52 protein-coding genes (1 of these 52 only partly in view) are annotated in these 56601 nt (G+C 65.1%); 20 read left to right on the forward strand and 32 right to left on the reverse strand.

What is annotated here, in order from left to right:
• Positions 1 to 193 precede the first annotated feature (193 nt).
• The 9 genes from XI04_RS11535 to soxX all read right to left on the reverse strand — a co-directional run bounded on the left by XI04_RS11535 (position 194) and on the right by soxX (position 6334).
• A complete protein-coding gene (locus XI04_RS11535) occupies positions 194 to 361 on the reverse strand; it encodes a hypothetical protein (RefSeq protein ID WP_162832267.1) in 168 nt (55 codons plus the stop codon).
• Positions 362 to 441: 80 nt separating this feature from the next.
• The gene (locus XI04_RS11540) at positions 442 to 1479 is read right to left on the reverse strand and encodes an MBL fold metallo-hydrolase (protein ID WP_028139702.1); all 1038 of its coding nucleotides are present in this window, start codon (positions 1477 to 1479) and stop codon (positions 442 to 444) included.
• A gap of 261 nt (positions 1480 to 1740) precedes the next feature.
• On the reverse strand, positions 1741 to 2199 hold the full coding sequence (locus XI04_RS11545; protein ID WP_271610076.1) for a DsrE family protein: 459 nt from the start codon (positions 2197 to 2199) through the stop codon (positions 1741 to 1743).
• Positions 2196 to 3947, reverse strand: a complete 1752-nt coding sequence (soxB, locus tag XI04_RS11550; RefSeq protein WP_028139704.1) for a thiosulfohydrolase SoxB — start codon at positions 3945 to 3947, stop codon at positions 2196 to 2198. The genes XI04_RS11545 and soxB overlap by 4 nt, the downstream gene beginning before the upstream one ends.
• Positions 3948 to 4000: 53 nt before the next feature.
• Positions 4001 to 4306 carry a hypothetical protein gene (locus tag XI04_RS11555; protein ID WP_038970735.1) on the reverse strand — a complete coding sequence of 102 codons (306 nt, stop codon included), beginning with the start codon at positions 4304 to 4306 and terminating at the stop codon, positions 4001 to 4003.
• Positions 4303 to 5166 carry a sulfur oxidation c-type cytochrome SoxA gene (gene soxA, locus XI04_RS11560; RefSeq protein WP_028139706.1) on the reverse strand — a complete coding sequence of 288 codons (864 nt, stop codon included), beginning with the start codon at positions 5164 to 5166 and terminating at the stop codon, positions 4303 to 4305. Before soxA ends, XI04_RS11555 begins: the two co-directional genes overlap by 4 nt.
• Positions 5166 to 5477, reverse strand: a complete 312-nt coding sequence (gene soxZ / locus XI04_RS11565; protein ID WP_095424998.1) for a thiosulfate oxidation carrier complex protein SoxZ — start codon at positions 5475 to 5477, stop codon at positions 5166 to 5168. The genes soxA and soxZ overlap by 1 nt, the downstream gene beginning before the upstream one ends.
• Before the next feature lie 13 nt (positions 5478 to 5490).
• Complete coding sequence (soxY, locus tag XI04_RS11570) at positions 5491 to 5982, reverse strand: thiosulfate oxidation carrier protein SoxY (RefSeq protein WP_038970738.1); 492 nt, start codon at positions 5980 to 5982, stop codon at positions 5491 to 5493.
• A 25-nt stretch (positions 5983 to 6007) separates the two neighbouring features.
• Positions 6008 to 6334, reverse strand: coding sequence for a sulfur oxidation c-type cytochrome SoxX (gene soxX, locus XI04_RS11575; RefSeq protein ID WP_085968002.1), 327 nt, complete (start codon positions 6332 to 6334; stop codon positions 6008 to 6010).
• 267 nt (positions 6335 to 6601) lie between these two features.
• Here soxX and XI04_RS11580 point away from each other — a divergent pair, with 267 nt between their 5' ends.
• A complete protein-coding gene (locus tag XI04_RS11580; RefSeq protein WP_028139710.1) occupies positions 6602 to 7273 on the forward strand; it encodes a DUF938 domain-containing protein in 672 nt (223 codons plus the stop codon).
• A 94-nt stretch (positions 7274 to 7367) separates the two neighbouring features.
• Here the strand turns inward: XI04_RS11580 and XI04_RS11585 are convergent, their stop codons facing one another.
• Positions 7368 to 9434 carry a prolyl oligopeptidase family serine peptidase gene (locus XI04_RS11585; protein WP_028139711.1) on the reverse strand — a complete coding sequence of 689 codons (2067 nt, stop codon included), beginning with the start codon at positions 9432 to 9434 and terminating at the stop codon, positions 7368 to 7370.
• A 194-nt stretch (positions 9435 to 9628) separates the two neighbouring features.
• Here XI04_RS11585 and XI04_RS11590 point away from each other — a divergent pair, with 194 nt between their 5' ends.
• Entirely contained in the window at positions 9629 to 10876 is a 1248-nt protein-coding gene (locus XI04_RS11590) for an MFS transporter (RefSeq protein WP_028139712.1), read from the forward strand.
• Between the two features lie 212 nt (positions 10877 to 11088).
• A complete protein-coding gene (locus XI04_RS11595) occupies positions 11089 to 12324 on the forward strand; it encodes an MFS transporter (RefSeq protein ID WP_028139713.1) in 1236 nt (411 codons plus the stop codon).
• A gap of 79 nt (positions 12325 to 12403) precedes the next feature.
• On the opposite strand, the gene XI04_RS11600 is transcribed toward XI04_RS11595, so the two are convergent.
• Together XI04_RS11600 and XI04_RS11605 are read right to left on the reverse strand one after the other, a co-directional pair.
• The gene (locus tag XI04_RS11600) at positions 12404 to 12898 is read right to left on the reverse strand and encodes a VOC family protein (RefSeq protein WP_028139714.1); all 495 of its coding nucleotides are present in this window, start codon (positions 12896 to 12898) and stop codon (positions 12404 to 12406) included.
• A 109-nt stretch (positions 12899 to 13007) separates the two neighbouring features.
• Positions 13008 to 13553 (reverse strand): carboxymuconolactone decarboxylase family protein, encoded by a 546-nt coding sequence (locus tag XI04_RS11605; protein ID WP_028139715.1) that lies wholly within the window; start codon positions 13551 to 13553, stop codon positions 13008 to 13010.
• Between the two features lie 138 nt (positions 13554 to 13691).
• Here XI04_RS11605 and XI04_RS11610 point away from each other — a divergent pair, with 138 nt between their 5' ends.
• Positions 13692 to 14906 carry an acyl-CoA dehydrogenase family protein gene (locus XI04_RS11610; RefSeq protein WP_028139716.1) on the forward strand — a complete coding sequence of 405 codons (1215 nt, stop codon included), beginning with the start codon at positions 13692 to 13694 and terminating at the stop codon, positions 14904 to 14906.
• A gap of 169 nt (positions 14907 to 15075) precedes the next feature.
• On the forward strand, positions 15076 to 16215 hold the full coding sequence (locus tag XI04_RS11615) for an acyl-CoA dehydrogenase family protein (protein WP_028139717.1): 1140 nt from the start codon (positions 15076 to 15078) through the stop codon (positions 16213 to 16215).
• A gap of 195 nt (positions 16216 to 16410) precedes the next feature.
• Here XI04_RS11615 and XI04_RS11620 read toward each other — a convergent pair whose 3' ends face one another.
• The 10 genes from XI04_RS11620 to XI04_RS11665 all read right to left on the reverse strand — a co-directional run bounded on the left by XI04_RS11620 (position 16411) and on the right by XI04_RS11665 (position 27869).
• Positions 16411 to 17448 carry an amino acid ABC transporter substrate-binding protein gene (locus tag XI04_RS11620; RefSeq protein ID WP_028139718.1) on the reverse strand — a complete coding sequence of 346 codons (1038 nt, stop codon included), beginning with the start codon at positions 17446 to 17448 and terminating at the stop codon, positions 16411 to 16413.
• 87 nt (positions 17449 to 17535) lie between these two features.
• On the reverse strand, positions 17536 to 18129 hold the full coding sequence (locus XI04_RS11625) for a L,D-transpeptidase (RefSeq protein ID WP_028139719.1): 594 nt from the start codon (positions 18127 to 18129) through the stop codon (positions 17536 to 17538).
• Between the two features lie 362 nt (positions 18130 to 18491).
• Positions 18492 to 19466 carry a hypothetical protein gene (locus tag XI04_RS11630; RefSeq protein WP_271610075.1) on the reverse strand — a complete coding sequence of 325 codons (975 nt, stop codon included), beginning with the start codon at positions 19464 to 19466 and terminating at the stop codon, positions 18492 to 18494.
• A gap of 82 nt (positions 19467 to 19548) precedes the next feature.
• On the reverse strand, positions 19549 to 20112 hold the full coding sequence (locus XI04_RS11635; RefSeq protein ID WP_271610074.1) for a thioredoxin family protein: 564 nt from the start codon (positions 20110 to 20112) through the stop codon (positions 19549 to 19551).
• A 31-nt stretch (positions 20113 to 20143) separates the two neighbouring features.
• Positions 20144 to 20842: a cytochrome c biogenesis CcdA family protein gene (locus XI04_RS11640; protein WP_271610073.1), complete on the reverse strand. Its 699-nt coding sequence runs from the start codon at positions 20840 to 20842 to the stop codon at positions 20144 to 20146.
• Positions 20843 to 21276: 434 nt separating this feature from the next.
• Entirely contained in the window at positions 21277 to 21888 is a 612-nt protein-coding gene (locus tag XI04_RS11645) for a sigma-70 family RNA polymerase sigma factor (RefSeq protein WP_018316842.1), read from the reverse strand.
• A 437-nt stretch (positions 21889 to 22325) separates the two neighbouring features.
• Positions 22326 to 23063: a response regulator gene (locus tag XI04_RS11650; protein ID WP_038946862.1), complete on the reverse strand. Its 738-nt coding sequence runs from the start codon at positions 23061 to 23063 to the stop codon at positions 22326 to 22328.
• A gap of 10 nt (positions 23064 to 23073) precedes the next feature.
• On the reverse strand, positions 23074 to 24819 hold the full coding sequence (locus tag XI04_RS11655; RefSeq protein WP_212428743.1) for an ATP-binding response regulator: 1746 nt from the start codon (positions 24817 to 24819) through the stop codon (positions 23074 to 23076).
• On the reverse strand, positions 24789 to 26867 hold the full coding sequence (locus XI04_RS11660; protein WP_246554422.1) for a sensor histidine kinase: 2079 nt from the start codon (positions 26865 to 26867) through the stop codon (positions 24789 to 24791). The genes XI04_RS11655 and XI04_RS11660 overlap by 31 nt, the downstream gene beginning before the upstream one ends.
• Positions 26868 to 26873: 6 nt before the next feature.
• Complete coding sequence (locus XI04_RS11665) at positions 26874 to 27869, reverse strand: TRAP transporter substrate-binding protein (protein ID WP_050995577.1); 996 nt, start codon at positions 27867 to 27869, stop codon at positions 26874 to 26876.
• A gap of 201 nt (positions 27870 to 28070) precedes the next feature.
• On the opposite strand from XI04_RS11665, the gene ugpB reads away from it, so the two are divergent.
• The 10 genes from ugpB to XI04_RS11715 all read left to right on the forward strand — a co-directional run bounded on the left by ugpB (position 28071) and on the right by XI04_RS11715 (position 39619).
• Positions 28071 to 29396 (forward strand): sn-glycerol-3-phosphate ABC transporter substrate-binding protein UgpB, encoded by a 1326-nt coding sequence (ugpB, locus tag XI04_RS11670; protein WP_370155775.1) that lies wholly within the window; start codon positions 28071 to 28073, stop codon positions 29394 to 29396.
• Positions 29397 to 29630: 234 nt separating this feature from the next.
• Positions 29631 to 30587 carry an aminoglycoside phosphotransferase family protein gene (locus tag XI04_RS11675; RefSeq protein WP_271610072.1) on the forward strand — a complete coding sequence of 319 codons (957 nt, stop codon included), beginning with the start codon at positions 29631 to 29633 and terminating at the stop codon, positions 30585 to 30587.
• A 359-nt stretch (positions 30588 to 30946) separates the two neighbouring features.
• The gene (locus XI04_RS11680; protein WP_271610071.1) at positions 30947 to 32569 is read left to right on the forward strand and encodes an ABC transporter substrate-binding protein; all 1623 of its coding nucleotides are present in this window, start codon (positions 30947 to 30949) and stop codon (positions 32567 to 32569) included.
• A gap of 230 nt (positions 32570 to 32799) precedes the next feature.
• The gene (locus XI04_RS11685) at positions 32800 to 33813 is read left to right on the forward strand and encodes an ABC transporter permease (protein ID WP_271610070.1); all 1014 of its coding nucleotides are present in this window, start codon (positions 32800 to 32802) and stop codon (positions 33811 to 33813) included.
• A gap of 9 nt (positions 33814 to 33822) precedes the next feature.
• A complete protein-coding gene (locus XI04_RS11690; RefSeq protein ID WP_271610069.1) occupies positions 33823 to 34722 on the forward strand; it encodes an ABC transporter permease in 900 nt (299 codons plus the stop codon).
• Positions 34723 to 35011: 289 nt separating this feature from the next.
• Entirely contained in the window at positions 35012 to 36835 is a 1824-nt protein-coding gene (locus tag XI04_RS11695; RefSeq protein WP_028139732.1) for a dipeptide ABC transporter ATP-binding protein, read from the forward strand.
• Positions 36836 to 36916: 81 nt separating this feature from the next.
• A complete protein-coding gene (locus XI04_RS11700) occupies positions 36917 to 37096 on the forward strand; it encodes a DUF4089 domain-containing protein (protein WP_018316853.1) in 180 nt (59 codons plus the stop codon).
• 7 nt (positions 37097 to 37103) lie between these two features.
• Positions 37104 to 38498: an AtzE family amidohydrolase gene (locus tag XI04_RS11705; protein WP_271591857.1), complete on the forward strand. Its 1395-nt coding sequence runs from the start codon at positions 37104 to 37106 to the stop codon at positions 38496 to 38498.
• Position 38499: 1 nt separating this feature from the next.
• Positions 38500 to 38892 (forward strand): oxalurate catabolism protein HpxZ, encoded by a 393-nt coding sequence (hpxZ, locus tag XI04_RS11710; RefSeq protein WP_028139734.1) that lies wholly within the window; start codon positions 38500 to 38502, stop codon positions 38890 to 38892.
• Positions 38893 to 38896: 4 nt separating this feature from the next.
• A complete protein-coding gene (locus XI04_RS11715) occupies positions 38897 to 39619 on the forward strand; it encodes a GntR family transcriptional regulator (RefSeq protein WP_028139735.1) in 723 nt (240 codons plus the stop codon).
• 110 nt (positions 39620 to 39729) lie between these two features.
• On the opposite strand, the gene atzF is transcribed toward XI04_RS11715, so the two are convergent.
• Positions 39730 to 41535: an allophanate hydrolase gene (gene atzF / locus XI04_RS11720; protein ID WP_085968266.1), complete on the reverse strand. Its 1806-nt coding sequence runs from the start codon at positions 41533 to 41535 to the stop codon at positions 39730 to 39732.
• A gap of 207 nt (positions 41536 to 41742) precedes the next feature.
• Complete coding sequence (locus tag XI04_RS11725) at positions 41743 to 42237, reverse strand: MarR family winged helix-turn-helix transcriptional regulator (RefSeq protein ID WP_038970755.1); 495 nt, start codon at positions 42235 to 42237, stop codon at positions 41743 to 41745.
• Positions 42238 to 42389: 152 nt separating this feature from the next.
• On the opposite strand from XI04_RS11725, the gene XI04_RS11730 reads away from it, so the two are divergent.
• Positions 42390 to 44240, forward strand: coding sequence for a feruloyl-CoA synthase (locus tag XI04_RS11730; protein ID WP_271610068.1), 1851 nt, complete (start codon positions 42390 to 42392; stop codon positions 44238 to 44240).
• A gap of 342 nt (positions 44241 to 44582) precedes the next feature.
• Here the strand turns inward: XI04_RS11730 and XI04_RS11735 are convergent, their stop codons facing one another.
• Positions 44583 to 45089, reverse strand: coding sequence for a MarR family winged helix-turn-helix transcriptional regulator (locus XI04_RS11735; protein ID WP_028139739.1), 507 nt, complete (start codon positions 45087 to 45089; stop codon positions 44583 to 44585).
• An 83-nt stretch (positions 45090 to 45172) separates the two neighbouring features.
• Between XI04_RS11735 and XI04_RS11740 the strand changes: the two genes are divergently transcribed.
• Genes XI04_RS11740 through XI04_RS11750 form a run of 3 tightly spaced genes read left to right on the forward strand, consistent with a single transcriptional unit; the run spans position 45173 to position 47997 of the window.
• Positions 45173 to 46393, forward strand: a complete 1221-nt coding sequence (locus XI04_RS11740) for a cytochrome P450 (RefSeq protein ID WP_271610067.1) — start codon at positions 45173 to 45175, stop codon at positions 46391 to 46393.
• Positions 46394 to 46405: 12 nt separating this feature from the next.
• Complete coding sequence (locus XI04_RS11745; RefSeq protein WP_028139741.1) at positions 46406 to 46729, forward strand: 2Fe-2S iron-sulfur cluster-binding protein; 324 nt, start codon at positions 46406 to 46408, stop codon at positions 46727 to 46729.
• 56 nt (positions 46730 to 46785) lie between these two features.
• On the forward strand, positions 46786 to 47997 hold the full coding sequence (locus XI04_RS11750; protein ID WP_028139742.1) for an ABC transporter substrate-binding protein: 1212 nt from the start codon (positions 46786 to 46788) through the stop codon (positions 47995 to 47997).
• Between the two features lie 204 nt (positions 47998 to 48201).
• Here XI04_RS11750 and XI04_RS11755 read toward each other — a convergent pair whose 3' ends face one another.
• The gene (locus tag XI04_RS11755) at positions 48202 to 49464 is read right to left on the reverse strand and encodes an NAD(P)/FAD-dependent oxidoreductase (protein ID WP_028139743.1); all 1263 of its coding nucleotides are present in this window, start codon (positions 49462 to 49464) and stop codon (positions 48202 to 48204) included.
• Between the two features lie 300 nt (positions 49465 to 49764).
• Here XI04_RS11755 and XI04_RS11760 point away from each other — a divergent pair, with 300 nt between their 5' ends.
• Complete coding sequence (locus XI04_RS11760; protein ID WP_271610066.1) at positions 49765 to 50937, forward strand: ABC transporter substrate-binding protein; 1173 nt, start codon at positions 49765 to 49767, stop codon at positions 50935 to 50937.
• 177 nt (positions 50938 to 51114) lie between these two features.
• Here the strand turns inward: XI04_RS11760 and XI04_RS11765 are convergent, their stop codons facing one another.
• The 6 genes in view from XI04_RS11765 to XI04_RS11790 are tightly spaced (at most 11 nt apart) and all read right to left on the reverse strand, a layout consistent with a single transcriptional unit that may run on beyond the window.
• Positions 51115 to 52986, reverse strand: a complete 1872-nt coding sequence (locus tag XI04_RS11765; protein ID WP_271610961.1) for a bifunctional sugar phosphate isomerase/epimerase/4-hydroxyphenylpyruvate dioxygenase family protein — start codon at positions 52984 to 52986, stop codon at positions 51115 to 51117.
• Positions 52983 to 54041, reverse strand: coding sequence for a Gfo/Idh/MocA family protein (locus XI04_RS11770; protein ID WP_271610064.1), 1059 nt, complete (start codon positions 54039 to 54041; stop codon positions 52983 to 52985). Before XI04_RS11770 ends, XI04_RS11765 begins: the two co-directional genes overlap by 4 nt.
• Complete coding sequence (locus XI04_RS11775) at positions 54038 to 54775, reverse strand: ABC transporter ATP-binding protein (RefSeq protein ID WP_038946883.1); 738 nt, start codon at positions 54773 to 54775, stop codon at positions 54038 to 54040. The genes XI04_RS11770 and XI04_RS11775 overlap by 4 nt, the downstream gene beginning before the upstream one ends.
• Positions 54776 to 54786: 11 nt before the next feature.
• On the reverse strand, positions 54787 to 55530 hold the full coding sequence (locus XI04_RS11780; RefSeq protein WP_038946884.1) for an ABC transporter ATP-binding protein: 744 nt from the start codon (positions 55528 to 55530) through the stop codon (positions 54787 to 54789).
• A complete protein-coding gene (locus XI04_RS11785; protein ID WP_152102251.1) occupies positions 55527 to 56525 on the reverse strand; it encodes a branched-chain amino acid ABC transporter permease in 999 nt (332 codons plus the stop codon). The genes XI04_RS11780 and XI04_RS11785 overlap by 4 nt, the downstream gene beginning before the upstream one ends.
• A protein-coding gene (locus tag XI04_RS11790) for a branched-chain amino acid ABC transporter permease (protein WP_271610063.1) crosses the window boundary here: on the reverse strand, positions 56522 to 56601 show its 3' portion. Its footprint extends 796 nt past the window's final position; 80 of the gene's 876 nt are visible here — the last part of the coding sequence; its start codon lies off the right edge, out of view — the gene reads right to left on this strand; its stop codon occupies positions 56522 to 56524. Before XI04_RS11790 ends, XI04_RS11785 begins: the two co-directional genes overlap by 4 nt.

Genomic DNA, 56601 nt, shown 5'->3' on the forward strand with positions numbered 1-56601 from the left:
GCAGGATGGAGCCTCAGAGATATGTGCATGCCCTAGTGCGAACGCAGGGACCCATACCGCGGGATTTATCGATTGTGACAGGTCGCAGTACCGGACGGCGATCCCCCGCCAACTTCTCCCTGGGGTTATGGGTCCCTGCGTTCGCAGGGACGACGGCGGAGAGTGGGGCGCTAGCGTCGGATCATAGCCCCCCTCAAAACGACTCGTCATCCGGACCGTAGCGGTCACGCTTGGGCGTCGCGATGTCGCCGTCCTCGTAGTCATCGTCATCGAGCGGAGGCGGGGGTATCTTCACCTTGTCTTCCGCCCGCTTTTTGTCAGCGATTTTGGGCGGCTCGCTTGGCTTGCCGATCTTGGCCATGGCTGTTCCCGGATGGTGATGCTGCATCCGATCCTATCCGGAACATATGTGTAGTTTCTGACCTATCGCAAGCAGGGCCGTCAGTGCACGAGCGGCCCGCCCGCCTTCTTCCAGGCATCCACGCCGCCGGCGATATGGGCGGTGTTGGAAAGGCCGGCCGCCTTGGCGGCGGCCACCGCCATCGCCGAGCGCTCGCCGAAGGCGCAGAAGAACACGATGCGGCGGCCGGTGGCGGCGGCGACCTCGCGCAGCATGCCGCCGGGCTTGAGGCTCTCCTCGACGGACGGATAGGGCGTATGCAGCGCGCCTTCGAGCATGCCGTGCTTCATCCGCTCGTTGGTCTCGCGCAGATCGACCAGCAGCATGTCGGGCCGGCCGAGAATGCGGATCGCCTCGACCGCGCTGAGCGCGCGGCCTTCCTTCTCCAGCTCCTCCTGATGCAGGCCGACATGCATGTTGGCGGGCACCGCCACGTCCATCATCTTCGGATTGGGCAGCTTCAGGTTGGCCATCAGCTCGATATATTCGTCGACCGAGCGCACCTGGAGCCGCGGGTTGTAGCGCTTCTCCTCGCCGATGGTGGAGACGGTGTCGCCCTTGTAGTCGTGCGCCGGAAACACCATCGTCTCGTCCGGCAGCTTGAGCAGCCGGTTGAAGATCGAATCGTACTGCGCGCGCGAGGAGCCGTTCTGGAAATCGGTGCGGCCGGTGCCGCGGATCAGCAGCGTGTCGCCGGTGAAGACGCGGTCGCCCATCAGGTAGGAATAGGAATCGTCGGTGTGGCCGGGCGTGTACATCACGTCGAGCGACAGGCCCTCGATCGTCACCTTGTCGCCGTCGGCGACCCGCATCGCCACAACGTCGGCCTTGGTCTGGTCGCCCATCACGGTCATGCAATGGGTGCGGTCGCGCAGCTCGCCGAGGCCGGTGACGTGGTCGGCATGCAGATGGGTGTCGACCGCCTTGACCAGCTTGAGGTCGAGCTCGCGCAGCAATTGGCAGTAGCGATCGACCTTCTCCAGCACGGGATCGAGGATCAGCGCCTCGCCGCCGGGGCGGCTGGCAAGGACGTAGCTGTAGGTGCCCGAAACGCTGTCGAAGAGCTGGCGGAAGATCATGGCAAGAGACCCGGCGTGGAACTGATTGCAAATTCTACTACGCCACGGGTCGAAAAGAGAAGCAAGTCACTGTGTTGGGAGGGAAATATGGAATATTATTTTGCATAACTCGCTGTCGTCCCGGCGAAGGCCGGGACCCATAACAGGGAGCAGTTTAGGGCAGATCAGTCGTTCGGTACTCCTACCAGCCCCTACCGATAGATCACGCGGTATGGGTCCCGGCCTTCGCCGGGACGACGAGGGAGGGTGTTGCGGAAGACGCTACGGCCTCACCACCGTATACCCATTCTCCGCCAGGAACAGGATCTGCCCGACCCCGACCTGCACCGGTGTTGCCGCGGGAATGAATTCCGGCCGCTTGCCCGTCTCGCGCTCGATCGTATCCACCGTGTTGAGACAGATGTCGAAGCGCACGCCCTGCGCGATCAGGCTCTCGACCTGCTTGCGACGCTCGCTGCCGGACAACAGGAGATCGACGCCGGGGCCGAACGCGACGACCTCGATCGCGATCTTGTCGGGGTCGTACGCCTTCAAGAGATTGTTGGCGACGCTGAGCACCAGCGCCTGCTTCTTTGCATCACCGTCGGAAAGCTGCAGCACGATCCTGTGCTCTGCGAACGGCTTGTCCTGAAGCGGCACCTGCTGCGCCGAGGCCGGCAGGATCGCGGCCCGGACCAGTAGCGCCAGTAGTAGCGCAAATAAGATCTGCGCCCGCTTCATCCCTGTCCCGCAATACCCGGATTGTCCTCGACGCCTCTCAGCGTCACGCCGGAGCCGAGCCGCTCCTGAAACATCCGGCCCGAGCGCAGATATTTGCCGACGACGTCCCACACCGGCGCGCCTTGCTGGCCGTTGACCGAAGCCCAGCCTGCGACCTTGTAGCGGTGGCTGGCGCTGAGCGCCTTGCCGCCATGGAGTTTCACTTCCGAGATGCGGCCGCCGATCGCGGCGGTCGGCGTGCAGGTGTAGCTGAGTCCACCGGCGCGCACCATGTCGCCGCCCTGCTGATAATAGGGATCGGCGTTGAAGAGGTTGTCGCAGACGTCTTCCAGCACGTCCTTGATCTGGGCTCCCGTCATCTCCTGCACATAGGTCTCGGGATAAGTGATCGCAGTTTCCGCGAGCAGATCCTCCATGGTCAGGGCCTGGCCCGACAGCGCGGTGACGCCCCAGCGGAACCCCGGCGACAGCGCGATCTCGGCATCGAGCTCGGTGCGGAGCGCCGTGCAGATCAGCTCGTCGACCGGCCCGGAGAAATTGCCGCGCCGATAGAGCAGGCGGTCGGGCGTTGCGATCTTTGCCGACCAGTCGGTCACATGCGGCGCGCGCAGCCGGCCAATCAGCTCGGCCATTCCGGGGTCGGGCTTCAGCAGCTCGGAATAAACCGGCAGCAGATGATAATGAATGTCGCTGACCTTGCCCTTGTCGATCGCGAGATCGAGCACGGCGAGGAATTTTCCGTTGGAGCCGGCATTGGTGACGAGCGTGGTGCCGCCGGCGTTCTTCACGGCGATGGGCTGCGGCACGGCGTCATGGGTATGGCCGCCGAGAATGACATCGATGCCGGTGACGCGGCTTGCGAGCTTGAGGTCGACGTCCATGCCGTTGTGCGACAGCAGGATGACGGCATCGACCTTGTCGGTGCCGCGCAAGGCATCGACATGCTTCTGCAACTCCTCCTCGCGGATGCCAAAGGTCCAGTCCGGCGTGAACCGCTTGGGGTGCGCGATCGGCACGTAAGGGAAGGCCTGGCCGACGATCGCGACCCGGTGACCGCCGATCTCCTTGATCATCGAAGGCTTGAACACGCGTCCCGTGGCCTTGTCGAAGGCGGGAGCGTCGTTGAACGCGGCTTCCTCGGTCAGGAACACGTTCTGCGCCAGAAACTCGCCCTTGAAGCGCTCGAGATTGTCGCGCAGCGTCTGCTCGCCATAGGTGAATTCCCAATGCCCGGTCATCGCTTCGATGCCGAGCAGATTGGCGACCTCGACCATGTCGCGGCCCTGCATGACGTTGGCAAGCCCGGTGCCCTGCCAGAGATCGCCGCCGTCGACCAGCAGCGAGCGCTTCTCGCCGACATCGCCGCGCAAGCGGTCGACCAGCGTCTTCAGATGGGCAAAGCCGCCGAGCTTGCCGAAGCGGCCTGCAGACTTCTCGAACTCGACACAGGTGAAGGCATAGGCATCGGCGCTGTCGGGACGGATGCCGAAACGATCGAGGAAGGCGCGGCCGACCAGATGCGGCGGCCGCCCGGCCATCTCACCGACGCCGATATTGATGCTGGGCTCGCGGAAATAAACCGGGTTGAGCTGCGCATGCGTGTCGGTGATGTGCAGGATGCGCGCGTTGCCGAAGCGCTCGAGGTCGTAAATGCTCGCGGACTCAGTGCCCCGCGCAAGCCGCGGCAGACTGAGCGATGCAGCGGCAAGGCCTGCGCTCTTCAGGAAATCGCGGCGGCGGATCGCCATATCAAAATTCTCCGCGCCCTCAATGTCGCAAGACTGTTTCAGTTGATGCCAGTCTAGCGGATTTCCATCGCCTTCCAGGCTTCTTTTTCAGAGGTCGCCTGGAAGATCGACGCCTTTGCCAGCGCCTCGGCCTCCTTGGCTGCGGCCGTGGCGCGGTCGAAATCGCCGCCATCCGCCGCTTTCCTGGCCGCGGCCAGCGCCGAGACGGTCACGGTCCACTGGTTGCGCAAGCCGGCAGCCTCCTTCGATGCGGCTTCAGCGGTGGCATAGGCCGCCTTGTAGTCCGCTTCATTTGCCGCGCGCGCCGCTGACGCGAGGCCGAGCGCCAGCAGCATGGCGAGGGGAAGTGACCGCTTCATGGCCGCGCTCCCGGTCCTGATATCGGCAAGCCGTTGGCGACATAGGACAGGAAATATTCGACGTCGCGATATTCGTCCGATTGCGGCTCCAGCGGAACCGCGCGGGTCTGGCTGTTGCAGGTGACGAAGCGGCGGCTGGTCGTGCCCATGCCGCTCCATTCGGAGCGGTAGATCGGCATCGCGTTCAAAATGCCGAGCGCCGGCGCCAGGATCTCGGCGCGGATGCGCTCGCCCGGGCTCTGCACATGGCAGCTGGCGCAGGAGAAATTCATCTGGCCACGTCGCGTGTAGAAATAACGCTTGCCGTTCTCGAACGCGGCGAGCGCGCGGGGATCATCGGGGATCTTGATGTCCATCGGCTTGCCCCGCGAGGTGAAGGCCATGTAGGCAGTGAGCGAGGCCATCTCGTCCTTGACGTAGGAGTAGGGCGCCTCGCCATTGGCCTCGCGGCAGCGGTTGAGCGCGAGCTCCAGCGTGACGACCTTGCCCTCCTTCTCGTCGAAGTAAGGATAGTTCTGGCGGATGCCGACGCCCCCGTTGGAGAAGCAATCGGCATAGGTCTTGCCGTTCTTGAACGGAGTGGCAAACATCTCCTTGCCGGCATCGAGCGCGAACTCATAAGGAGGGAATTCCTCCTTCTCCTGCCACTGCCGCTTCATGTCCGCGTTCATGGAATACGGACCGTTGACGAAGTCCTCGTGCTTCACGTCGGGAAATTTCTGGAAGAAGAAATTCTGGAACGCCTTGGCGTCGGCAACGGGATCGACCTTGTCGGCCGCGACGACGCGCGGAGAGGTGAGGGCGAACGCCACGAGCGCGGCGCTGAGCGAGCCAAGCAGCAGGGCAGATCGGGTCTTCATCACGAAATCTTCGCGGTGGTCGTATCCGACGCACCCTTGTTGTCGGTCCAGGAGATCTTGAGGTCGTCGCCCTTCTTGGCGCCTTTGAAGCTGAATTTGACATAGGGGTCCTTGGAGACCGCAGTGCCCCAATCGGCAACGAAGACGTCCTTGCCGTTACATTCGAATTTCAGCTGCTGGATGAAGTGCGCGGGGATCGGCTCACCCTTGGGATCCTTGACCAGGCCGGTATCCATGGGGTGCTGGATCAACGCCTGCACCTCGGTGATGTCGCCATTGGATGTTGCGCGCACGCGAATGCTTGATGCCATCGGACCGATCCTCCTAGCCGCCGCAGCCGCCGACGGTGACCTTCACTTCCTTGGTGGCGCTGTAGAGCTTGCCGTCAGCCTCGACGATGGCGACCAGTTTGGTGGTCTTGGCCATTTTCAGCCGGTTGGCGACGCCCGGAATGGTGCCGTCGGCGATCTTGTAGGACGCGGCAAGCGCGTACGGGTTCTCGGTCACGAAGAACGAGATCGAGGTGACCTTGTCGAGCGTCGTCGTCACCGACACCGGCACCACGCCACCGTTCTCGGCGATCTCGGGCGCATCCAGCTTGACTTTGTCCGAGGGCTCGGCGGTCTTGCCATAGAGCGCCTTGATCGCGTCGGCCTCGTTCTTCTGCTTGAAGGCCTCTTCCGGATATTTGTCGTTGGCCGCGGCGCGCGCGGGCGTCGCCGCGAACGGCAGATTGCCAAGGCCGAGCAGCGCGACAGAGGCCGCGCCCTGAAGGATCAGGCGCCTTGTCGCAAGCGGGCCGGTGGTCGTGGTCATCGCAAGTCTCCTGGGCAGCCGGCCGTTACAGGGTCTGCAGGAAATCAACGATCGCGCTGATCTCCTGTTCGGTCAAAATCCGGTTCCGGCCGAACGGCGGCATCATGGTCTGCGGATTGCGCTTGGTCTCGTCGAAGATGATCGCGGTCAGCTCGTTGCGATCGGGGTATTTGGCCTTGAGGTCCTTCAGTTCCGGCCCGATTGTTCCCGGCAGGTCGCCCCCTTTGATGACGTGGCAGGTCAGGCAATTGCCCTTGCCGCGATCGAAAGCGAGCTTCTGGCCGTCGGCGACAGCGGATTGTGCCCGCGCCGGAGCCACAGCCGCGCCGGCGGAGAGGAGCAGCGCCACCAGGACGGCAAGCTTGCAATGAAAGGCGGTCAAGGCGTCGTCCCAAGCGTTATGTCGATGATCTCGTTTGCGGAAATATAAGCGTTCCAAAGCACAAAGGGCATCGTCTGACAATCAAGACTATGCACGCGGCAAAATGGAGTTAATATCCTGCGCATTGCAACCGATGAGACAGTTTGTTCATCCCAGCAGGTTGGCACTAGCAAATTATTCTAGGGCGTTTGGCCCTTACGGGCCGTCTTTTCTGTTTCACATTTATTGGGGACTGACTTGGCTGAATATGTCGTCGAATTTGGCAGGGATGGCGGACGGGTCGAGCCCGATGGGCGGCTCGATGCGCCTGCGTTCCATCGCAACCACCTGCCCATCTGGGCGGCGCTGGAAAAGCACCTCACCGGGCTGACCGGCAACGTGGTCGAGCTCGGCAGCGGAACCGGCCAGCACGTGGTCCATTTCGCCCGCCACACGCCCGGCCTGATCTGGTGGCCGAGCGACCTCAACCAGCGCCACCTCAAGAGCATCGAAGCCTGGCGCGTCCATACGGGCCTCGCAAACATCCGCAGCCCCCTGCGGATCGATCTCACCGATCCCGACTGGTGTCCGGAGATGAAAAGCGGACAGACGCCGACGAGCCTTGCGGCGGTGTTCTGCGCCAATGTCATCCACATCGCGCCCTGGGCCGTGGCCGAGGGCCTGTTCGCCGGCGCCGGCCGTTACTTACGCCCCGACGGCAAGCTGTTCCTCTATGGCCCGTTCAAGCGCGACGGCAAGCACACCGCGCTCAGCAATGCGGTGTTCGACACCTCCCTGCGTGAAGGCAATCCCGACTGGGGCGTGCGCGACATCGGCGATGTCGAGACGCTCGCGAAGGCTGCGGGTCTTCGCCTCGTCGATACGATCGACATGCCCGCGAACAATCTGACGCTGGTGTTTGAGCGGTAGGAAACCGTCATGCCCGGGCTTGTCCCGGGCATCCACGTTCTTCGTGCAGCAAGGCAAGGTGTGGATGGCCGGGGCAAGCCCGGTCATGACGGGCCTAGCCTTCATCCCCCCACCCGATCTTCTCCTTCAAGAACCGAAAACCGAGCACCTCGAAGCCGGCGCGCTCCTTGTTGTCCTTGCCGTAGCCGTGGCCGCCGGCTTCCGGCTCGTAGAACCAGGCCTCGTAACCCATGGCCTGCAGCTTTGCCGCCATCTTGCGGGCGTGGCCGGGATGAACGCGGTCGTCGCGCCGCGTGGTGGCGATCAGGATCGGCGGATAGGTCTGGCCGGCTTTCACATTATGATAGGCCGAGTAGGTCTTGAGCCACTCCCACTCCTCGGCCTTGTCGGGGTCGCCATATTCCGCGATCCAGCTCGCGCCCGCGAGCAGTTTTGTGTAGCGGCGCATGTCGATCAGCGGGATGGTGCAGAACAGCGCGCCGAAGCGCTCGGGGTAGCGCACCAGCATGTTGGTGATGAGGATGCCGCCGTTCGATCCGCCCTGGGCCGCGATCCGTTTTGCGCTCGTCACGCCGCGGCGGACGAGATCGGCCGCAACCGCGGCGAAATCGTCATGCGAGAGTTTCTTGCCGGCGAGCCGGCCGGCATCGTGCCAGCGCGTGCCGAACTCGCCGCCGCCGCGTAAGTTCGCCTGCACAACGGTGCCGCCGCGCTCCAGCCAGAGCTTGCCGAGCGAGGCGTTGTAGTACGGCTTCACCGAATGGGCGAAGCCGCCATAGGCGCTCATATAGACCGGCGCATCGCCGGTCTCGCCGCCCGGGCCGGTCTGGACATAGGGAATGCGCTCGCCATCGATCGAGACCGCCTCGTGCTGCGTCACCACGAGCCCGTCGGCGGTGAACGTCTTCGGCGCCTGCTTCAGCACGACCGGGCTTGCGACGCCGCGCTCGATCAGCAGCAGCGACGGCGGGGTGAGCGGATCCTGCACATTGGCGAGCAGATCGCCATTGCTCTCGCTGGGATGACGATCGAGCGGCCAGACGTCGACGACGCCGATCTCGGGCAGGCCGCCAAGCGTCTCGCGGCTCCAGCCGGTGGCCGAGGGCGTGAAGGTCTCAAAGCGCGGACGCAGCTCGTCGAGGATCGACAGCACGAGCTTGCCCGCAGCCCAGAACAGGCCTTGCAAAGCGCGCCGCGGCGCCGGCTCGAACAGCACCGCAAAATCGCGACTGCCGTTCAGGAATGCCGAGAGTGAGATGCCGAGCACGGTGTCGGTGGCGTAGGTCCGCCCGCCGGCCGTCCAGTCCTTGCGCAGCTTCATCGCGAACCAGTCGCCATGGGCCTGCAGCCAGATGCCGGTCGGCAGATCGAGCTTGGTCATGCGACCGGCGGCATCGCGCAGCCAGACCGCGTGATTGAAGAAGTCGATCTGCTCGACGATCCAGACCCGCGGCTCAGGTCCGGTGTCGTCGGCGCCGCCATAGATCATCATGTGATCGGCGGTGGTCTCGATGATCACCTCAGCCTGATCGACCGGCTGGCCGCGCCGCCACAGGCGAACTGTCCGCGAGTATCCGGAGTCCGTCACCATGCCCTCGCCATGCGCGCTCGACAGCAGCAACGTGTCGGCATCGAGCCAGTCCGCGCCGCCCTTGGCTTCCGGCAGTGTAAAGCCGTCGGCGACGAAGCTCTTCGTAACGAGGTCGAATTCCCGCAACGTCACGGCGTCGCTGCCACCGCGCGACAGGCTCAAGATGGCGTGCGAGCTTCCCGGCGTCGTGGCGATCCCGCTCAGCAGCCAGTCCTCGCCTTCGCGCGCTGCGAGCTGGTCGATATCCAGCATGGTCTCCCACGCAGGACCGGCTTTGCGAAACTCCGTCAGCGTGGTCCGCCGCCACAGGCCGCGCGGGTTGGCGGCGTCCTTCCAGAGATTGTGCAGGTCGCTGCCGCGCCGGCTGACATAGGGAATGTTGTCGGGGCGATCATAGATCGCTGCGAGGATGTCGCGGTCGTGCTCGAAGGCTTTGCCACCGAACGCCTGGAGCGTCAGGCTGTTCTGCCGCTCGACGAAATCGAGCGCTTGCGTGCCCTCGATCTCCTCCAGCCACAGCCAGGGATCGTCGTCGGGAGCGCTGAGTGTAGGCCTGTCGTCGACGGTCATGAACGAAACTCCCAAAAGTCGCGGCGATAGGATTTGATCGAGCGCAAGCCGTCAAGCGCGCGGCCCGCTATCATCGCACCGATTGCGTCAGAGGCATGGCCTGCGCCCGTTTGCGCCGGTTGCCCGGCCACTCGCGTCACTCCATAGTGCCGGGAATCAACCAGCCCTCGAGCCCGTTCGGGCAGAAAAAGCCGATGCTTGACGTGACTTCTGCCCATGAGATCGCCGACGACGCCCGCGTGCGCGCCAATGTGGTGCGCCTGGCCGCGGCCCAGGCGCTGACGGGCGCCAACTCGGCCGTGATCTTCGCCACGGGCGCGATCGTCGGGGCCACGCTCGCGCCGGACATGTCGTTCGCAACCGTGCCGATCTCGATGTATGTGGTCGGACTTGCTGCCGGCACGCTGCCGACCGGCGCGATCTCGCGCCGTTTCGGCCGCCGCGTGGCCTTCGTCATCGGCACGGGCCTCGGCACGCTCACCGGCGTGCTCGGCTCGTTCGCGATCCTGCACGGCTCGTTCGCGCTGTTCTGCATCGCGACCTTCCTCGGCGGCCTCTACGGCTCCGTCGCGCAGTCCTATCGCTTCGCCGCTGCCGATGGCGCCAGCGCGGCCTACCGGCCCAAGGCGGTCTCCTGGGTGATGGCCGGCGGCGTGTTCGCCGGCGTGCTCGGTCCGCAGCTCGTGCAATGGACCATGGACGTCTGGCAGCCCTATCTGTTCGCCTTCAGCTTCCTGGTGCAGGCCGCCGTGGCGCTGATCGCGATGGGCATCGTCGCCGGCGTCGACATGCCCAAGCCCGCGCCGGCCGATCTGCATGGCGGCCGGCCGCTGCTCACGATCGTGACGCAGCCGCGCTTCGTCGCGGCGGCGCTGTGCGGCATCATCTCCTATCCCATGATGAATCTGGTGATGACCTCGGCGCCGCTCGCCATGAAGATGTGCGGCCTGTCCGTGTCCGATTCCAATTTCGGCATTCAATGGCACATCGTCGCGATGTACGGGCCGAGCTTCTTCACGGGCGCGCTGATCGCCCGTTTTGGTGCGCCGAAGATCGTGGCAGCCGGCCTGCTGCTGGAGGCTGGCGCTGCCGGCATCGGCCTCTCCGGGCTCACCGCGATGCATTTCTGGGCCACGCTGATCGTGCTCGGCGTCGGCTGGAATTTCTCCTTCATCGGCGCCTCCGCGCTGGTGCTGGAGACGCACCGGCCGCAGGAGCGCAACAAGGTGCAGGCCTTCAACGACTTCCTGGTGTTCGGCATGATGGCGATCGGCTCGTTCTCCTCCGGGCAATTGCTCGCCAATTACGGCTGGTCGGCGGTGAACCTGGTGGTGTTTCCGCCGGTCGTTCTCGGTCTTGCCGTGCTCTCGCTGGTTTCCTGGGCCCGCCGTCGCAAGGCGCGGCTGGAGGCGGCGATGGGCGAGTTCCCGGACGCGATTTGACTGGCAGGAGATTGTCAGCAATGTTGATACTTCGATCCAGGTCGAAGTGATTTTTTGGCGAGGGCTATTTAGATGTTCGTCATGGCCGGGCTTGTCCCGGCCATCCACGTCTTAGGGACGCGGATCGAAGAACGTGTATGCCCGGGCATAGGCGAGCGGAAGCGACGCCGTCCTTCAGACGGCTATGCCCGGGCATGACGGGAGTAGGCGGCATGCTCGACAATCCTCAACAGCCAGCGATCGACGAATCCTCCCTGCGTTACGAAGGCTGGCGCATCGTTGCGGTCTGCTTCCTGCTTGCGACCTTCGGCTGGGGGCTCGGCTTCTACGGCCAGAGCGTCTATGTCGCCGAGCTGCAGCGCGCGCGGGGCTGGCCGACCACGCTGATCTCATCGGGCACCACGTTCTTCTATCTGTTCGGCGCGCTGCTCGTCGTGTTCGTCGGCGAAGCCGTGAGGAGATACGGCCCGCGCTTCTGCCTGATCGCCGGCACACTGGCGATGGCGGCAGCTAGCGTTGCGATCGGCGCCGTGCGCGAGCCCTGGCAGCTTTATCTCGCCGATGCCGTGCTCGCCTTCGGCTGGGCCGGCACCAGCCTCGCCATGATCACCAACACGATCAGCCTGTGGTTCGACCACAAGCGCGGCATGGCGATCAGCCTGGCGCTGAACGGCGCCAGCTTCGGCGGCATCGTCGGCGTGCCGCTGCTGGTGACCCTGATCGGCCATGTCGGCTTTGCCAGTGCGATGTATGCCGCCGCCGGCGCCATGCTGGTGCTGCTGCTGCCAGTGATCCTTGTTCTCGTCGGCCGCCCGCCCGATCACCACGGCTGGCACGCGGCGGCCAAGGCGAACCCGCAATCATCGACGCAGATCCGCGCATGGGCGCTGCGCGACGTCGGCTTCCTCACGGTGACGATTGCGTTTGCGCTGGTGCTGTTCGCGCAGGTCGGCTTCATCGTGCATCTGATCTCGTTTCTCGATCCCGTGATCGGCCGCGAGCGCGCTGCTGTCGCCGTCGCGGTGCTGACTGCGATGGCGGTGGTCGGCCGCGTGCTGTTCTCGTTGGTGATCGATCGTCTCAACCAGCGGCTGGCCTCCGCGCTGTCGTTCCTCAGCCAGGCCGCGGCGCTTCTGGTCGTCATCAACCTCCACAACGACTACGTGCTGATCGCGGCCTGCGCGGTGTTCGGCTTCTCCGTCGGCAACCTCATCACGCTGCCGTCGCTGATCGTGCAGCAGGAGTTCGATTCGTCGTCGTTCGGCGTGCTGATCAGCCTCAACACCGCGATCAACCAGGTGACCTACGCGTTCGGTCCGGGAATCGTCGGGGCCTTGCGCGATTGGTCCGGCGGTTATTCGCTGCCGTTCTATCTCTGCATCGCGCTGGAAGTGGCGGCCGCGGCGTTGATCATGGTGCGGGGAAACAGGTTTCGTAGGGCGGATTAGCGAAGCGTAATCCGCCAACTTCGCCCCGCATTCGCTGAGACATGGTGGGTTACGGCTTCGCCTAACCCACCGTACGGCATCACGTTTCCCGATCCCTCAACAACCCCTCCACATCCAGCCGTTTCGTCACCATCGCGAGCTTGCCATCCGGCCCGAACGGCCATTGCTCCCTCGGCTTGTCCCAATACAGCTCGACGCCATTTTCATCCGGATCGCGCAGATACAGCGCGTCGCTGACGCCGTGATCGCTGGCGCCATCCAGCGCAATGCCGGCCGAGCGCACGCGGTGCAGCGCATCGGCGAGCGCGGCGCGCGTCGGATAGAGGATGGCGGTGTGATAGAGACCGGTCGTGCCGGGCGGCGGCGGCGAGCCGCCCTTGCTTTCCCAGGTGTTGAGCCCGATGTGGTGATGATAGCCGCCGGCCGAGATGAAGGCCGCGCCCGAACCCATGCGCTGCATCAGCTCGAAGCCGAGCACGCCGCAATAGAAGCCGAGCGCGCGATCGAGATCGGCGACCTTGAGGTGAACGTGGCCGATCCTGGTGCCGGCGGCGACGGCTGGGCTTTGCGACATGGGAATGCTCCGTTGAAGGCATGCACATAAGGCGGGCTTCGGGGCTCTGCTACGGCCGATCCCGAAACCCAGCGTTTCCTGATGCGCAATTGCGCATCAGGAACAGAAATTAAGCCAGTTCCGCCACCTCGCCCTCCGGCAGGCCGAACTCGAACGTGTTCAGCGTCATCGACACCATCGTGTAGTAACCGCACAGGCCGATCACCTCGACCACGCCGCGCTCGCCGAGCAGCTTCACGGCCTCGTCGTAGAGCCCCTTCTCGACGCCGTGGCCCTCGTGCAGCGATTTCGCCACGTCGTAGATCATCCTGCCCCTGGGATCGTCGAACTCGGGCGTGCGGCGGTCGCGGATGGCGTCGATGATTTTGGGATCCATGCCGCCCGCCAGTGCGAGACGCTTATGCGCGTACCATTCGTAGTGCGCGGTCCAGTGCCGCGCCGTCACCAGGATCGCAATCTCCGAAAGCTTTGCGGGAAATATCGTGTCGAAGCGCAGCACCTCGCCGAGCCGCGTGGCGTGGCGCGCCATCTCCGGGCTGCTCAGCCAGGCCATCATCGGCGCCGGCGGCTTGCCGCGCTTGCCGGCAATCGACTCGTCGTAGGTCTGCCGCTGGCTCTCGTTCATTTCGCCAGGCGAAAGAAGTTTCAGGCGCATCGTCGTTTCCTCTTTGTTTTCAAGCACCGTCTTGGTCGCGACTATAGCGGAATACGGCTCGCGGAAGTGGTTGAATTCCGCGGGAGCTTGGCCCAGAGTCGCGCCCAACAAGTCGATTTTGATTGATGGAAACGACCAATGTCTGAATCCAAAACCAGCGATTCTGAGACCGCCGATCTCGAAACATTCCGCGCTGAGACGCGCGCCTGGCTGGAAGCCAATTGCCCGCCGGAAATGCGCAAGCCCGCGACGTCGGATGCCGACGTGTTCTGGGGCGGACGCAACGCAAAGTTCTCGTCCGAGCCGCAGCGCATCTGGTTCGAGCGCATGCGCGACAAGGGCTGGACCGTGCCTGACTGGCCCAGGGAATATGGCGGCGGCGGTTTGAGCGCCGCCGAGCACAAGGTGCTGCGCGCGGAGATGGGAAGAATCGGCGCGCGTCCGCCGCTGTCGAGCTTCGGCATCTGGATGCTCGGGCCGGCGCTGCTGAAATACGGCAACGACGCCCAGAAGCAGGAGCACCTGCCCAAGATTGCCGCGGGCGAGATCCGCTGGTGCCAGGGCTATTCCGAGCCGAACGCCGGCTCCGACCTTGCTTCGCTGCAGACCCGCGCCGAGAGCGACGGCGACGATTTCGTCATCACGGGTTCGAAGATCTGGACCTCCTACGCCAACTACGCCGACTGGATCTTCTGCCTGGTGCGTACCGATCCCGCTGCGAAGAAGCATGACGGCATCAGCTTCATCCTGTTCGACATGACCTCGAAGGGCGTCTCGACCAAGCCGATCCTGTTGATCTCCGGCTACTCGCCGTTCTGCGAGACCTTCTTCGACGGCGTCCGCGTGCCGAAATCGCATGTGGTCGGCACCGTCAACCGCGGCTGGGACGTTGCGAAATACCTGCTGCAGCATGAGCGCGCGATGATCTCGGGCATGGGCGAGCGCGGCGTCGGCCGTCCGCTCGGTCAGATCGCGGCCGATTCCGTCGGCACCGATGCGCAGGGGCGGCTCGATGATTCCATGCTCCGCGGCAAGATCGCCAGCTTCGACGTCGATGAAGCCGCGCTTGCGGCGTGCGCCGAGCGCGCCGTCGATCTCGCCAAGGCGGGACAGGCGCATCCGGCGTTCTCCTCCGCGATGAAATATTACGGCACCGAGCTCAACAAGCGCCGCTACGAGATCCTGATGTCGGCCGGCGGCGCCGATGCGCTGGAATGGGAGAGCGAGCGCTCCAAGCAGGGCGCCCGCCCGCGCGCCTGGCTGCGCACCAAGGCCAACTCGATCGAAGGCGGCACGAGCGAGGTGATGCTCGGCATCGTCGCCAAGCGCATCCTGGATTTGCCGGGGGCGTGAGGCGCACTCTCACCACCCGTCATTCCGGGGCGCGCGAAGCGCGAGCTAAGATGCGCAATTGCGCATCTGAGAATCCATACTCCCGATCGTGGTTATGGATTCCGGGCCTGGCCCTTCGGGCCATCCCGGAATGACGACGACAAATAGATTTCTCATCGGAAACACGCACATGGCCCTCGTCCTCACCGAAGAACAATCGATGCTCCGCGATAGCGCACGCGGGCTGATCAGCGACAAGGCGCCGGTGTCGCATCTGCGCCATTTGCGCGACAGCAAAGACCCCACCGGCTTCTCCAAGGAGTTTTGGCATTCCTTCGCCGAGATGGGCTTCGCCGGCCTCCTGGTGCCGGAAGAATTCGGCGGCAGCGGGCTCGGCTATGTCGAGGCCGGTGTCGTGATGGAGGAGATCGGCCGCACCTTGATGCCGTCGCCCTTCCTCGCCACCAGCGTGATTGCGGCCTCGGCGCTGAACCGCGGCGGCAATGCCGCGCAGAAGTCGGAATATCTGCCGAGGATCGCGAGCGGTTCGCTGCTCGCGACGCTCGCGATCGACGAAGGCGCAAAGCATCGTCCGCTCCAGACCAACCTGCAGGCCGTGCGCGCCGGCAACGGGTTCAAGCTCTCCGGCGCCAAGGCGCTGGTCGTCGATGGCCACGTTGCCGATTTGCTCATCCTCGCCGCGCGCACGGGCGGCACCGCCGGCGAGCGCGAAGGCTTGACGCTGTTCCTGGTGAACCCTGCGGCCAAGGGCGTCGCGATCGAGCGCACCATCATGGTCGACGCGCACAATGCGGCGCGGATCGAGCTCGCCAATGTGGAGGTCAATGCCGACAGCGTGCTCGGCGAGGTCGATCAGGGCGCCGCGCTGCTCGACGGCGTGCTCGACATCGGCCGTGGCGCGGTCGCAGCTGAAATGGTCGGCCTCAGCGAAGAAGTTTTCAACCGTACCGTCGAGTACCTCAAAAATAGAAAGCAGTTCGGCAAGCTGATCGGCGAATTCCAGGCGCTGCAGCATCGCGCCGCCGAGCTCTATGTCGACATCGAGATCACCCGCGCCGCCACCATGAAGGCGCTTCAGGCGCTGGATACCGATGTTGCCAAGGCAACGTCAGCCGTCGCGGTGGCAAAAGCCCGCGCCGGCACCACCGCCACCCGCGCGGTCCAGGAAGGCGTACAGATGCATGGCGGCATGGGCATGACCGACCAGTTCGACATCGGCTTCTTCATGAAGCGCGCCCGGGTGTGCGAGGAATTGTTCGGCGACGCCAATTACCACACCGAGCAGCTGGCGCGGGCGCGGGGGTATTGAGCTGAGGCGCGAAGGGCGGCACGGTGGTATCGCACCCTAGGTGTCGTCCCGGCGAACGCCGGGACCCATAACCCCAGGGAGGGGTTTGACGAAGGCTCGCAGTCTAAAGAGACTCTCCGCGGTACGGTCACCTGCGCTTATCGATAAATCACGCGGTATGGGTCCCGGCGTTCGCCGGGACGACACGCGTGAGGCCTACCGCATCGGCGGCGCGTACTGCACGCCACCCGCGTTCCACAGCTGGTTCATGCCGCGCGGGATCTTCAGCTTCGACTTCTCGCCGATGTTGCGCTCGTACATCTCGCCGTAATTGCCGACGTGGCGGATGATGCGGACGGCCCAGTCCTTGGTGAGGCCGAGCTGCTCGCCGTAATTGCCTTCGGTGCCGACGAGGCGCATCACTTCCGGCTTCTTCGACTTCAGGGCCTCGTCGATGTTCTCCGAGGTGACGCCCAGCTCTTCGGCGTTGATCATCGCATAGAGCGTCCACTTCACGATCATCATCCAGTCGTCGTCGCGCTGGCGCACCACGGGGGCGAGCGGCTCCTTGGAGATCATGTCCGGCAGGATCATGTGATCGGCCGGCTTCGCCAGGTTCAGCCTGAGCGCGTAGAGCTGGGAGACGTCGGCGGAGAACGTGTCGCACTTGCCGGTGTCGTAGGCCTTCACGACCTCGTCGAGCTTGTCGAACTTCACCTCGTCATACTTCATGTTGTTGGCACGGAAGTAATCGGCGACGTTGAGCGCCGTCGTGGTGCCGGCCTGGACACAGACCTTGCTGCCGGTCAGGTCCAGCGAGGTCTCCTTGTTGCGCGAACGCGGCAGCATGAAGCCGGCGCCATCGTAATAGGCGACCGCGGGGAAATAGAGGTCGTAGTCGAGCTCGCGCGCCATGCTCCAGGTCGAGTTGCGCGAGAGGATGTCCACCTTGCGGCTCTGCAATTCCTTGAAGCGCTCGCTGGCATCGAGCGGGATGAACTTCGCCTTGCCCGGGTCGTTGAAGATCGCCGCGGCCACCGCGCGGCAGAAATCGACGTCGAAGCCGGCCCAGTTCTTGTTGTCTTCCGAGTACGAGAAGCCCGGCAGCCCCTTGTTGACGCCGCACAGCACCTCGCCGCGGCGCACGGTGCGCTTCAGCGTGCGGGTGTCGTAGAATTCATAGATGATGGCCAGAACGGCGACCAGCACGGCGACCGCAAGCCCGATCAGCAGGCCGCCACGAAAAGTGCGCATCATGTTGCTCTCTCGAAAAATCGGGAAAAGGAATTGGGAGGAGGGCGCGGAGCATGATCCCCTGGGGATCATGCTCCGACGATAGCCTTACAGTTCGGGCTTCTGCCGGATCACCACCTTGGTGCCGACAGGAACGCGGTCGTAGAGATCGGCGACGTCGTTGTTGACGAGGCGGAAGCAGCCCGAGGACACCTTGGTGCCGATCGTGTCAGGACGGTTGGTGCCGTGGATGCGGTAGACGGTGGTGCCGAGATACATGGCGCGTGCCCCGAGCGGATTGCCGGGGCCGCCTGCCATGAAGCGCGGCAGATAGGGCTGGCGCTGGATCATCTCCGGCGGCGGCGTCCAGTCCGGCCACTCCTTCTTGTTGGTGATGTTCACCAGCCCCTGCCACTGGAAACCGTCGCGGCCGACACCGATGCCGTAGCGGATCGCGCGCCCGCCCGGCTGCACTAGGTAAAGGTGGCGCTCGGCCGTGGAGATGATGATGGTGCCCGGCGTCTCGGTGGTGCGGAAATAGACCACCTGCTTCTGCCATTCCGGCTCGAGCTGGTAGCCGTCGTCGGCGACCAGACCCGGCTCGTCGCCGCGATCAGGCTGCTGCGCGATGGCATGTGGTGCGGACAGGATCAGGCCGATCGCGGCCACGAACGTCCCGGTCAGACGACGAAAATCCGTCATTTCAAGCTCTCCCCACTGCCACGGCGCAAATCATTCGGAACCATCAAACCTGAGGGGCATGTTCATGGCAAGTTGATGGCGCGCCACCCTGATATGTCACGAGAATGCTTTGGTTTTTTGACGGGGTCCTCGCAATGCCACAAACAGGGGATGGCGCGAAAAGCATAGTTTGTCACCGCTCGGGAGGTGAGCTCCCTCTCCCGCTTGCGGGAGAGGGCTGGGAGAGGGTTTCGCCTCCAGGGAGACTCCCTCAGAGGAGAGAGCCCTCACCCGCGCCTTCGGCGCGATCTCTCCCGCAAGCGGGAGAGGCTCAGACCGAACTCGCGGTGAGATCAAATTCGACAACTGGCGCGAGACGCCGGCTAGATCTTATTGCTCTCCGCAGCGATCCCCAGCCGCCTCACAATCTCTGTCCCCACGGCCCGCGCCTCCACCCGCGATCCGATCCGGGGGCTGCGAAACCGTCGTCCCGAGCGCAGCCGGATCGTGACGATGCAGTGCTCGTCCTCGGACCGGCCGCGGCGGTCGACGGTGATCGTCTTCACCTCGTGTCCCTCGATATGGTCCGCGCGCGGCGTGCCGTCGCCCCACAGGCGTTCGATACGGATATCGCCCTCGCGGATGATCCAGAACGCGCCGGTCACGAGATTGGCGTAGCGATGCACCGCGAACGCCGCGAGCGCGCCGAGCGGCAGCAGCAGGATATCGACATGGCTGGGCGGCCATCCGCGCCAGAGCTTGTAGGCATAGGGCACAGCGGACAACGCGACGGCGATCAACGCGACGATTCGGATGTCCCGTGCGGGAAACGCCTCGAGAGGCTCGCCAAGATGCATCTCGGGATTGCTGGCATCGAGCGGATTGACGGGTTCCTCGACATTGGGAACGTCGAATTGCGTGGCGATCCGGGCCACGGTGTCATGAACATGCGTGACGTCGGAGATCGGCGGCGACGTCAGCCGTTCCCCCGAGGTCAGCGTGAAAACGAGTTGAAAGCGGGCCTTCACCCGCTTGTTGCCGGGAACCTGCAATGCCGTGATGTCGTCCTTCGCGACGATGCGTGTGCGCAGCTTCCCAAACGGGCTTTGCCGCCCGATCAGGATCTCGTTCGCCGTGATGATCCACACCACCGCTGGCGCCATCATGATGCCGACGACGAACCCCGCGCCCACCAGCAGCGCGACCACCGAGATGACGATTTCCGGCGTGTCATGCGTGAACAGGCCGGGCGTGAAGCACAGCGCAACGGCCGCCGCAAAGCCGGACATCACCAGCCGCTGCGCGATCGAGGAGCCTTCACGAAGGCGAATGTCGTTATTGAGGGGCGTGTCGTCCATTGCGGGCGGCTGATTGCGTCAGCGCGAAACTCCACGGACGGGTCCGTGGAGTCAAGCAACAAGGGAGCCGCGCGTGCCGCACTCAGCCATTGACGTTCAGCAGCTTGGCCACGGTGCGGTCGATCTCGTCGTAGCGGCCTTCGCCGGCGTGCTGGAACACGATCTTGCCGGTCTGGTCGATGATGTATTGCGCCGGCCAATACTGGTTGCGGTAGGCGTTCCAGGTCTTCGAATCGTTATCCTGCGCCACCGGATAGGTGATGCCGTGGCGCTTCAGCGCCGCCTGCACGTTGGAGGCCGAGCGCTCGAACGGGAATTCAGGCGTGTGCACGCCGACCACGATCAACCCTTTGTCCTTGTACTTAGCATAGAGGTCGGTGACGTGCGGCAGCGTGTTGACGCAGTTGACGCAGCCATAGGTCCAGAAATCGACCAGCACGACCTTGCCGCGGAGGTCGGCGATGTTGAGCGGTTTCGAGTTGAACCAGTTGGTGACGCCGGCGAAGTCCGGCGCGGTCTGCTGGCTTGCGGCGGCGCTGAGGACAGGCGTGGCGCGCGCGGCCTCCTCGCAGATGCCGGGAATGACGGCGCCGGTGACGGTGAAGCCGATCAGGGCGGCGGAGACGGCGAGCAGTCTGAAAGTCATGGAAGCGTCCTCCGGTGACGATGAGGGATGATCACAGGCCGATCTGGCCGGTGGGATAGAAGCCGGTGAGCCACGCCACGATCAGCGTGTCGTATTGGAAATAGGCGGCGACCGCGAAGGCGATCACGACGATGCCAAAGCCCTGCTGCAGCCGCGGCGAGATCCGCGAAAGGCTGCGCACCCGTGTGGTCGCGGCCTGCCCGCCATAGGCTATCGCCAGCATCGGGATCGCGGCGCCGATGGCATAGGCGATCAGCAGCGTGCCGGCCCACGCAAGATTCTTCGAGGTCGCGACCAGCGTCAGGATCGAGCCGAGCACCGGGCCGGCGCAGGGCGTCCACACCAGGCCCAGCGTGGTGCCGAGGATGAGCCCGCCGAGCGCGCCTTCGCGTTGCGTGCCGCCGGCCGCGCCGAGATCGAGCCAGCCATTGAGCCGGCTCGACAGCCATTCGAACGGCGCCGGCCACAGCATCAAGAGGCCGAAGCCCAGCAGCAGGATCGACGCCGCCTCGCGCAGCACATTCGGATCGAAATCGAACAGCCGTGTCAGCGCACCGAGCAGCAGCGCGACCGCGGAGAAGGAAACGACGAAGCCGAGCGCGATCATCGCCGGGCGCAGATGTCCCGCGCGCCCGATCGAGGCGCCGAGCAGGATCGGCAGCATCGGCAGCGTGCAGGGCGCGGCGATGGTGAGGATGCCGGCAAGGACGGCGAAGATCAGGTCGAGCATGGGGCACTCGTGAAGGAGGTCACGAGGGCAGTTCGGGCGGGATGCGTGGATCGTTACAGAGCGTCACGGCTTCGTGACGGGGGGCAATTTTCACCTCAGGTCGTCATGCCCGGGTTTGTCCCGGGCATCCACGTTCTTGGTGCCGCGCCGAAGGCGTGGATGGCCGGGTCAAGCCCGGCCATGACGATGGAGGACCCAGCGGGGGTCGCAATGCCCACGTCACGGCTCGCCAAACACAAAACGACCCGGAGGGGGGCATCCCGTCCGGGTCGTGGAGTCCTTGGGAGGTTTAACGAAACCGTATGTGAGCTTTATAGGGGGGAAGTTTTTCCGCCTGATGTTGTGCTTTGTTTCAATTGTTTCGTCGGCGGTAACACTTCCGTGTCCCGGGAGAGGGCCAGATCGGCGGCCCTATCCCTTTGAAATCCTTGGCCTCAGGCAGCGAAGCGCTCGACGCCGCAGCCCTTAAGCAATTCGGCCAGCTGCTTGCGGGCGTAGAACATCCGCGTCTTCACCGTGCTCTGGGGGATGCCGATGATCTGACCGACCTCCTCCACCGACTTCTCGTGGTAGTAGACGAGGGTGATGATCTCGCGATGCGCGGGCGACAGCTTCTGCACGCAGGCGCGCAGGATGGCGCTGGTGTCGCTGCGGTCGAGCGAGGTCTCCGGCGTATCGGAATCGTCTGGGATCTGCCGCACGTCCTCCTGGTCGATGTCCTCGAAGCGGCGCTGGCGCATCGCAGTCAGCGCCTTGAAGCGGGCGATCGACAGCAGCCAGGTCGAAACCTGGGAGCGGCCCTGGAATTGGCCGGCGGTCCGCCACACGTCCAGGAACACCTGGCTGACGAGGTCTTCCGCCGCGGTGGCGTCACGCACGATGCGCAGGATGAAGCGGTACACCCGCACGCTGTGCCGACAATAAAGGATATGCATCGACGTCCGGTTGCCGTCGGCAATGCTCTCGAGAAGCATGTCGTCCGAAGTCGCCTGAGCGGCGATGATGCTCTGGCTGGCCTGGGCGTTGATGGCGATGACGTTCCGCATTGACTTGGCTCCCCGTAGCGCCGCAACCGAGCGGCGTTTCCTTGGACCAAAGTGTTAATCAGCCACCGTTTCGGGACGTCTGCGCGAAAAGCGGAAAATGGTTTCGTGCGCCGCCAAATTGTTTCGTCCCAGAGGGCGCGACGAAACATTCGGGACAAAAAGTCGTGGAATTTCAATATACGGAAAATACGGGGATAGGGGTGTTGAGGCGGACGGGGGCGCCACGGAACGAATCTCGGTGACTTGCGTTCAGTCGCGCCAAACCCACTGCCGTCGTCCCGGGGCGCGAAGCGAACCCGGGACCCATACCCAAAGGGAGGAGTGGTTCCGGGGACTCGGAGTGGGCGCTTTCACGCCAAACCACGGCCTGGGGTTATGGGTCCCGGATCTGCGCGCCTAAGGGCGCGCTTGTCCGGGACGACGGCGGAGTGTGAGACTTACGCCTTATCGCCCGCCGGCGAGAACAGATAGCCGCCGCCGCGGATGGTGCGGATCACGGCGGGCTTGGCCGGATCGGGCTCGATCTTGCGGCGGATGCGCATGATGCGCAGGTCGACGGCGCGGTCGAAGGCTTCGGCGTCGCGCGCGTTAGCCAATTCCAGCAAGCGCTCGCGCGACAGCACGCGCTTCGGATTGGCCGCGAACACCTTCAACAGCCCGAACTCGGAGGCGGTCAGCGGATGCTCGTTGCCCTCGTCGTCGCGCAGGGCCTGGGCTTCGAGATCGAGCCACTTTGTCCCGAACCGTACCAATTGCTCCTTGTCGGATTTCGCCGCCGCCGCATCAGGCGCTGCGGCCTTGGCCGGCACGCTCCGCCGCAGCACCGAGCGGATGCGCGCCATCAGCTCGCGCAGCTCGCAGGGCTTGGCCACGTAATCGTCGGCGCCGAGCTCGAGGCCCACCACGCGGTCGATCGGGCTCGCGGTTGCCGTCAGCATGATGACTGGCACGTTGATGCGGCTCTTGAGGTCGCGGATGATCGAGAGGCCATCTTCCTCGGGCATGTTGAGATCGAGCACGACGAGATCGGGCATGCTGCCCTGGATCGCGGCGCGCAAGGACTTGCCGCCGTCGCACAGCGTCACGGTGAAGCCGTGCATCTTGAGATAATCGCCGACCATCTCCCGGGCCGGGGCTTCATCGTCGACGATCATGATGTGCTGGCTTTGGGTCATGGTCTCTACGTCACGGCATTTCGGTCGCGGGAAGGGTGATGGTGAAGGTCGAGCCCTTGCCGGGCCCTTCGCTGTCGGCGGTCACCTCGCCGCCATGCATGTCGACGATACGCTTGACGATGGAGAGCCCAAGTCCCGTCGAGCTCTCGCCGGCGGTCGGTTTGGCCGACAGCCGCTGGAACCGGCCGAACAGGCGGCCGAGATCTTCCGGCGACAGGCCGGCGCCCTCGTCGCTGACGCGGACGACGGTGTCGCCGCCCTCGTGGCTGACGACCACGTCGATCTTGCCGCCGATCGGTGAGTATTTGATGGCGTTGCTGATGAGATTGTCGATCGCCTCGCGGATGCGGTCGGTGTCGCACATGGTGACGATGTTGGCCGGCGCGACGACGCTGATCGCCTGCTGCTTGTTGACGGCGAGCGGCTGGTTGGCCTCGGCGACCTCCTTGACCAGGGCGGCGACGTCGACCGGCTCGCGGCGGATGGTGATGTCGAAGGCATCGGCCATCGCGTCCGAGATCAGATGGTCGACCATCGTGGTCAGGCGCTTGGTGGCGTCGCGGATGTGGTCGACCTGGGCGACCACGCCGTTTTCCGAGGCGCCGGTCGAGATCAGCTCCTTCAGCATCTCGGTGCGGCCGAGGATGACGCCGAGCGGGTTCTTCAGATCGTGCGCGACCGTGCCCAAAATCTCGTTCTTGAAGCCGTTGGCGCGCTGCAGCCGCAGCCATTGCGCCGAGAGGCGGCGGTTGGCCTGCATCAGCGCGCGGGTGCGCTGGGCGACGCGGTCCTCCAGCTGGGTATTGGCGGCTTGAAGCTGCTGATAGAGGATGACGTTGTCGAAGGCGATCGAGAGCCTCGAGGAGAAAATCTCGACCAGCGAGCGGTCGGTCTCGGACAATTCGCGCTCGGCCTGCAGCAGCACTACCACCTCGCGGCCGGACCCGGTGCGCAAATAGATCACGCTGCGGTGGTCGGCGAATTCGTTCTTGCGGCGCTGAAACGCGGCCTCCACCATCTCGCGCAGTTCGGGGTCGAGCGCCTTCGACGTCGTGGTGCCGATGAAGCGGCTATAGCAGCCGCTGCCGGCGAGGACCGAGAGTTCGGGGTCGATGCCGCCATTGTCGCGCAAGACCAGTATACCGGCGCAATCGACGTTGAGCAGCGAGGCCAGCTGGGTCAGCACGCCCTCGGCGAGCCGCTGCATCGACTTGAAGTCGTACAGCGTCGAGGCCGCGTCGATGATGATCTCGAGCCCGCGCCGTGTCTGCACCATGCGCTCGAGCTGCTGATAGGAGCGCAGCGCCGCGGTCAGCGAGGTGAACAGCTTGTCGGCGGTGAGCTCGGTCTTGGCCTTGTAGTCGTTGATGTCGTACTGCACGATCACGCGCCGCTCGGGCGCCTGGCCGGGCTGTCCCGTGCGCAGGATGATGCGCACCGTCTCGTTCCGGATCTCGTTGCGGATGAACTCGACCAGCTCGAGGCCGGCGACGTCGGTCTCCATGATGACGTCGAGCAGCACGGCGGCGATGTCGCTGTGCTCGGCCATCAGCTTGCGGCCTTCCGCCGCGGAATAGGCCGACAGGATCTCCAGGCTCTGGCCGTTGAGGCTGTAGTCGGACAACGCAAAGCGGGTGCCGTCATGCACGGCCGGATCATCGTCGATGACGGCGATCTTCCATTTCCGGGCGTTGGCATCCTCCGACGCGGTACCGGTATCGTCGATCAGGTGGAGGACATCGTCCTGTTCGGCCATTGAGAAGTCCCGTCACTTTCTGTGCTTTGCGCGCCGCCCTTGGCGACCCGGGGCATGATAATGCGAAAAGTGGTGCCTTGTCCCAGCTTGGATTCCAGCATCATGCGCCCGCCGAGTTGCTGGGTGACGAGGTTATAGACGATATGAAGCCCGAGTCCCGTGCCGCCTTCATTGCGCCGGGTGGTAAAGAAAGGGTCAAAGGCCTGGCGCTGCACGTCGGAGGTCATGCCGGCCCCGTCGTCGGTGAAGATGAGCTCGACGTCGTCGGCCCCGCGCGGCCGCGCCGAGATGATGATCGTGCCGGCGCGCCCGTCGGCGAAGGCGTGGTTGGCGGCGTTGAGGAAGAGGTTGGTCAGGATCTGGCCATAGGAGCCGGGATAGCCGTCGAGCAGCAGCCCCTCGGGCACGTCGACCTGGAGCGTGATCGGCGAGCGCTTCAGCACCGGGCGCAGGCTGGCGATGATCTGGTCGGTGGCCTCGCTGAGCGAGAATTGCCGCCGCTCGGCATGGGAGCGGTCGACCGCGACCTGCTTGAACGACTGGATCAGCTCGCCGGCGCGCTGCAGATTGGCGACCAGCTGCTGCGAGGCGTCGCGTGAGGACTGCACGAATTCCTCCAGCTGCGAGCGACGCAGGCCCCCATCGCCCTTGAGCTGGGCCTCGAAGATCTCGCTGCGCCGGGCAAAACTCGAAGCCACCGTCAGACTGATGCCGATCGGATTGTTGACCTCGTGCGCGACGCCGGCGACGAGACCGCCGAGCGCTGCCAGCCGTTCGGCATCGATCAAATTCTGCTGTGCGGTATTGAGCTCGAGCAGCGCGCTCTCGGCCTTCTCCTTGGACGCGCGCAACTCGTCCTCGGTCTGCCGCTTCGCGATCGCGTTCTCGCGGAACACCTCCACCGCGCGCGCCATGGCGCCGACCTCGTCGCGGGCCTTGGTGCCCTGCACCTCGCGGTCGAGATCGCCGAGCGTGATCGCGCGCATCGCCGCCATGATCTGCTGCAGCGGCAGCCGGATCGACAGCGCGATCATCACGCCGGCGGTGAGGATGATGCCGAGGAAGATCACCGCAATGGAAAGGACACGGCGGGAAATATCCGCCAGCGTGCGGTCGAAGGTCTCCTGCGCCTTCTGCTCGCGCTTGCGCATCTTGGTGGAGAGGTCGTCGATGGCGCCGATCGCCTCGGCCTGGCTGGCGTCGATGGTGTTGCGGAGCAGCTCGGTGCGGCTGGCAAGCTGCTCGGAGAGCTTTGCAAAGCCCTCGCGCAGTGCGGCGGTGCGGGCCCCGAGCCGCCGCAAGGCCATCTTCTGCAGGTCGTTGTCGGCGAGATCGATCATCACGGGGATGGTCTTCTCGATCGTCTCGGTGTTGCGGCGCGCGTCGTCGGCCGCGCCCGATGACAGCGACAGATAGTAGGAATTGGCCGCCACCAGCATCGCGGTGAAGGCCTCGCGGGATTTGCCGAGCGATGGCCAGATCAGGGCGTCGCGATGGCCGGTGGCGCCTTCGATGATGGAATAGAGGCCGGCCATGTCCCTGGCCGGGCCCTGCACCTGGTCCTCATAGGTCTTGGCAATGGTGGCCTGCACGCTGCGCAGCTCGCCGAAGCCGTTGAGGAAGCGGTCGGTGGTGCGCTCCAGCTCCTCGACCGAGCCCGACAGCATCGGGTCCTTGGCGGCGCGGTTGGTCAGCGTGCCCAGTACCGCCTCGCGCAGCAGCAGGATCTCGGCGAACAGGTCGGGGCTCGGCTGGTTGATGTAGCGGTGGATCAGATTGTGCAGGCGCCCGGTCTCGCTTTCGAGCAGCGCCAGGATCCGGTCGGATTCGCGCACCTGGCGCACGTCGTCCCAGGCCGAGCCCAGCACCTGCGCGCCGTTCCAGATCATCGCGACCAGCACCACCACGACGGCGGAGTTCAGCGCCGCGATCGACAGGATGCGCCAGCGGATCGGCACCGCCCGGAGCACGCCGACCAGCCGTGCGCGCAGCCGTCCGATCGGGCCGGACGGCCGGTCTGCGTGCTCGGTATGTCCAAGTGCAGCCAACGCGGCTCACTCCACCTTGCGAATACGTTCGATCAGCGCGGCCGCGGCGGGATCGCGCCCGGCCTTGGCGTAGATCGGGGCCATCGCGTCCTCGAACGGCTTGCGGTCGATCTCCCTGATGATGGTGACGCCGGCTTCCTGCGCCTTGCGCTGCGACTGCTCCTCGAGGTCGCGCCATTTCTCGCGCATGAACCGGCTGGAGCGCTGCGCGGCCTCCCGGAAGATCTTCTGGTCGTCCGGCGACAGGCTCTGCCAGGCCTTCAGCGAGATCACCAGCACCTCGGGGCTCATCGTGTGCTCGGTGAGCGTATAATGCCCGGCGTGCGTGTAATGATCCGTCGTCACGAAAGATGGCCAGTTGTTCTCGGCGCCGTCGATCAGATGGTTGGCGAGCCCGGTGAGCACCTGCCCATAGGGCATCTCGACCGGCTCGGCGCCGAGCGAGCGGATCATCTGGCTCATCAACTCCGACTGCTGCACCCGGATCCGCAATCCCTTGAGATCCGCGATGGTCTTCACCGGGCGGGCGCCGTTGTAGATCGACCGCGCCCCGGAATCGTAGAAGGCGAGCCCGACGAAGCCATAGGGCTCGAAGCTGTTCAGGATCTCGCTGCCAATCGGCCCGTCCAGCACCTTCTGCATGTGCTCGATGGACCGGAACAGGAACGGCATGGCGAGCACGTTCATCGCCGGCACGAAGTTGCCGATCAGCGCCACGTTGGTCCGGTTGAGGTCGATCGCGCCGGCCCGGGTCTGCTCGATGGTCTCCTTTTCCTCGCCGAGCTGGCGGGAGTGGAACACCTTGATCTCGTGGCGGCCGCCGCTGCGCTCGGCGATCAGCGCGCCCATGTAGCGCAGCGCCTGGACGGTCGGGTAATCCTCGGTCTGGGTATCGGCGGCGCGAAATTCGCGTGCAACGGCGCCCGTCGCACAGACGGCAAGCAGAAGCGCGACGACGATCACTCCGGTCCGCGAGAGTTCGGCACGGCTCAACACTGGCACACTCAACCCCTCAGTGGTGGAGTCTATGGCGGGAGCAAAAGGTTCAATGCAATCTAGCAGATGGTCGGGGGAAGGCCATCCCGCCCGGCGCGGCCGTGTAATTGTGCGGCGCGGCCGGCGTTCATTCCCGGTTGAAACCGGATATGCCGCGCCGTAAGCAGGGTCGCCCGCCGTTCGGCGCGCGACACGGGAAGAGCCATCGTGACGTCAGCATTGCGCGTTTTGCGAATCGCCGCCGCCCTGGCGGCTCTCTCATTGGCTGCGCCCGTGCACGCCGCCACCGACATCGCGTGGTGGCACGCGATGTCCGGCGAGCTTGGGCGGCAATTGGAAAAGCTCGCCTCGGACTTCAACGCTTCGCAGTCCGATTACCGCATCGTGCCCGCTTACAAGGGCAACTACACCGAGACGGTGACCGCCGCGATCTTCGCCTTCCGCTCGCGCAGCCAGCCCGCCATCGTCCAGGTCAACGAGGTCGCCACCGCCACCATGACCGCGGCCAAGGGCGCGATCTATCCGGTGTTCAGCCTGATGCGGGACATGCACGAGCCGTTCTCGCTGACCGATTACCTGCCCGCGGTCTCCGGCTATTACACCGACGCGGCCGGCAATCTGTTGTCGTTCCCGTTCAACTCCTCGACGCCGATCCTCTACTACAACAAGACCATGTTCCGCGACGCCGGCCTCGATCCGGAGGCGCCGCCGAAGACCTGGCCGGAATTGGGCGCGGCCGCAAAGCGCCTGCGCGACCGCGGTGCGGCGTGCGGCTTCACCACGTCCTGGCCGTCCTGGATCCATGTCGAGAATTTCTCCGCCTTCCATAATTTGCCGCTGGCGACGCGCGGCAACGGCTTTGCCGGGCTCGACGCCGAGCTGACCATCAACAATCCGGTCGTGGTGATGCACATCGCCCAGCTCGCCGAATGGCAAAAGACAAAACTGTTCGACTATGGCGGCCGCGGCCAAGCGGCCGAGCCGCGCTTTCAGAAGGGCGAATGCGGCATCTTCATCGGCTCCTCGGCGACGCGCGCCGACATCAGAGCGAATTCGAAATTCGAGATCGGCTACGGCATGATGCCGTATTGGCCCGACGTGAAGGGCGCGCCGCAGAACTCGATCATCGGCGGCGCCACGCTGTGGGTGCTGCGCGACCGGCCGCGCGAGGAATACAAGGGCGTGGCGCGGTTCTTCGCCTATCTGTCGCAGCCCGGCGTGCAGGCCGCCTGGCATCAGAACACCGGCTATCTGCCGATCACCCGCGCCGCGTCCGAGCTGACGCGCGCGCAGGGCTTTTACGAGCGCAATCCGGGCTCGGCGATCTCGTTCGAGGAAATCACGCTCAATCCGCCGACGGAGAACTCGAAGGGCATCCGGCTCGGCTCCTTCGTCCTGATCCGCGGCGCGATCGAAGACGAGCTGGAGCAGGCCTTTTCCGGCCACAAGAGCGCGCAAGCCGCGCTGGATTCCGCAGTCGAGCGCGGCAACAAGCTGCTTCGCCAGTTCGAGCGGGCAAGTCCGGAGCGGTAATGCATGTTGCGATTGGACACCGCTGCGACCTCGAGTGAGGTGCGCCCCCTCTCCCGCTTGCGGGGGAGGGTTGGGGTGGGGGTGTCTCCACAACGGGATAATCCCCTAGAGGAAAGAGCCCCCACCCGGCGCGGGACGATGCTTCGCATCGCCCGGAACGCGCCGACCTCCCCCGCAAGCGGGAGAGGTGCACCGTCTTCTTGGCTCGCACTGAATCAACAAAAAAACACCTGAATGACGATCGCTCCATCGCAAACACTGCCGGCCTTCACCGACGCGGAAAGCTTTCGCGCCTTTCGCGCCGATTCCGCGCATTGGCTCCCGATCGCCCTCGACATCGCGCGCAGCCACGATCTCGATACCAGCGCGCCGCATGTGTTTGCGACCGGCACCAACCTCGTGGTTGGCCTCGGCGAGACGCTGATCCTGAAAATCTTCCCGCCGCTGCTGCACGCACAATTCGTCTCCGAGCGCGGCTCGCTGATGCAGCTCAAAGGCCATCTCGATCTGCCGATCCCCGAGATCGTCGCCGAAGGAACGCGAGACGGCTGGCCCTATCTCGTCATCACCCGTCTTGCCGGCACGCTCGGCTCGGAGGTCTGGCCGCATCTGCCCGAAGCGAAGGAGCGCCTGCTGCGCCAGATCGGCGAGACCATCGCGAGCGTCCAGCGCGTCCCGCTCGGACCGCTGGCGAACATCGAGCCGAGCTGGGACGAATTCATGCGTGCGCAGATGCTAGGCTGCCGTGCCCGGCACACGCGCCTCGGCCTCGCGCCGAAATTCCTCAAAGGCCTCGATGATCTCCTGCGCGATGCGGAAAAACTCATTCCGATGGATGCGCCGCCGGTCTTTCTGGTCGGCGAATACATTCCGGAGAACTTCCTGCTCGCCTGCGATGACGGTCAGTGGTCGCTCAACGGCCTGTTCGACTTCGGCGACGTGCTGGCGGGGTGGCGCGATTACGACCTGCTCGGCCCCGGCGCGTTCATGGCGGCGGGCCGGCCGGGGAGGGTGAAGAGCCTGCTCGAAGGCTTTGGCTATACGAAGTTCGACTATACGCTGAAGCGCCGGCTGATGGCCCTGATGCTGCTGCACCGCGCCAGCGACCTCAACAGCCACATCTGCATCGCGGGCTGGCAGGAGCAGGCGGATGACCTGGTCGAGCTGCAGGAGCTGATCTGGGCGGGTTGAGGCCGGTCAGCGCCGGCCCCGCCTCTCTCCGTCATTCCGGGGCGCCGCGGAGCGGCGAGCCCGGAATCCATGATCCTGCGCGTGCTGCCGCCCGATGGATTCCGGGCTCGATGCTGCGCATCGCCCCGGAATGACAGCCGTGCTTATCGGGCGGGCGCCAATCAAATTCAGCCCATTGAATAGGCAAATCTGTATCTTTGTATGCAATCTCGGGAGATCGAGACGAAGGCCACGACGCGCCTAAATCGACATTTCATAAGCGATATCAGTTCATTAACTTGGGGGTAAATACCCGTTAAGCCTTGGCACGAACTTTGCGAATCCGGTTCCAACCAAAAACTTTGAGTTGGAGCGATTTCATGAAGCGCCGCGATTTCCTCAAGTCCGTTTCCGGATTGGCCGCCGGGGCGGCGCTTCCGGCGATGCCTCAGGTGATTTCCACCGCCTATGCCGACGCCCGCTCCGAGACGCTGCTGATCGTCTCGGAAGGCGGCCCCAACAATCTCGACATCCATGGCGTCGGCACCAACGTGCCCGGCTATGAGGTGTCCTGGAATTGCTACGACCGCCTGATCAGCCACGAGATGAAGAGCGGCCCCGGCGGGGTGCCCTATTACGACCGCGACAAGTTCAAGGGCGAGCTCGCCGAGGAGTTTAGGATCGACGACATGTCGGTCACCTTCAAGCTGAAGAAGAACGCCAAATTCCACGACGGGGCGCCCGTTACCGCCGAGGACGTGAAGTGGTCGCTCGATCGCGCCGTCAGCGTCGGCGGCTTTCCGACGTTCCAGATGAGCGCGGGCTCGCTGACCAAGCCCGAACAGTTCGTCGTGATCGACGACCACACGGTGCGCGTCGACTTCCTGAAGAAGGACAAGCTGACGGTCCCCGATCTCGCGGTGATCGTGCCCTGCATCGTCAACTCCGAGCTGGTGAAGAAGAACGCCAGCGAGAAGGACCCCTGGGGTCTCGAATTCACCAAGCAGCAGACCGCGGGCTCCGGCGCCTACAAGGTGACGAAGTGGACCGCGGGCACCGAAGTGATCATGGAGCGCAACGAGGATTGGGTCGGTGGCCCCTTGCCGAAGATCAAGCGCGTGATCTGGCGCATGGTGCCGCAGGCCGGAAACCGCCGCGCGCTGCTGGAGCGCGGCGATGCCGACATCTCCTACGAGCTGCCGAACAAGGACTTTCAGGAGATGAAGGCCAACGGCAAGCTCAACGTGGTGTCGCTGCCGTTCTCCAACGGCATCCAGTATATCGGCATGAACGTCACCAAGCCGCCCTTCGACAATCCGAAGGTGCGCCAGGCCGTGGCCTACGCGCTGCCCTACCAGAAGATCATGGACGCCGTGATGTTCGGCCTCGCCAACCCGATGTTCGGCGCGCCGAAGGACAAGGCGACCGAAGTCGCCTGGCCGCAGCCGCATAAATACAACACCGACATGGACAAGGCGAAGGCGCTACTGGCGGAGGCGGGCTATGCGAACGGCTTCGAGACCACGATCTCGTTCGACCTCAATTTTGCCGGCGTCAACGAGCCGCTCTGCGTGCTGGTGCAGGAGAGCCTCGCGCAGATCGGCATCAAGACCACCATCAACAAGGTGCCCGGCGCCAACTGGCGCACCGAATTGAACAAGAAGGAGATGCCGCTCTTCACCAACGTGTTCTCGGGCTGGCTCGATTACCCCGAGTACTTCTTCTACTGGTGCTATCACGGCAACAATTCCGTCTTCAACACCATGAGCTACAAGTCGGCGGAGATGGACAGACTGATCGACGGCGCCCGCACCGCCGCCGCGGCCGGCGACAAGTCAACTTACGATGCCGACGTGAAGGGCTTCGTTGATCTCGCCTTCACCGATATCCCGCGCATCCCGCTGTACCAGCCCTTCGTCAACGTCGCGATGCAGAAGAACATCAGCGGCTATCAATACTGGTTCCACCGGAGGCTCGATTATCGCGCGCTGGCGAAGGGGTGAGGTGTCGTGCGGGCGTGCGATCTGGCCGTGTCTTTCAGCTCTTGGAGTGAGGCTGCCACCGCTCCCTCATTCCCTCCCCCCTTGTGGGGGAGGGGCAGGGAGGGGGGTAGCCACAAACTCAGACCTCTCCCGGAGCCACCCCCCTCCCTAGCCCTCCCCCACAAGGGGGGAGGGAACGCAGCCGAACGTGCCGCACGATCTCGTTCCCATACGCAGCGCGGGAGCACCCCATGCTCACCATGATCGGCAAGCGCCTGATGTTTGCGATTCCCTCGCTGATCGGGGTCGTCATCGTCACCTTCCTGCTGACGCGCGCGCTGCCGGGCGATCCCGCCGCCTACTTCGCCGGCCCCGCTGCGACGAAGGAAGCCGTCGAGCAGATCCGGAAAAAACTCGGCCTCGACAAGCCGCTGATCGAGCAGTTCTTCCGCTACACGGGCGATCTCGCGCATGGCGATTTCGGTAACTCGCTGACGACGGGACAGCCGGTGGCGGCTGAAATCCGCAACCGCCTGCCGGCCTCTGCCGAGCTGACCTTGCTCGGTCTCATCGTCTCGGTCGTCATCGCCATCCCGCTCGGCGTGCTCGCTGCAACACGGCCGGGATCATGGGTCGATCACTTATGTCGGGTGACGACGACGGCCGGCGTCTCGCTGCCGGTGTTCTTCACCGGCCTGGTGCTGGTTTATGTCTTCTATTTCCGCCTCGGCTGGTCGCCTGCGCCGCTCGGCCGGCTCGACGTGTTCTACAGTGCGCCGCCGACGGTGACCGGCTTCTATCTGATCGACACCTTGATCGCGCGCGATCTCGAAGCGTTCCGCTCGGCGCTGAGCCAGCTCATCCTGCCGGCGACGACGTTGGCGATCTTCTCGCTGGCGCCGATCGCACGCATGACACGCGCTTCGATGCTGGCGGTGCTCGCGTCCGAATTCGTTCGCACCGCGCGCGCCAGCGGCCTGTCACCGTCGACCGTGATCGTCACTTACGCCTTCCGCAATGCGATGCTGTCCGTGATCACCACGCTCAGCATGGTGTTCTCGTTCCTGCTCGGCGCCAACGTGCTGGTGGAAAAAGTCTTCGCATGGCCCGGCATCGGCTCCTACGCGGTGGAAGCGCTGATCTCGTCGGACTTCGCGCCGGTGCAAGGTTTTGTCCTGACCATGGCGGTCATGTACGTGCTGCTCAATCTCGTGATCGACATTTTGTACGGCGTGATCGATCCGCGCGTGCGGTTGGAAGGGTAGGGGGCATTCATGAGTTCTGTTGCGCCTGCTGTCGAGCCTGTCGGTCCCGCACGTACCTCGGGACTAGCTGCGATCCTCGAACAGACCCGCTACGTGCTCGGCGAAAACAAGGTCACCGGCTTTGCCTTCGCATTGCTGATCCTGATCCTCGCCGCCGCGATCCTCGGTCCCTATGTGGTGCCGTACGATCCGCTCGCCTCGGATACAGCTGCTGCGCTGAAACCGCCATCGGCCGCGCACTGGTTCGGCACCGACCAATTGGGGCGCGATATCTTCAGTCGCGTCGTCGTGGCAACGCGGCTCGATACCTTCATCGCGGTCGCCTCCGTCGTGCTGGTGTTCCTGATGGGCGGCCTCGCCGGCATCGCTGCCGGCTATTTCGGTGGCTGGACCGATCGCATCGTCGGCCGCATCGCCGACACCATCATGGCTTTCCCGCTGTTCGTGCTGGCGATGGGCATCGTCGCCGCGCTCGGCAACACCGTGCAGAACATCATCCTCGCCACAGCCATCGTGAACTTCCCGCTCTACGCCCGCGTCGCGCGCGCCGAGGCCAACGTCCGCCGCAACGCCGGCTTCGTGCAGGCCGCGCGTCTCTCCGGCAACGGCGAATTCCGCATCCTCTTGGTGCACATCCTCCCGAACATCATGCCGATCATGATCGTGCAGATGTCGCTGACCATGGGCTACGCCATCCTCAATGCCGCCGGTCTCTCCTTCATCGGCCTCGGCGTCCGCCCGCCCACCGCCGAGTGGGGCATCATGGTCGCCGAAGGCGCCGGCTTCATGGTGTCAGGCGAATGGTGGATCGCGCTATTCCCCGGCCTCGCCCTGATGATCGCCGTGTTCTGCTTCAACCTCCTGGGCGACGGCCTGCGCGACATCGTCGACCCCCAGCGGAGGACGTGATGATTGCTTTGTCTGAAGCCGGTGCTGCCGTTCGCCTCTCCCCGCGTGCGGGGAGAGGCCGGGCCGCGTTAGCGGACCGGGTGAGGGGGGGTCTCCGCGAACTCCTCTGCCAGCCGTTTGCGCGGAGAGAGGCCCCTCACCCCAACCCTCTCCCCGTAAGAACGGGGAGAGGGAGCGAGAGGCCCGTGCACGCCTCACGCGCAAACACCCGTCAAAAATTCTCCAATGATTCCAATCCCGTTCTACTGTGCATGGGGTTGTTTTCGCGTTTTTTGGTTCGTAGGCCCGCATGACCGCCCAGCCGCTGCTCGACGTCCAGGACCTCACCGTCGAATTCTCCACCCGCCGCGGCATCGTCAAAGCCGTGCAGCACGTCAACATCTCCGTCGCCAAGGGCGAGACGCTTGCCATCGTCGGCGAGTCCGGCTCGGGCAAGTCGGTGACGTCGTACGCGGTGATGCGCATCCTCGACCGCGCGGGGCGGATCGCCGAGGGCTCGGTGATGTTCTCCGGCATCGACGTGAAGGCCGCCACCGAGGACCAGATGCGCGATCTGCGCGGCCGCGAAGTCTCGATGATCTTTCAGAATCCGCGCGCCGCACTCAACCCGATCCGGAAAGTCGGCGACCAGATCGAGGACGTCTTGCGCACCCACGTGCAGCAGGCCCAGGTCAAGGATCACGGCGAGAAGGCGATTGAGGCGCTGGAGCAGGTCAAGATCGCCCGCCCGCGCGAGCGCTACCACGCCTATCCGTTCGAGCTTTCGGGCGGCATGTGCCAGCGCGTCGTCATCGCGCTCGCGCTCGCCTGCAATCCGCAGCTGCTGATCGCGGACGAGCCGACCACCGGCCTCGACGTCACCACGCAGAAGGCGGTGATGGACCTGATCGTAGAGCTGACCAAGCGCCGCGCGATGTCGACCATCCTGATCACCCACGATCTCGGCTTGGCAGCCGCCTATTGCGACCGCGTCGTGGTGATGGAGAAGGGCCGGGTGGTCGAAACCGCGAAAGCCGCCGACATCTTCGCCAACCCGCAGCACCCCTACACCAAGAAGCTGATGCGCGCGACGCCGCGGCTCGGCGTGAGCCTGCGGGATCTGCTGCCGGAGGAGGAGACTCTTGCCTCTCCCCGCGTGCGGGGAGAGGCCGACGCGCGGAGCGCGGCGGGTGAGGGGGGCTCTCCCAGCACCGTGCTCGCGGAGAGTCCCCCTCACCCCGACCCTCTCAGCGCGAGCGAAGCTCGTCGCGACCCCGCAAGCGGGGAGAGGGAGAAGACGCCGCTCCTCCTCATCGAAAAGCTCGTCAAGGAATACCCGCGCCAGGGTGCCACCGCGACGCTCGGAAAACTGTTCGGCCGCAAGCCGCCGCTGGAGCCGGACGTGTTCCGCGCCGTCGACGGCATCAGCTTTTCGATCGGCCATGGCGAAAGCGTCGGCCTCGTCGGCGAGTCCGGCTGCGGCAAATCGACCACGTCGATGATGGTGATGCGCCTCCTCGACCAGACCTCCGGCCTGATCCAGTTCGACGGCGAGGACATCGGCGGCATCGCGCCGGCCTCGTTCGCCCGGCTGCCGCAGCGCAGCCGCATCCAGATGGTGTTCCAGGATCCGACCGACAGCCTCAACCCGCGCTTCACCGCCGCGCGCGCCATCGCCGACCCGATCATGCAATTGGGAGATATCAGGGGGCGCGACGCGCTTCGCGCCCGCTGCGAGGAGCTGGCCACCATGGTCGGCCTGCCGCACAACCTGCTGGATCGTTTCCCGCATCAATTGTCCGGCGGCCAGAAGGCCCGTGTCGGCATCGCCCGCGCCATCGCGCTGCATCCCAAGCTGGTCATCCTGGACGAGCCGACGGCGGCGCTGGACGTCTCGGTGCAGGCTGTCGTTCTGAACCTGCTGCAGGACCTCAAGGCGCGGCTAGGTATGAGCTATCTGTTCGTCTCGCATGATTTGAATGTGGTGCGCTTGCTGTGCGATCGTGTCATTGTGATGCGGACGGGTCGAATCGTCGAAGAGGGCTCTTCCGAGCAGGTCTTGAGCGATCCGCAGGACGACTACACCAAGGAGCTGCTGACGGCGATCCCGCATCCGCCGTTGCAGGTCCACTGAGCATGATCCGGAAAAGTGTGACGCGGTTTTCCGAAAAGATCATGCTCAAATGACAACCTAGAGAGCTAGTTTGGGAGCGTGATGGCCGAGCCGCTGGACGATTATATCGACGCCGTATCGAAAGCGCTGGCGCTGCCGGTCGAGGAGGCCTGGAGGCCCGCGGTGCGCGCCAATCTCGAAGTCTCGCTGCGCCTCGCTCGCCTGGTCGACGAATTCGCGCTGCCGGACGAGACCGAGCCGGCGCCGATTTTCACCGCTTGATGCTGCCATGACCAGCAAGCCAGAGATGACGGCCTCGGACATCGCGAGTGCGGTTGCGGGCCGCCGGATGTCCGCGCTCGATGCCACGGAAGCGGCACTTTCGCGCATCAAGCAGCATGACGGCATCCTCAATTCCTTCACCGACGTCACCGCCGATCGCGCCCGCGCCAAAGCGCGCGCCGTCGACGCCGATATCGCCGCCGGCAAGGAAGTCGGCCCGCTCGCCGGCGTTCCCTTCGCGGTGAAGAACCTGTTTGACGTCGCCGGGCTTCCGACGCGCGCCGGCTCGAAGATCAACCGCGATCGCGCGCCCGCAGCGCGCGATGCGACGCTGATCGAGCGGATGGAAGCCGCCGGCGCAGTGCTGGTCGGCGCGCTCAACATGGGCGAATACGCCTATGATTTTACGGGCGAGAACGTCCATGACGGTCCCTCGCGCAATCCGCACGACACCACGCGGATGACCGGCGGCTCCTCGGGCGGCTCCGGCAGCGCGGTCGGCGGCGCGCTGGTGCCGATCGCGCTCGGCTCGGACACCAATGGCTCGATCCGCGTGCCGTCCTCGTTTTGCGGCATTTTTGGTTTGAAGCCGACCTATGGCCGGCTGTCGCGCGCGCGCTCGTTCCCGTTCGTCGCGAGCCTCGATCATCTCGGCCCGTTCGCGCGCTCCGTCACCGATCTCGCGCTCGCCTATGACGTGATGCAGGGCCCTGACGCGGAGGACAGCGCCTGCACGACGCGCGGGCTGGAGCCGACGCTGCCGCTGATCGCCAATCCCGTCTCGGATCTGCGCATCGCGATCGCCGGCGGGTATTTCCAGAAGAACGTGTTTCCGGAAGCGGTCGAGGCCGTCAGCCGCGTCGCCAAGGCGCTTGGCGCAACGAAGGTGGTCGACGTTCCCGAAGCCGCGCGCGCCCGCGCGGCCGCCTATGTCATCACCACCACCGAGGGCGCTTCGTTGCATCTCGATCGCCTGCGCAAGCGGCCGAACGATTTCGATCCAGCCGTGCGCGACCGGCTGATCGCAGGCGCGATGGTGCCGGCGCCGATGGTCGATCGGGCGCAAAAATTTCGGCGCTGGTATCGCGCGCAGCTCGCCGAGATCTTCAAGACCGTCGACGTGCTGCTCGCGCCGGCAACGCCCTGCACCGCGCCAAAGCTCGGGCAGGTGAATTTCAACCTCGACGGCGTCGAGCTGCCGGTGCGCGCCAATATCGGCGTCCACACCCAGCCGATCTCCTTCATCGGCCTGCCGGTGGTGGCCGTCCCGGTGCCGCTCGAGCCGCTGCCGATCGGCGTGCAGATCATCGCTGCGCCCTGGCGCGAGGACATCGCGCTCCGCGTCGCCTACGCTTTGGAAAAGATGGGCGTCGCGGCAGCGCCCGCGCCGAGAGGACTCTGACATGGAGATCGATCTCCCCGAGGTGATCGCGGAAGTCAAAGCCGCATTCGATCGTTATGAGCAGGCCCTCGTCAGTAACGATGTCGCCGTGCTCGGCGAACTCTTCCGCAACGATCCCCGCACGCTGCGCTACGGCATCGGTGAGAATCTCTACGGCTACGAGGCGATCAACGGCTTCCGCGCCGCGCGCTCGCCGGTCGGCCTGAACCGCCGCACCGCCAAGACGGTGATCAGCAGCTATGGCCGCGACACCGCGGTGGCCTCCACCCTGTTCTACCGCGATACGGCGCCCGGCAAGGTCGGCCGGCAGATGCAGACCTGGATTCGCTTTCCCGAGGGCTGGCGCGTCGTCGCCGCCCATGTCAGCATGATCGACGAGCCGAAAGAGACCTGACCGCATGACGCTCGACGATCTTCCGCAGGGAGCACTGCCGGCCGAGCCGGTGGTGCCCCGCGTCGACCGTGCCTCGCCATCGGTGCAGAAGGTCACGCGCGCCGAGGAGCTGCGCCTGCAACTCGCCGACGAGATCGTGCGCGGCGCCCTGGCCCCCGGCTCGCCCCTGGACGAGACCGATATCGCGCGCCGCTTCAGCGTGTCGCGGACGCCGGTGCGTGAGGCGCTGCGTCAGCTCGTGGCCAGCGGCCTCGTCGAAGCGCGTGCTCATCGCGGCGCGGTGGTGGCGCAGCCCTCGATCGAGCGTCTGACGAGCATGTTCGAGGCGATGGCCGAGCTCGAGGCGCTGTGCGCAGGCCTTGCCGCCGAGCGCATGTCCGCCGCCGAGCGCCATGGCCTCGAGGCGATCCACGAAGAGCTGCGCGTGCTGAGCTACACCGGCAATCCCGATCGCTTCCACGTGGTCAACGAGCGCTTCCACAACGCGATCTATGCGGGATCGCAGAACGGCTACATCGCCGAGATCACGCTCGCCACGCGGGTGCGCGTGCAACCGTTCCGTCGCGCCCAGTTCCGCAACCTCGGCCGTCTCGCCAAATCGCAAGCCGAGCACGACCGCGTCGTCGTCGCCATCATGCGCGGCGACAAGCAGGGCGCAGCCGTCGCGATGCGCGCGCATATCGAATTGGTGCGCGGGGAGTACGAGATCTACGCGGTGTCGGTGTAGCGCCGCGCGATCGGTGCCGTAGGGTGGGCAAAGGCGCAAAGCGCCGTGCCCACGGTTTTTCATGAAGGTCGGGATCGTGGGCACGCTTCGCTTTGCCCACCCTACGAGACCTACTTTGTCGCAGCTTCCTTCATATACGCGCGCCATCCCCCATACGCGGTGATATCTCGCGCATCGCTCAGCACCTCCGGCTCGACGAGAAACCCCTTCACGCTGCGGCCGTCGCCCAGGCGCACCGTGCCGATCGCCATCGGCGAAGGAATCGCATTGACGAATTTGCCGAACGCGGACGGCGACAGCGACCAGATCTCCAGCTCGATCGATGCGCCCTTGCCGGCTGCGACGCGCAGCATGCCGGGTTTCGGCGGCGTGGTCTTGAGCGCGTAGAGCTTGTAGTCGGGCGCAGTTCTGGTTGCCTCGATCAGGCGCCCGTTCAGTGCCTTCAATTCGCCGTTGAGCACCATGCCGGACAGATGCGCGCCGACGACCGCGATCGGGATCTCGTCGCCGCTGCTTGGCGGCAGCGGCGACAGCGGAGCTTGCGCCGTGCCCTTCGCGCCGAGACTCAGCTTGGTATCGGCATGGAAGACGCGACCGATGCTCGCGAGCAGCGCATCATGCCCCGCGGGCGCGAGCAGCGTGATGCCGAACGGAATGCCGTCGGCGCGCATCGACGCCGGCAGCGCGAGGCCGCAGAGATCGAGCAGATTGACGAAATTGGTGTAGGTGCCGAGCCGGCTGTTGAGCTCGATCGGATTGGCGAGCACCTGCGCGGTCGTATAGGCGGTCGGCGCGGTCGGCAGCACCAGCGCGTCGATATTGGCAAACGTGCGCTCGGCAATCTTGCGCAGGCCCTGCAGGCGATAGAGCGCCGAGAACGTGTCCGCAGCCGTGAGCCGCGCGCCGGCCGCGGTGATCTCGCGCGTCACCGGATGAATCGAATCGGGCGCGGACGCCAGCAGATCCTTGATCACGAGGTAGCGTTCGGCGACCCAGGGGCCCTCATAGAGCAGCCGCGCCGTCTCGTAGAACGGCTCGAGGTCGAATTCGACCAACGTTGCGCCGAGTGCTGTCCAGCGCTTCAGTGCATCGGCGTAGGCGGCTTCCGCCTTCTTGTCGCCGAAAAAGATCAGCTGTCCGTTGCGCGGCACGCCGAGGCGCAAGCCTGCCGGGAACGGCGTGAGCGCGCCCAGCGGCCGGTCGCGCGAGAACGGATCGGCTTGGTCGGGTCCTGCCATCACGGAGAGCGCCAGTGCGGCATCGTCCACGGTCAGCGCAAACACCGAGATGCAATCGAGCGTGCGGCAGGCCGGCACCAGCCCCGCATTCGAGACCATGCCGAGGCTCGGCTTCAGCCCGACGATGTTGTTGAGCATCGCCGGCACGCGCCCGGAGCCGGCCGTGTCAGTCCCCAGCGACAGCGGCACGAGCCCCGCGCCGACCGCCACCGCGGAGCCCGAACTGGAGCCGCCCGGAATGAGATCCTCGCGGATCGAATTCTTGGGAACGCCGTAGGGCGAGCGCACGCCGACGAGGCCGGTGGCGAACTGGTCGAGATTGGTCTTGCCGATGATGATGGCGCCGGCCGCGCGCAGCCGCGCCACCGCAGTCGAGTCATGCGTCGGCGTAGTGGAGAAGGCCGGGCAGGCCGCCGTGGTCGGAAAGCCCAGCGCGTCGATATTGTCCTTCACCGCAACGGGCACGCCGTAGAGTGGCAGGCTGGCGGTGTCCTTCGTGGCGAGCCTCTCAGCCTCCGCGATCGCATCCTTTTCGTCGCGCAGGCTGATGAAGATGGCGGGATCATTGTGGTCGCGGATGCGCTGATAGGTCCGCGCGACCGTCTCTGCCGGCGTCAGCGTGCCCGCGCGATGCGCGGCCAAAATCGCGGCGATCGTTTCAGGCTGCTCAGCCCCCATTTCAGCCCCCATGGCGACAAAACTCCGGCAACTGCTTCACCCCCGGAGTGAAGCAAGCGATGTGCCATTGTGTACATTATCCGGGCAGGACGGAGGCTGCGGATATGATCCGTGGGATCAGTGGCTTGCGGGATATTTTGGCAGGCGGGCGGGCCGTGCCGTCAGCGCCCCGTGACGGGCATCTGCCCAAATCATGGGCAGTCGAGATCAGGTGAAGCCAGCAAGGATCCGCAGCAGGTGTGCCCGGTTTTCCTTGCCGATCTTCTCTTCGACATGCCGCTCGTGCTCGGCCGCGAGCCGCTTGAATTTCGCCAGCGCCGTCTCGCCCTGGGTCGTGAGATGCAGCGCATGCGAGCGACGGTCCGCCTTCGATTTGACCCGCTTCACGAGCTTGCGCTGTTCGAGGCTGTCGAGCAGGTGCACCAGCCGGGCGCGCTCGATGCCAAGGCGCTTTGCCACCGCCATCTGCGACAGGCCCGGATTGGCGCCGATCACGGTCAGCACCGAATATTGCGTCGGCCGGATGTCGACATCGCCGAGCGTTCTGATGAAGTCCTGAAAGATCCAGATCTGGAAGCGCCGTACCGCATAGCCGGCGTGCCCGACCAGTGCGTCGAGGCCGATATCGTCGGCGATGTCCCGAGGCGCCGCGCCGTTGCCGGCGCGTCTGCGTGCGGAAGTCTGGGCTGAGGTGGCTGTCAAATCACGTCTCCTGCCGGACTATTCTTGTAACGTCATTATTGCGCGGGCGGAAGATTGTTGTTGACGACAACAATTGTCATGCCCAACATTATGGCCAAAGCAGCCCGGAACGAGGCTGCGGCCGATCCGGGATCCGGGCGGAGGAGGAAATCATGACAACCGCCGCACGCGGCGATGCCGCAAGCCTGTTTGCAACTCCACGGACCGTCGCCGAGCATCGCGCCGACGGCAGCATCGTGCTGCGCTCGCCCGACCCCTTGCGCGACGGCGCGCGCTGCGTCGGCGACTGGCTGGAGCAATGGGCGCGGCAAACGCCGGATGCGACCTTCCTTGCCGAGCGCGGCGACGTCGAGGCGCCCTGGACCACCGTCAGCTATGCGCAGGCGCTGCGCCAGGTGCGTGCGGCGTCGTCCTGGATCCTGGCACAGGGTCTGAGCGCCGAACGCCCGCTCGCGATTCTCTCCGATAACAGCATCGACCACGCGCTGCTGGCGCTTGCGGCCCAGCATGTCGGCGTGCCCTCGGCGGCGATTTCGCCGGCCTATTCGTTGATGTCGAAAGATTTCGACAAGCTCAAGAGCATGATCGCGCTGCTCGAGCCGGGCGCGATCTATGTCTCCGCCATGAAACCATTTGCGGCAGCGCTGGCGGCGATCAAACCGCTTCACACGGCCCAGATCATCAGCGGCATCGACGGCGATGCCGATGCGTTGGCCTTCGGCGCCATTGCAACAACGCCTGAAACGCCCGACGTCGCAACGGCGTTCGCCGCGGTGACGCCCGACACGATCGCCAAATTCCTGTTCACCTCGGGGTCGACAGGTAGGCCCAAGGCCGTCATCAACACCCAGCGCATGCTGACCTCGAGCCAGCAGGCCAAGGCGCAGACCTGGACGTTTCTGGAGCAGGGTGGCGGCGATCTCGTCATTCTCGACTGGCTGCCCTGGAGCCACACCTTCGGCGCCAACCACAATTTCAATCTCGTGCTGCGCAATGGCGGCTCGCTCTATATCGACGGCGGCAAGCCGGCGCCCGGGCTGTTCGCGACGTCGCTCGCCAATCTGAAAAGCGTGATGCCGACGGTCTATTTCAACGTGCCGCGCGGATTCGACATGCTGATCGCGGCGCTGCGCGGCGACGAGGAGCTGCGTCACCGCTTCTTCAGCGAGGTGAAATTCGCCTTCTATGCCGGTGCCGCGTTGCCGCAGAACCTCTGGGACGCGCTCGAAGACCTCTCGATCAGGACCGTCGGCCGCGCGCTGCCGATGGTCTCGGCCTGGGGCTCGACCGAGACGTCGCCGCTTGCGACCGACTGCCATTTCCTCGCGGAGCGCTCCGGCAATATCGGCGTGCCCATTCCCGGCACCGAGCTGAAGCTCGTTACGTCAGGCGACAAGCTCGACGTGCGGGTACGTGGTCCCAACGTCACGCCGGGCTATTGGAAGGCGCCGGAGCTGACCAGGCAGGCCTTTGATGAAGAGGGTTTTTATCTCATCGGCGATGCCGTGAAGCTTGCCGATCACGCGCGGCCGGAGCGCGGTCTGTTCTTTGACGGCCGGGTGGCCGAGGATTTCAAGCTCAATTCCGGCACCTGGGTCAGCGTCGGCACGCTGCGCGTCGCCGGCATCGCCGCGCTGGCGCCGCTGGCGCAGGATATCGTGGTGTCAGGTCATGGCGGCGACGAAGTGCGCTTCCTGGTGTTCCCCAACGTCGCGGCCTGCCGTGCTCATGCCGGCCTGGGCGAGACGGCTGATGTGCACGAGGTGCTCGCGCATGACAAGGTCAGGAGCGCCATTGCGCAGGGACTGGTGAAACTGAAGCAGGACGGCCCCAATTCCGCCGGCCACGCCACGCGCGCGCTGCTTCTCGCCGAGCCGCCGTCGGTCGATGGCGGCGAGATTACCGACAAGGGCTACATCAACCAGCGCGCCGTGCTGACCCGCCGCGCCGATGCGGTGGCGCGGTTGAACGATGATGCGTCGGGCGAGTGGATCGGGTTGTAAAGGCCGGTAGCGAAGCCACATTCCGCTGTCATTCCGGGGCGCGCCTCTTGGCGCGAGCCCGGAATCCAATTCACCGCAGGGGTGTTGCACGATGGATTCCGGGTTCGCGCTACGCGCGCCCCGGAATGACGAGCCGATAGGCCAATCCCGCTGCCGCAATATATTGCTGATTCTTTTGTTGCCTAAGCAACTAATCTGTGCGAACCGTTCCAGACCAGGACCACGGCGGGGAAACCGCCGGGTCCGATCTCGGAGGAAACGATGCTCGGCAGGAAGGGTGCCGCGGGCAAGCGCGGGCGCATGCCTGGAGGTGGCGACAGGGCGCGGCCGCGGTGCGGTGCGTCAGGTGTAGCTGCTGTCCGTGACCGCGCCGAGATTTTCGTGCAGCCGGCGGAGCAGGCCGATCAGCACCTCGCGCTCGTCCTTGCTCAGGCAGGACAACAGCCGCCGCTCGCGTTCGAGCGCTGCGGCGATCACCTTGTCATGGGTGCTGCGGCCCTTCGCCGTCAGCGAAATCGAATGGGTGCGGCCGTCGTGGGGATCGGTGCGGATCGAGATCAGCCCGCGCTTCTCGAGGCCCGCCAGCGTCCGGCTCACTGGCCCCTTGTCGAAGCCGATGACGTGACAGATGCGCGAGGCCGGAATGCCGGGCTCGATCGCCAGCAGCGACATGATCCGCCATTCCGTGACGTTGACGCCGAACTCCCGCTGATAGAACGCGGTCGCGCTGTTCGAGAGCTTGTTGGCGATGAAGGTGACGAAGGCCGGGACGTAACGCTCGAGATCGAGCGTCGGTCCCGCCTCTGCGGGCGCAGGCTTGTGGCGGGGTCTGGTCGAAGGCGCAGGCATGTCGGCGTTCTGTCTCGCGGTGAGGCCACCGACCTAAAGGCATGCGCCGCGCTTTCACAAGATCAAAATGAGAGAGGTCTCCCATGACCGCATCCGGCACCCCTGCATCGACGGGCTCTGCGGCCGTCCCGCATCTCGACGTCGATCCCTTCGACATGAATTTTTTCGCGGACCCATATCCGACGCATCAGCGGCTGCGGGAGGCAGGGCCGGTGGTCTACCTCGACAAATGGAACGTCTATGGCGTGGCGCGCTATGCCGAGGTCCATGCGGTGCTGAACGATCCTGCGACGTTCTGCTCCAGCCGCGGCGTCGGCCTGTCCGACTTCAAGAAGGAGACGCCGTGGCGGCCGCCGAGCCTGATCCTCGAGGCCGATCCGCCCGCGCACACCCGCACCCGCGCCGTGCTGTCGAAGGTGCTGTCGCCGACCGTGATGAAGCAGGTGCGCGACCGCTTTGCCGCCGCGGCGGAGGAGCGGGTGGATGCGCTGCTGGACAAGCGCAGCTTCGACGCGATCACCGATCTCGCGGAAGCCTATCCGCTCTCGATCTTTCCGGATGCGCTGGGCCTGAAGGCGGAGGGACGCGAGCATCTGATTCCCTATGCCAGCGTCGTGTTCAACGCGTTCGGTCCGCCCAATGAGCTGCGCCAGCAGGCGATCGCGCGCTCGGCGCCGCACCAGGCCTATGTCGCCGAGCAATGCCAGCGCGACAACCTCGCGCCCGGTGGCTTCGGCGCCTGTATCCACGCCCGGGTCGACGACGGCGAGATCACCGCGACCGAGGCGCCGCTGCTGGTGCGCTCGCTGCTGTCGGCCGGCCTCGACACCACCGTCAACGGCATCGGCGCGGCGGTCTATTGCCTTGCGCGCTTCCCCGACCAGTGGCAGCGCCTGCGCGCTGATCTGACGCTGGCACGCAACGCCTTCGAGGAGGCCGTGCGGTTCGAAAGCCCGGTGCAGACCTTCTTCCGGACCACCACTCGCGATGTCGAGCTGTCAGGCGCGACGATCGGCGAGGGCGAGAAGGTACTGATGTTCCTCGCCGCCGCCAATCGCGATCCCAGACGCTGGGACGAGCCTGATAGCTACGACATCACGCGCCGCACCTCCGGTCATGTCGGCTTCGGCTCGGGAATCCACATGTGCGTCGGACAGCTCGTTGCCCGCCTCGAAGGCGAGGTGATGCTGACGGCGCTGGCCCGGCGCATCGCGAAGATCGAGATCACGGGCGAGCCGAAGCGTCGCTTCAACAACACGCTGCGCGGGCTCGACAGCCTGCCCGTCACGATCACCCCGGCCTGACCAGGAGCTTTGATGCCCGCCATCACTTTCATCCATCCCGACGGCAAGTCCGAGCGCATCGAGACCGCGGACGGGGAGAGCGCCATGCAGACCGCGACCCGACACGGTCTCGACGGCATTCTGGCCGAATGCGGCGGCAACGCCATGTGCGCGACTTGCCATGTCTATGTCGACGAGGGCTGGCTCGCGCGGCTGCCCGGCATGGCCGACGACGAGGATGCGCTGCTTGACGGCACCGCGAGCGAGCGGCTGCCCAACAGCCGGCTGTCCTGCCAGATCAAGATCACGCCGGAGCTCGACGGGCTCGTCGTGAAGCTGCCGGAGCGGCAGGTCTGAGTCTCGACGCGCCGGCAACGACCGGCGCGGCAAACCATCAAACAGGGGAGGGAACCATGAAACATCTGAAATGGACGCTTGCGTTGGCCGCGAGCCTGGTGGCCGGCGCGGCGAGCGCCGAGATCTCGGACAATGTCGTGCGCGTCGGCGTGCTCAACGACATCTCCGGCATCTTCCAGGACACTAACGGCATGGGCTCGGTGGAAGCCGCGCGCATGGCCGCGGAGGATTTCAACGGCGGCGGCAAGAACATCAAGGTCGAGATCGTCTATGCCGACCACCAGAACAAGGCCGATGTCGGCAATGCCATTGCGCGCAAATGGCTCGACGTCGAGGGTGTCGATGCCATCGTCGACGTGCCGAACTCGGCCGTAGGCCTCTCCATCAACACGCTGCTGCGCGACAGCCGCATGACGTTCCTGGCGTCCTCGACCGCAAGCTCCGATCTCACCGGCAAGGCCTGCTCGCCCAACACCATCCAATGGGTCAACGACACCTGGGCCACCGGCAACACCACGGCGGCCGCGATGGTCTCGCGTGGCGGCAAGGACTGGTATTTCCTCACAGTCGATTTCGCGCTCGGCAAGGGCATCGAATCGGAAGCGCAGAAATACATCGAGGCGCATGGCGGCAAGGTGCTTGGCTCCTCCAAGCACCCGCTCGGCACCTCCGACTTTGCCTCCTTCCTGTTGCAGGCGCAGGGCTCGAAGGCTCAGGTGATCGGCCTTGCCAATGCCGGCGGTGACACCATTAACGCGGTGAAGCAGGCCGCCGAGTTCGGCATTCAGCAGAACGGGCAGCGGCTCGTCGCCTTCCTGCTCTTCATCAACGACGTCCACGGCATGGGCATCAAGGTCGCGCAGGGCCTCCAGCTTATGGAAGCCTTCTACTGGGACATGAATGACGACACCCGCGCCTTCGCCAAGCGGTTCGCCGCCCGTCCCGGCATGAACGGCAAGATGCCGAGCGGCAACCAGGCCGGCGTCTATGCCTCGACGCTCGCTTATCTCAATGCGGTCGCCGCGACCGGCAGCGACAACGCCAAGGACGCCGTGCCCGAGATGAAGAAGTTCAGAGGCAAGGACAAATTGTTCGGCGACACCACGATCCGCCAGGACGGCCGCGTCGTGCATCCGATGTACCTGTTCGAGGTGAAGAAGCCGGAGGAGTCGAAATATCCCTACGACTATTACAAGCTGGTCTCGACGATTCCGGCCGACCAGGCGTTCCGCCCGCTGGCGGAAGGCGGGTGTGAATTGGTGAAGTAAGGGAGCGAGCGCCGTCTCTTTCACCCTCCCCTGGAGGGGGAGGGTCGATCGCGCGCAGCGCGAGCGGGGTGGGGTGATCTCTCAACACGGGCAGTGTCTGCGCGGAGAGACTGTCACCCCACCCCGCTACGCATTTCGCTTCGCGGCATGCTTCGCGACCCTCCCCCTCCAGGGGAGGGTAAGAGGAACGCGCCGCGATAGCCCCTACACCACCTTACTACTCCCCTGCGTGATCAGCCGCGCTGCCCGCTGGTCCCGCGCGTAGATCCAGAGCCAGCTCAGCGCAACACTGAGCCGGTGGCGCAGGCCGATCAGGAAGTAGATGTGGGCGATGCCCCAGATCCACCATGCGATCGCGCCGCGCAGCTTGAAGCGGCCGAAGTCGATCACGGCGAGGCGCTTGCCGATCTGGGCGAGGCTGCCGGCATGCTTGTAGCGGAACGCGCCCTTTGTCTCGCCTCGCAGTCGCGCCTTGATCGTTTCTGCGACGTGACGGCCCTGCTGCTTGGCGGCCGGCGCGATGCCTGGCACCGGCTTGCCGTCCCAGGCGTTGATGCTGACGGTATCGCCGATCGCAAAGATCTCGGGATGGCCTGGTATCGTCAGGTCGTCTTCGACCTGTACGCGCCCGGCGCGATCGGCTGGCGCGTCCAGCCATTCTGCGGCGGGAGAGGCGCGGACGCCGGCGGCCCAGATTCGGGTCTTGGCCTCGAGCAGCTTGCCGCCGAATACCACGCCCTCACGATTGATCTCGGTGACGGCCTGCCCCAGCACGACCTCGACGCCGATCTTCTCCAGCGAGGCCTGCGCATAGGCCGAGAGATCGTCGGCGAAGCCCGCGAGCACGCGCGGCCCCGCCTCGATCAGCACCACGCGCGCCTTGGTCGTGTCGATGTTGCGGAAATCGCCGGGCAAGGTGTGACGCGCCATCTCGGCGATGGTGCCGGCGAGCTCGACCCCGGTGGGGCCGGCGCCGACGATGACGAAGGTCAGCCGCGCCGCGCGCTTCGCCGGATCGGTCTCGCGCTCGGCGCGCTCGAACGCCACCAGGATGTGGCGGCGCAGCGTGGTGCCGTCCTCCAGCGTCTTCAGGCCCGGCGCGAACTGCTCCCATTCGTCGTGGCCGAAATAGGCGTGACGCGCGCCGGTGGCGAGCACCAGCGTGTCGTAGGGCACCTCGCTGCCGTCGTCGATCAGCACACAGCGCCTTGCCGCGTCGACGCCGCTGACGGTCGCGAACAGCGTCGTCACCTCGGGCCTGTCTCGCATCAGGTGGCGGATCGGCCAGGCGATCTCACTGGTGGCGAGCGAGGCGGTTGCGACCTGATAGAGCAGCGGCTGGAACAGATGATGGTTGCGGCGGTCGATCAGCGTGATCTCGACCGGCGCACCCGCAAGCCGGTAGGTCGCCTCCAGCCCGCCGAAGCCGGCGCCGACGATGACGACGCGATGCGGTGTCGTGGTCATGATGTGCCCTCGAATCTCGCTGCTCCACATCCCCATTTAAGTGCGGATCGGACGCTGCGGTCCAATAGCTGTCATCAATCGCCGCATAGGCCGGATGTATCGATCGGGCGCGAAAAAGCGCCGCAGGGTTGATCTAAGTAAGTAGAATTATATTTCTTGCCATCGCCGATTGGGGCGAAATATGGTGCAGGGGCGGGCGCTGAGCCATTGGCGGCGCGACAGATTTTGCGTTCAATAGAGACAGGCCCGGGGCGGCGATCACCCCGTTTTCCGGGACCGATAATAAGGAGGGGAGTGGTTATGAGGACGGCATTCTGGCTGGCGGGCGCAGCGGCGCTGGTGCTGGCGAGCCCGGCATTCGCCGGCGACACCATCAAGATCGGTTTCGTTTCGACCTTCAGCGGCCCGACCGCCGTGATCGGCAACGATATGCGCAACTCCTTCGAGCTCGCGCTTGATCACATGGGCCGCAAGATGGACGGCAAGCCGGTCGAGGTCATCTACGAGGATGACGGGCAGAAGCCCGATGTCGGCAAGCAGAAGACCGAGAAGCTGGTGCAGTCCGACAAGGTCGATTTCATCGTCGGCTACATCTGGTCGAACGTGCTGCTGGCCTCGCTGAAGACCGCGGTCGATTCGCAGACCTTCCTGATCTCGGCCAACGCCGGCCCGTCGCAGCTCGCCGGCGAACTCTGTTCGCCTTACGTGTTCTCGACCTCCTGGCAGAACGACCAGACGCCGCAGGCTATGGGCCTCTACATGAACCAGAAAGGCGTCAAGAGCGTGTTCCTGATCGGGCCGAACTACGCGGCCGGCAAGGACATGCTCGCGGGCCTGAAGAACACGTTCAAGGGCGAGATCAAGGGCGAGGAATACACGGTGTGGCCGAGCCAGCTCGATTTCTCAGCCGAACTCTCCAAGGCGCGCGCCTCGGGCGCGGAGTCGATCTTCGTGTTCTATCCGGGCGCCGCCGGCGTGCAGTTCCTCAATCAATATGTGCAGGCCGGTTTGAAGAGCACGATGCCGCTCTACACCGCCTTCACGGTGGACGAGCTCTCGCTGCCGCTGCAGAAGGAGAACGCGCTCGGCGTGCCCGGCGCGCAGGAATGGGTCAACGACCTCCCGAACGAGCAGAACAAGCGCTTCGTCGCCGACTACCGCAAGAAATATCCCGGCCTGCGCCCGACCTATTACGGCGCGCAATCCTATGACGCCGCCCAACTCATCAACAGCGCGGTGGTCGCGGTGAAGGGCGACACCAGCAAGAAGGACGCAATGAAGGCCGAGATGGAGAAGGCCAATTTCAAGTCGCTGCGCGGCGCGTTCAAATACGGCAAGAACCACATCCCGGTGCAGAGCTTCTATCTCCAGGACGTCGTGAAGGACGCCGAAGGCCAGCTCTCGCTGAAGACGGTCGCGACCATCGTGGAGAACGACCAGGATCGTTTCCACGACAAGTGCAAGATGAAGTAGCTACAAGCGACGTTGCCCCTTCTCCCCTTGTGGGAGAAGGTGGCGCGAAGCGCCGGATGAGGGGTATCTCTCCGCAGATTCCCTGCGAGAGTTGATCGCACGGATAGAGACCCCTCACCCGTCTCGCCGCTTTGCGGCGAGCCACCCTCTCCCACAAGGGGCGAGGGGAAGAAGTGCCTACACCCTTGGCATGCTCGCGGGCCGCACTTCGCGGGCCTGGGCTGCGAGCCTGATCCCGGCATTGGCCGCACCGAACCCCTGATAATCCCTGCGCTCGACGATCTCGAAGAAGAACCGCTCGTCGAAAATGTGGGTGTAGACCTGGAAGAACTCGCCGTCGCCCTCGCGGTCGTAGAGGATGTGGTTGGCGCGCAGCTGCGCCATCAGCTCGGGCGCGAGGTCGTATTTGGCTTCGATGTCGTCGTAGTAATTGTCGGGGATATCCAGGAAATCCGCGCCGCGCTTGCGCATCTCCGCGACCGTCGCAAAAATGTCCCGGCACGAGAATGCGACGTGCTGCACGCCCGAGCCGAAGAACTCCGAGATGAAGCGTGCCGGCAACGTCCGGTTGGCGGAGGAGCCGTTGAGCACGAAGCGCAGGCTCTGGTCGGCGTTGATGATGGCCTGGCTCTGCACCAGGCCTCGGGGATCGGCGATCTCCATCTGCGGCAGGCGCTTGAGGTCGAGGATGCCGGTGTAGAACAACAGCCAGGACAGCATCTCGTCATAGGGCATCGACTGCGCGATGTGATCGACGGCGAGCAGCGCGTCCGCGCCTTTGTCGCTCGCAACAGGCTCGAAATCCGTGTCCCAGTTCTTGCCGGCCTGGTCGAGGAAATACAGCAGGCTGCCGCCGACGCCGTGGATCGCCGGGATTTCGAGCTCGCCCGGCCCGACCGGCTGGTAGAAGGTGCGCGCCTTCAGCATCTCCGCACGCTGCATGGCAAGGCCGGCATTGTCGACATCGAGCGCAATCGCGCAGACGCCGGGGCCGTGCGTCACATAATGCGAATGCGCAAAGCCGTCGGTTTCGCTGTTGATGACGAGCTCGACCTTGCCCTGCGACCAGCGCTCCACCGCCTTGCTGCGATGCGCGCCGGTCTTGCGGAAGCCGAGCTGCGCAAACAGGCGGGCGAGCTCGCCCGCCTTGGTCTCGTTGACGGCAAACTCGATGAACCCGGTGCCGCGGCTCTTCGCTTTCGGCGCCAGCGGTTCGGCGGCGAATCTCGGCCAATCCGGCGCAAGCTGGTCCTCCAGCAGGATCAGCGAGCGCAGGCCGTCGAGCGCGGTCTGCGCGGCGGAGCCGGCGCGGAACTGGTCGTTGAAGATCTCCAGTGACAGCGGCCCGGCATAGCCGGTCGCCGCGATCGCCGCCATGAACTCACCGACCGGCAGATCGCCCTGGCCGGGGAAGGAGCGGAAATGCCGGCTCCACGACAGGATATCGAGCTCGAGCTTTGGTGCATCGGCAAGCTGCACCAGAAAAATCTTGTCGCCGGGAATCGAGGCCATCGCGCGGGTCGGAAGGCCCGGCGCCAGCGCGTGGAAGCTGTCGAGGATGATTCCGATCGCGGGATGATCGGCGCGGCGCACGATCTCCCAGGCGTCGCGATAGTCGTTGACATGACGTCCCCAGGCCAAGGCCTCGTAGCCGACGCGCAAGCCCCGACTGGCGGCGCGCTCGCCCAGCTCGCGAAAATCGTCGGCGGCGCGATCGATGCCGCCGAGCGAGGCGGGCGAGACGTTGGAGCAGATCAGCAGCAAATCGGTGCCGAGCTCCTGCATCAGATCGAACTTGCGCTCCGCGCGGGCAAAATTGCGTGCGCGCTGCGGCTCCGGCATGCCCTCGAAATCGCGGAACGGCTGAAACGCGCAGATCCCAAGATTGAGATCCTTGCAGAGCTTCGCGATGTCGCGCGGGCCGGCGCCGAACGACAGCAAATCGTTCTCGAAGATCTCGACCCCGTCGAAGCCGGCTGACGCGATGGCGCGGAGCTTCTCGTCGAGAGCGCCTGAGAGGGAGACGGTTGCGATCGAGCGCTTGTTCATGTTGCCTGCTCCATGATCCGCCCCGGTGAGACTTTTCGGCCCGTGCGTGCCGCTTCGCTGACGGCTTCGACGACGGCGAGTGTCGCTGTCGCATCCTCGACCGAAATCAGAGGCCGTTCGCGGCCTGCGATCGCCGCCAGGAAATGCCGGAGCTGTTCAACGAGTGGATCGCAAGTGGAGAGTGCGACGGGCTCGCGAACCAGCGGCACGTGCCAGCCGGGATCTTGCGGGTAGGACCACAGCTCCATATTCGGCACCGACAGTGAGCCGCGCGTGCCGGCGAAGACGTAGCAGGGCTGATCCTGCTTCGGGTATGCCGCGTTCTCGCCCGAGGTCAGCTCCCAGCTCCACGGCGCCGGCGTCGCATCCGAAACGGTCATGGTTCCGAGCGCCCCATTGGCGAAGCGCAGCAGCAGCCCGGCGGTGTCCTCGACGGCAAAGCCGCGCACCATGTTCGACGTCAGTGCCTGCACCTCGGCGATCTCGCCGCAGATGAAGCGGAGATTGTCGATGTCGTGGATCAGATTGATCAGCAGCGGCCCGCCGCCGTGCTCGCGCCGCCAGGCGATCTCGAAGTAATCGTCGGGCTTCTTCAGCAGCCACAGCCCGGCCACGGCCGTGAGCTGGCCGAGCTTGCCGGATGCGATGGCCTCGCGGGCGGCCTTGATGATGGGATTGTGGCGGCGATGATGGCCGACCAGCATGGGCACGCCGCTGCGCTTGACCGCCTCGCAGAGCCGACGTGCCGCTGCGACGCTGTCGGTGACCGGCTTCTCGATAAGCGCGGGCACGCCGGCCTCTGCGCAGTCGAGCGCCATCTGAAGATGCAGCGCGTTGGGCGAGGCGATGATCAGGCCGTCGGGCTTTTCCTGCTCCAGCAATGCGCGATGATCGGCGTGCCAGGGTGCGTTGCGTGCTTGCGCGAATTCCTTGGCTGCAGGCGTGGGGTCGGCAATGCCGGCCAGCACGCAGTCCGCCGAGGTCGCGATCAGTTCGGCATGGCGGCGGCCGATCAGGCCGGCGCCGGCGACGGCGATGCGCATTCGCGCACTCATGCCGCGCTCTCCTCCATGGCTCCCCCGAGAAAGAGCTGGCCGATGCGGGGATCGTTCAGGATGCGCTTGGCGTCGTCAACCATGCGGGTCTGACCGAGCTCGAGCACGATGCCGATGTCGGAGATCTCCAGCGCCGAGCGCGCGTTCTGCTCGATCATCAGGATGGTGACGCCGCGGTCGCGCAGGCTCTTGAGGATGTCGAAGGTCTGCTGCACCATCAGCGGCGACAGGCCGATCGAGGGCTCGTCGATCAGCACCAGTTTTGGCTCGAGCAGCAGCGAGCGGGCGATCTCGAGCTGCTTCTGCTCGCCGCCGGACAGCGTGGAGGCCTGCTGCGTCGACTTCCGCCGCAGCGCCGGGAACAGGTCAAGCGCGGCCTCGATCCGCGCGGGCAGGTCGAGGCCCTTGCCGGCGGCGACGCCGCCGAGCTCGATATTGTGGCGCACCGACAGCTCGGGGAAGATGTTGCGGCCCTGCGGCACATAGCAGATGCCGGCATTGAGCAGCGCGCGCTGGCTCAAATTGGTGACGTCGCGGCCGGCAAAGCTGATCTTGCCCTCGCGCAGCTTCAACAGGCCGAAGATCGCCTTGAACACGGTGGACTTGCCGGCGCCGTTGGGGCCGATGATCGTGGTGATCGTGGCCTCCGGCACGGCAAAGGTCGTGCCGTTCAAGATCGTCATCTTGCCGTAGCCGCCGACGAGATTGTGAACCGAGAGGATTGGCTCGCTCATGGTCGGCTCCTTCAATGACCCAAATAGGCTTCGATCACGGCGGGGTTCTTGCGCACCTCGTCCGGCCGCCCCATCGCCAGCACCTTGCCTTCCGCCATCACCATCACGCGCGAGCACAGCGACATCACGAACTCCATGTTGTGCTCGATCACGACGAAGGTGGCGTTCTTCTCGCGGTTGATTGCGACCAGGCGGTCCTTCAGGTCGGCCAGCATCGACGGGTTGACGCCGCCCGCGGGCTCGTCGAGCAGCACCAGGCGCGGGCCGCCCATGAAGGCCATGGCGGCGTCGAGCAGCTTCTGCTGGCCATAGGATAATCCGCCGGCCGGCTCGTCGGCGAGATGATCGAGCTTGAAGAAGCCGATCATCTGGTTGGCAGTCTCGGTCAACCCGGCATCGGAGCGGCCGACCAGGCGCGAGGCCATGTTGCCCTGGTGCTCCTGGCCCGCGAGGATCAGGTTCTCGCGGACCGAGAGCTTTGGAAACACCTGCAGCAGCTGGAAGGTGCGGCTGACCCCGAGCTTGTTGAGCTCGGAGGGGCGGAGGCCCGTGACGAGCTTGCCGTCGAGCTTGACCTCGCCGCCTGACGGGGTGAGCTGGCCGAGGATGCAGTTGAACAGCGTGGACTTGCCGCAGCCGTTCGGACCGATCAGGCCAAGGATCTCGCCCTCGCGCACGTCGAAGGAGACGCCGTCGACGGCGCTGATGCCGCCAAAGTTCTTCTTGATATCGGTGACTTCGAGGACCGCACTCATTGCACCGTCTCCAGGCGGGATTTTGCGACGGCGCGCAGCGCGGAGGCAGCCTTGGTGCGGCGCTCGGCGAGATAGCGGTCGAGGATTCCCAGAATGCCGGTCGGCGACCAGATCAGGAGGAGCATCACCGCCACCGCGTAGAGCATCAGATAATAGCCTTCGGTGAAGCGCAGCCATTCCGGCAGCAGCACCGCGATCATCGCGCCGAGGAACGGGCCGAAATAGAAGCCCGCGCCGCCGACGATCACCATCATCAGAAGGTCGAGCGAGAGCGACAGGTTGAAGGGCACGGGATCGATGTATTGCGTGAGCGGCGCATAGAGTGCGCCGGCGATGCCGCCGAGCGCCGAGCCGATCGCGAATGCCATCAGCGTGTAGCGGCGGGTGTCGATGCCGAGCGATTGTGCGCGCAGCGGGTTCTCGCGTAGCGCCATGAAGGCGCGGCCCCAGGGCGAGCGAATCAGCCACCACACCGCCAGCGACACGATCGCGAGCGAGCCGAGGCAGACGTAGTAGAACGGCAGCGGCTTGTTGGTCGCGAAACCGAAGATATGCGGACGCGGGATGTTGGAGATGCCATAGATGCCGCCAGTGAGCCAGCTCTCGTTGCGGAACACCAGGAAGGCGAGGGTGGAGAAGGCCAGGGTGACGAAGGCGAGGTAGTGATGCTGCACGCGCAGCGCGGGATAGCCGAGCACCCAGCCGACCGCGAAGCTGAGCACGATGGCGACGACGATCGCCGCCGGCAGCGGCCAGCCATGGGTGGTCATGATCGCCGCTGCATAGGCACCGATGCCGACGAAGGCGCCCTGCGCCAGCGAGACCTGGCCGGCATAGCCGAGCGTGAGGTTGAGGCCCATCGCAGCGATGGTCATCACCGCCCATTGGCTCAGGATGAACAGGCCGTAGCGGTTGAAGTTCATGGGAACGATGATCAGGCCGGCGATGACGATCAGGCCGAGCGCGATCTTCAGGGGGTTGCCGAAGCTGATCATACCGTGCGCTCCTCGGCGCGGCCGAGCAGTCCTTGCGGCCGGAACAGGATGACGGCGATCAGGAAGATCATCGGCA

The sequence above is a fragment of the Bradyrhizobium sp. CCBAU 11430 genome, from assembly GCF_028128855.1.
Classification (GTDB): Bacteria; Pseudomonadota; Alphaproteobacteria; order Rhizobiales; family Xanthobacteraceae; genus Bradyrhizobium; species Bradyrhizobium ottawaense.

Excerpts from the sequence above, each read along its gene's own strand:
- XI04_RS11535 (WP_162832267.1), bottom strand. The coding sequence starts at position 361 with ATGGCCAAGATCGGCAAGCCAAGCGAGCCGCCCAAAATCGCTGACAAA.
- XI04_RS11540 (WP_028139702.1), bottom strand. The coding sequence starts at position 1,479 with ATGATCTTCCGCCAGCTCTTCGACAGCGTTTCGGGCACCTACAGCTAC.
- XI04_RS11545 (WP_271610076.1), bottom strand. The coding sequence starts at position 2,199 with ATGAAGCGGGCGCAGATCTTATTTGCGCTACTACTGGCGCTACTGGTC.
- soxB (WP_028139704.1), bottom strand. The coding sequence starts at position 3,947 with ATGGCGATCCGCCGCCGCGATTTCCTGAAGAGCGCAGGCCTTGCCGCT.
- XI04_RS11555 (WP_038970735.1), bottom strand. The coding sequence starts at position 4,306 with ATGAAGCGGTCACTTCCCCTCGCCATGCTGCTGGCGCTCGGCCTCGCG.
- soxA (WP_028139706.1), bottom strand. The coding sequence starts at position 5,166 with ATGAAGACCCGATCTGCCCTGCTGCTTGGCTCGCTCAGCGCCGCGCTC.
- soxZ (WP_095424998.1), bottom strand. The coding sequence starts at position 5,477 with ATGGCATCAAGCATTCGCGTGCGCGCAACATCCAATGGCGACATCACC.
- soxY (WP_038970738.1), bottom strand. The coding sequence starts at position 5,982 with ATGACCACGACCACCGGCCCGCTTGCGACAAGGCGCCTGATCCTTCAG.
- XI04_RS11585 (WP_028139711.1), bottom strand. The coding sequence starts at position 9,434 with ATGACCGTCGACGACAGGCCTACACTCAGCGCTCCCGACGACGATCCC.
- XI04_RS11590 (WP_028139712.1), top strand. The coding sequence starts at position 9,629 with ATGCTTGACGTGACTTCTGCCCATGAGATCGCCGACGACGCCCGCGTG.
- XI04_RS11595 (WP_028139713.1), top strand. The coding sequence starts at position 11,089 with ATGCTCGACAATCCTCAACAGCCAGCGATCGACGAATCCTCCCTGCGT.
- XI04_RS11600 (WP_028139714.1), bottom strand. The coding sequence starts at position 12,898 with ATGTCGCAAAGCCCAGCCGTCGCCGCCGGCACCAGGATCGGCCACGTT.
- XI04_RS11605 (WP_028139715.1), bottom strand. The coding sequence starts at position 13,553 with ATGCGCCTGAAACTTCTTTCGCCTGGCGAAATGAACGAGAGCCAGCGG.
- XI04_RS11610 (WP_028139716.1), top strand. The coding sequence starts at position 13,692 with ATGTCTGAATCCAAAACCAGCGATTCTGAGACCGCCGATCTCGAAACA.
- XI04_RS11615 (WP_028139717.1), top strand. The coding sequence starts at position 15,076 with ATGGCCCTCGTCCTCACCGAAGAACAATCGATGCTCCGCGATAGCGCA.
- XI04_RS11620 (WP_028139718.1), bottom strand. The coding sequence starts at position 17,448 with ATGCGCACTTTTCGTGGCGGCCTGCTGATCGGGCTTGCGGTCGCCGTG.
- XI04_RS11625 (WP_028139719.1), bottom strand. The coding sequence starts at position 18,129 with ATGACGGATTTTCGTCGTCTGACCGGGACGTTCGTGGCCGCGATCGGC.
- XI04_RS11630 (WP_271610075.1), bottom strand. The coding sequence starts at position 19,466 with ATGGACGACACGCCCCTCAATAACGACATTCGCCTTCGTGAAGGCTCC.
- XI04_RS11635 (WP_271610074.1), bottom strand. The coding sequence starts at position 20,112 with ATGACTTTCAGACTGCTCGCCGTCTCCGCCGCCCTGATCGGCTTCACC.
- XI04_RS11640 (WP_271610073.1), bottom strand. The coding sequence starts at position 20,842 with ATGCTCGACCTGATCTTCGCCGTCCTTGCCGGCATCCTCACCATCGCC.
- XI04_RS11645 (WP_018316842.1), bottom strand. The coding sequence starts at position 21,888 with ATGCGGAACGTCATCGCCATCAACGCCCAGGCCAGCCAGAGCATCATC.
- XI04_RS11650 (WP_038946862.1), bottom strand. The coding sequence starts at position 23,063 with ATGACCCAAAGCCAGCACATCATGATCGTCGACGATGAAGCCCCGGCC.
- XI04_RS11655 (WP_212428743.1), bottom strand. The coding sequence starts at position 24,819 with ATGGCCGAACAGGACGATGTCCTCCACCTGATCGACGATACCGGTACC.
- XI04_RS11675 (WP_271610072.1), top strand. The coding sequence starts at position 29,631 with ATGACGATCGCTCCATCGCAAACACTGCCGGCCTTCACCGACGCGGAA.
- XI04_RS11680 (WP_271610071.1), top strand. The coding sequence starts at position 30,947 with ATGAAGCGCCGCGATTTCCTCAAGTCCGTTTCCGGATTGGCCGCCGGG.
- XI04_RS11685 (WP_271610070.1), top strand. The coding sequence starts at position 32,800 with ATGCTCACCATGATCGGCAAGCGCCTGATGTTTGCGATTCCCTCGCTG.
- XI04_RS11690 (WP_271610069.1), top strand. The coding sequence starts at position 33,823 with ATGAGTTCTGTTGCGCCTGCTGTCGAGCCTGTCGGTCCCGCACGTACC.
- XI04_RS11695 (WP_028139732.1), top strand. The coding sequence starts at position 35,012 with ATGACCGCCCAGCCGCTGCTCGACGTCCAGGACCTCACCGTCGAATTC.
- XI04_RS11700 (WP_018316853.1), top strand. The coding sequence starts at position 36,917 with ATGGCCGAGCCGCTGGACGATTATATCGACGCCGTATCGAAAGCGCTG.
- XI04_RS11705 (WP_271591857.1), top strand. The coding sequence starts at position 37,104 with ATGACCAGCAAGCCAGAGATGACGGCCTCGGACATCGCGAGTGCGGTT.
- hpxZ (WP_028139734.1), top strand. The coding sequence starts at position 38,500 with ATGGAGATCGATCTCCCCGAGGTGATCGCGGAAGTCAAAGCCGCATTC.
- XI04_RS11715 (WP_028139735.1), top strand. The coding sequence starts at position 38,897 with ATGACGCTCGACGATCTTCCGCAGGGAGCACTGCCGGCCGAGCCGGTG.
- atzF (WP_085968266.1), bottom strand. The coding sequence starts at position 41,535 with ATGGGGGCTGAGCAGCCTGAAACGATCGCCGCGATTTTGGCCGCGCAT.
- XI04_RS11730 (WP_271610068.1), top strand. The coding sequence starts at position 42,390 with ATGACAACCGCCGCACGCGGCGATGCCGCAAGCCTGTTTGCAACTCCA.
- XI04_RS11735 (WP_028139739.1), bottom strand. The coding sequence starts at position 45,089 with ATGCCTGCGCCTTCGACCAGACCCCGCCACAAGCCTGCGCCCGCAGAG.
- XI04_RS11740 (WP_271610067.1), top strand. The coding sequence starts at position 45,173 with ATGACCGCATCCGGCACCCCTGCATCGACGGGCTCTGCGGCCGTCCCG.
- XI04_RS11745 (WP_028139741.1), top strand. The coding sequence starts at position 46,406 with ATGCCCGCCATCACTTTCATCCATCCCGACGGCAAGTCCGAGCGCATC.
- XI04_RS11750 (WP_028139742.1), top strand. The coding sequence starts at position 46,786 with ATGAAACATCTGAAATGGACGCTTGCGTTGGCCGCGAGCCTGGTGGCC.
- XI04_RS11755 (WP_028139743.1), bottom strand. The coding sequence starts at position 49,464 with ATGACCACGACACCGCATCGCGTCGTCATCGTCGGCGCCGGCTTCGGC.
- XI04_RS11760 (WP_271610066.1), top strand. The coding sequence starts at position 49,765 with ATGAGGACGGCATTCTGGCTGGCGGGCGCAGCGGCGCTGGTGCTGGCG.
- XI04_RS11765 (WP_271610961.1), bottom strand. The coding sequence starts at position 52,986 with ATGAACAAGCGCTCGATCGCAACCGTCTCCCTCTCAGGCGCTCTCGAC.
- XI04_RS11770 (WP_271610064.1), bottom strand. The coding sequence starts at position 54,041 with ATGAGTGCGCGAATGCGCATCGCCGTCGCCGGCGCCGGCCTGATCGGC.
- XI04_RS11775 (WP_038946883.1), bottom strand. The coding sequence starts at position 54,775 with ATGAGCGAGCCAATCCTCTCGGTTCACAATCTCGTCGGCGGCTACGGC.
- XI04_RS11780 (WP_038946884.1), bottom strand. The coding sequence starts at position 55,530 with ATGAGTGCGGTCCTCGAAGTCACCGATATCAAGAAGAACTTTGGCGGC.
- XI04_RS11785 (WP_152102251.1), bottom strand. The coding sequence starts at position 56,525 with ATGATCAGCTTCGGCAACCCCCTGAAGATCGCGCTCGGCCTGATCGTC.